Below are 41,776 nucleotides of genomic sequence, written 5' to 3' on the forward strand. Positions count from 1 at the left end.
TTATCATTGGTTTGGTTTAGAGCCTATTGGTGAGGAGCGAACAAGTTTAACTTTTAGCGTATTAATCCCAGCCGATGGGACTGACAAACTTTACTATTATAATCACAGTGCAAAAAAAGAAGGATTAGCGGGTGTAAGTGCCATGCCTTTAAAAGTAGTAGAATCTAGAAAAGAATACGACTGGTCGGTTAACAAACCTGTAGAATTTAGACCTTTCATTAAAGAAGTAGGTGGTAGAAAACGTTTGTTTGTCATTAGCACAGTTGCAGCAAAAAGAGATGACAGCAAGAAGTTTGATGGTGCAGCCACACCAGATTTAGCTTTGATTGACACAGAGTATCGAGATGTTATTTGGGTAGATGCCAAACATCCATCGCAATGGGAACGTCAGATTTTAGACCAAATGGGAGAAACTTGGCAAACCAGTGAAAACTTAACAAAAGAACAACTGTACCCAGACATCAAGAAAATTGATATTCAACCCATTATTTCGCAAGATTCTTTAAAGGTGTTGAGCGTAAGAGATTCATTACGTGCAGCAGCACAAAGGGTATTGGATAGTTTAAATTAAGAAGCAACTATGGTCTGGTTGAGCGTCTTGAATCTTCAGTAGTATAAAACCTTTAACTATTTATCGCTCCACTTCAAAATTTTATGCTATAATTACGCCCTTCGACTCCCGAAGTTTCGGGATAGGGTGGCAGTTAATTTTCATAAAAATAGCTGCTTAAAAATTTTCAATCTTTGCCAGTCGAAGACCTTTGCATCTTTGCCCCTTTGCTCCTTTGAATCTTTACAACAAAAAAACTCCCTACTTAGAAAGCAAGGAGTTTTTTTATGTTTATGCAAAAATTATTTTGGCATTATTACATTTTCTATAACATGAATAACACCATTGCTTGCCATAACATCTGTGCTCATGATAATACTTTTTGCATTGTTACCATCTGTTAAGTAGATACCATCTTTTCCACTTGTTACCGAAAACTTGTTACCATTTAGAGCAGTGAGTTCTATGGTACCTCCATTTGCTTTTAACGCTTTCACAACATCTTTTGCAGTGTACTTTCCGCTTACTACATGGTAGGTAAGAATATTTGCTAATGCTTTTTTGTTTTCTGGCTTTAATAGATCTCCAAGAGTTTTAGAATCAATTTTTGCAAAAGAGTCGTTGGTAGGAGCAAATACTGTAAAAGGTCCATCACCTTGCAATGCTCCGACCAAATCTGCAGCTTTTAATGCGGTTACTAAAGTTGAAAAGTTTTCGTTGCCTACTGCCACATCTACAATGTCTTTTTGTGCTACTGTGTTTTGTGAAAATGAGAATACGATTGCTGTTGTTAGAATAAATACTAATTTTTTCATTGTTACTTTGTTTTAAATGATTAAAAAAAATGTTTAGCGCGCTTTCAATGGTATATACCCTACATTTCTAATTTTGGATGAGGAGGCTGCCTGATTTTTGCTTAACTTTAACAACTACTGTTAAAATGTCACAAAATAACAACTACATAAAAATGCTTCAAGATGGAGACAAAAGAGCGCTCTCTCAGCTCTATGATGATTATAGTGGTGCGCTGTATGGCGTCATTCTTAGAATTTGCAAAGATGAAATTGTAGCACAGGATCTTTTACAAGAAACTTTTTTAAAAATTTGGAAAAATGCGCATCAATATGATGAAACCAAAGGAAGATTTTATACCTGGACCTACAGAATTGCTAGAAACACTACATTAAATTTTATGAGAAGTTCAACAAACCTCATCCAAAATGAAGATTTAAGTGTATATAGTAATAAAGAAGAAGAACAAACCAATACCATCGATACCATAAAGCTTAATGGATCTCTAAAAAAACTGGAAGCGCATCATCAAAAGGCGCTAACACTTATTTATTTTGAAGGGCTTACTCATAGAGAGGCACATAAAGAAATGGAGGTGCCTCTAGGAACTTTTAAAAGTTATGTTCAACAAGCTTTAAAAAAATTAAAAGAAAGTTACACACCCTTATTTATAGGGCTTTTAATACGCGTACTGTATCTATGAAAAATGTAAATGACATCATAGCATCTGGAAAATTTGAATTTTTTCTAATAGGGGATCTTTCAGAAAAAGAAACTCATGAGATAGAGACTCTTTTGGCATCTAACGAGGAAGCTAGGGCCTATGTAAATGAGTTAGAAATCTCCCTTGAAAAAATGGCTCAAGAGAATGCGATACTCCCGCCATCTAACCTAAAAAATAAAATAAGTAATGCCTTAGCATTACAAGACAAACCCACTCAAGTTATTCCAATCTCAAAAAACAATACGGTATTTAGAAATATTGCAGCAACACTTGCAGTTTTATTAGGGGTTACCAGCTTTTGGTTATACAATCAAAAGAATGCGCTAAATGATGAAGTGCAACTCGTTACAGAACGCAATAATGCGTTAGAAGAAAAAGTTAACACGCTAGAAGCAAACTACACTTCAATCGCACAATGGTATCAAATGATTAATGATACCAATACTCAAAAATATATCTTAAAAGGAAATGCAAAAGCTCCAGGCGCCATTGCGCTGAGTTATGTAAATCATGCAGAGAAAAAGGTACTTGTAAATGCAGAAAAATTACCTACACTATCAGATGAACATGATTACCAATTATGGGCTGATGTAGATGGAGAAATGATTGACATGGGAATCATTCCTAAAAACAGTAAAATGATAGCCATGCAGTACATAGAAAACGCTAGCTCTTTAAACATCACCATTGAGCCAGCTGGCGGGAATGATCATGCTAGTGTAGATCAGTTAATTACCAATGTCTATTTAACTCCTTAGACTCCTAGAATTGAGAATGACGGGTGACGGGTGACGGGTGACGGGTGACGGGTGAATATAATTTAAAAGCAACCTTTTATAACTATACATCTTTGAACCTTTGTTACTAAAAAATTCTGCCACTTTATCCCTCTTTAACATTGTAACTCTATTTATAACTATCGCCCTTCGACTCCCGAAGCTTCGGGACAGGGTGACATTGAGATATTATTAAAAAATAAGGAAATTGTCAGTCTTTGCCTGTCGAAGACCTTTGCATCTTTGCCCCTTTGCAACTTTGAAACTTGTTTTACAAAAAGAAATCCCACACCAAACCAAATCGTATCAAGGCATCACGATAAGGAACTCCTGGCGCTGAGAAGTATTCATTTTTACTAGCAAACACCGAGTTAAAGTGCTCCCACTTAAAGAAGATACGGGTCTGACGTATTTTAGCATTGAAAAACAAATCGAATAAAGGAAACCCACCCAACTCTTGTTTATTTTGCACAAAGAACTCTGCCAATACTGGGTCATAGCCATCCATGTTATAACTTGTAAAGTATTTAAAATCTATTCCTGTTTGCAAGAACAAGGCATTCTTAAACCAATGATCTTGATAATATATAGATTGTCGTGTTACTAGCTGCGGTACATTAAATACCTCACTCCCACTCAACACATTTTGATACATGACGGTGTTATTTAAGGCAAATTGTCTCCAGGTAAATTCACGCTCAGCCTTAATTTTTAAGTAGTTAACCCGACCATCAAATTGCTGTGGTGTAGGTCTAAAGATATCATCTTCTGCAGCATTTTCTGTAGTGACGATAGCGAAATACGTATAATCATCTATCCCCGTATAACTTACCGATACATTGGCAATCTTTTTGGATTGTACATCAAAACGAAACTCTTGTGTCTTGATGTTATTAAACTCTGTTTTCCAGTTATAGCTTACGTAATCATTTTGATACAATTGGAAATTGAAGTTAGGTGCTGCACTATGTATTCTAAGCGAAGCATGTGCTTTGTTATCTTCATTTAATGCATATCCAGCCGATGCATTAATGTAATTTCCGTCAAGATCACCATTCACATTAATGGCACCTTCTCCTTTTAGTTGAAAGCCCTTGTATTCTTTTTCATAAGTACCTCCTACTGCTAAAATATTTCCTTTAATTCTATTTGGAATTCGTCCCGTTTCCAAATCTAAGACCGTATTATAGCCATAGTTGTAATCTGTATAGGTGGTAAATGCCTTAAAATTTCCGAAGAGCGCATTATCAAACTTCACATAGGCTTGTACATTAAAGTCTTCTAACTTGGTTTTGGTGTTTAAATTTGTAGCCTCATACGAAGTGCCATAGCCTTCAAAAGCAGCAGCCTGACGGTATTCAAAAAACTTGTCTTCATACCAGATACTGTTTCCTATGGTAAGTGCGGTAGTGCTCGTACTGTCTTGTTTTTGAACCAAAGCATATTCATGATCACCGTAAAAACGAAGTCCCTCAAGCTTGTTCTCTGCATCTTCAAAATTAACATCTAATCTGCCTCGGTCACTAAACTCATCGTCGTCATTGATAAAAAGTTCTAGAGAGTTCTCAGTAAGTCCGCCATTTTCTCTATTTAAAATGTCTTGGGCTGCTAAATGAAACCGTAGATTGTACTTATTGTTCTTTGTATGATAATTAGAGGTTACTAACAAATTACCTGTACTAGTTAAACTTTGCTGGTATTTCCCTAAGGATCTAACCCCTTTGTATGCCAATGAAAAATTAAACTGCTTGCTTGTGTTCACAGTAAAAAAAGCATCCAATTGTTGTCCCTGCTCGAAGGCAGTTTTAAAATACAATTCGGTTAAAGGTGTAGCAACATTATAATACCTTACATCTTCAATCTCCTTATAGTTGAAATGATGTGATTGTGCCGCAAACAAAGGTTTTAACCTATTGGTAGTTGTATTAATCGCTAAAGAATTATAGGTCTGCCCCACGTTGTTAAAAGGCAATAACTCAAAAGTATCACTACGTAAATAGTTGAATTTATAATTCTTCTGAATAGATAAGGTAGTATCTACATAGGTTGTATCACGAGCATGCGATATAAATTTATAATACTCTAACGGCGGCTTCTCATTTTTAACAGTCTTTTTTCGAACAGGAGCGTCTGGAGTTTGTGCCATAGACATGTTGATACAACAACAGAGACACACAAATAAAAAAAGCTGTTTCATAGATACTACTAACGTATTTCACAAAGGTATATTTTTTTTGCTTCGGAAATTTGAACAAAGTAGAAAAGGCGTTAAAAAATTACAGGTCAGCTCTAAGAATAAGATCTAGTCCAAAAAAGGCACCACTCGCAAACTCAGAGTTGAGCCTATTACGGTCATCACCTCCTACCTGGAACGTAAGAACCTGCAAACCAATAGTATCTCCTTCATTATATAGACCATAATCTGTAGTATCCAAACCTACTTTTCCTCGTACAATTAGATTATTATCGAAAAAACCATAAGCTGCAAATAATGCAAAACGAATAGATTCCTCTTGTACATAAAAAAGCGAATTGGCTTCTGCAAGGTTATACGATTTTACAGATGTCAATAAATTGGCACCAAGACTGAAGTTTTGAGTAAGCGAATAATTTGCATCTGCACGAATAGGTAAGGTTGCATTCACATAAAACTTGCGGTTATTAGATTTATACCAAATTCCAACAAGCGGTGTTAATGTGGTTCCAAAATTCTCAGAAGAAAGGTAGGCACCAAATTTAAGTCCATACTTAGCAGAGTATTTTTTTTCTAGCAAGGCAAGTCCACCCATTTGAAAATCATCGCCACCCAAATCGTCAAAATCAGATGCCAACTTAGGCAATGCTACATAGGTACCACTCCAATTATTTCCATGCTTTAATTTAAGACCTAAATTAAGTCTTGTCATTATTAAATTTGATCTATCCTCAGTAAACCCTAATCCTAAACGTGTGTTTTCGTAAGTAAACCCAGCAATTACAACTGCTTTATCTGTAAGTGGAACAGGGAAATAAACTTCGGCATTGGTATTACTTACATCAGTTTCTGCGTCGGTATCTACATTGCCCAGCGTAGTTATATTATGAGATACTTTTACTAAATCTATGTAATCCTGAGCATGCATAATGCTTCCCGAAATAAATAATACTAAACAAATGAGTGCTTTCTTCATTTTAAAAAATTTTAGTGGTTTAAAAAAAAATGATAGCTATTTAATAGCTTCAATCTGCCAATCAATATAAAAACAAAGCTAGACAATAGCAGTATAAAATGTATCTTTTTTATAATCGTATGATTTCTAGTACTTCAGAATTCTTTTTTTTGTTGAAATTACACACAAACGATATATTTCCTAAAATTAAAGTACATTAGTAGACAAACTACATGTAAAAAAACATGACTAAGGAAATCAAAGCATAAAATATGGATATAGGAACCATCATTCTCGCAGTTGCATTAATCATCATTATGTTTGGGATGGGCTTATCGCTTGTCAAAGAAGACTTTACACGTTTATTAAAACAACCCAAAGCCATCTTAGTGGGTTTATTAAATCAAATCATCTTATTGCCCATCATCGCTTATGTCCTTATATCACTATTAGAAGTTAACACAGACATCGCCATTGGTGTGATGATTTTAGCCGCCTGTCCAGGGGGTCCAACCTCAAACCTTGTCACTTATTTAGCAAAAGGAGATGTTGGTTTATCTGTGTCCTTAACTACTGTCAATAGTTTACTCACCATTTTTACCATTCCATTTGTAGTGGACTTTGCCTTGGGGCAATTTCTAAATGCAAACGAAATGATTGAAATAGACAAACTACAAACGGTAATCCAAATTTTTGCCATTGTCATTATTCCAGTTTCAATTGGCATGTTCGTGAAAAAATCACGCCCAGAATTTGCAGACAAGATGAACAAGCCCGTAAAAATTATTTCTGCATTGGTATTGTTTTTAGTCATTATTGCCTTAGTACTAAAGAAAAAAGAAGATATCATTCCCTATTTACAACAAGCTGGGTTGGCAACGCTAGCCTTAAACCTTGCTACTATGGGTATTGGTTTTCTAACAGCAAAACTATTTAGATTAAACTTGGCGCAGTCACTCACAATTTCTATTGAGTCCGGAATTCAAAATGGAACTATGGCCATTGCCATCGCTTCTGGAATTTTAATGAATGAAAACTACGCCATTGCCCCTGCAGTGTATAGTCTTATTATGTTTCTTACAGGTGGTGTCATTATCGCTTTAGGGATGAAACTTGTAGCATCTAAGTAAACCAAAACGATGCGCTGTTCTATCATTTCACAAAATTCAACTACCTTGATGAACTTATACGTTATATCAAACCTTTCATAACCACGCCATTTCTAAGCCATTGCTAGAGAAATAAAACGTTGTAGGGCAAAAACCAAAAACTATGATTACAAAAATTATTGTCCTTGCACTCTATGTCTCTGTTCTTTTTTTAATTGGAATTCTTGCCTCTAAGAGAGTCAAAAGCATGAGTGATTACTATGTAGGAGGAAAAAAAATGGGTTTTTGGGCCGTTGCTTTTTCTGCTAGAGCCACGGGTGAATCTGGATGGTTATTAATTGGACTTACTGGAATGGGTGCCATGGCAGGTTATACCGCATATTGGGTTGTTCTTGGAGAATTACTCGGTGTTTTTATTTCCTGGCAATTCATGGCCAAACGATTTAAACAAAGATCAGACACCTATAAAGCCATCACGATACCAGATTATCTTCAAAGTCATTTTAAATCGGCTACAAACACGCTGCGTATTATTTCAGCATCAGTTTTAGTTGTCTTTGTTGTTATTTATGTGGCCTCACAAATGGATGTTACAGGAATTGCATTCGAATCCATGCTCAACATTGATTATCGCATAGGAGCGCTCATAGGCTTTGTCATTGTATTGGTCTATATTTTTGTCGGCGGCTTTGTTGCGGCAGTTTGGTCAGATATGTTCCAAGGGGTTTTAATGTTTTTTGGCTTGGTCTTACTCCCTATAGTGGTTTGGTTTTCTATGGATCATGGAACAGGAATCACCGAAGGCTTAAACGCTATAGACCCAACATTAACAAATCTCTTTGGAAGAAGTGATGATGGCCTCATGAATGTATTTACCATTCTAGGTTTCTCCATGATTGGATTGGGCTTTTTAGGATCTCCACAAGTATATGTACGTTTCATGTCAATAAAAAGCGACAAGGAGATTGATAAAGGAAAATGGGTAGCATTGTTTTTTACATTATTAACAGACGCTGCAGCAGTAACCATTGGTATTCTTGCTAGAGTCTATTTTACAAGTGAAGGACAAGACCCCGAAGCAATTTTAGGAAATGGTGGAGAAGATGTATTGAGCATGATTACTAACGAATTTTTACCTACCATATTAGTAGCTATCTTTATTGCTATTGTGCTTTCAGCAATTATGTCTACCATTGATTCGCTACTCATTCTTGCCTCTAGTGCAATTACCCGTGACTTTTATCAAGAAATATTTAGACCCGATTTAAAAGATGAAGACTTAACAAGGTTTTCAAGAACAGTAACTGTTGCGATGGCATTGGTAGCATTAGGGATAGCCATACTTTTGTATAATTTATATCCAGATAGGCAGATTTTTTGGATTATGATATTTGGCTGGTCAGGTATTGCAGCCACCTTCTGCCCTGTTATTATTTTATCCTTATTTTGGAAAGGCTATTCCGAAAAAGGAGCCATTGCATCTATGATTACTGGCTTTCTATCTGTGATTCTCTTTAAATTCGTGGTATCCAACATGGAAGGAATAGGAGACTATTTTAAAGAACTAGATGTGCTAGCGCCTTCATTTGCTTTGGCAATGATCATTGGGTATATCGTTTCTAAAATAGCACCACCCAAGGAAATTTCAGAAACACCAAAAAAAGAAATTGAATGGGATTGATGTTATGTGAAATAATCTCTAGATATAGCGTATTAAGTTTCTTTTGAGTTGTTGATACTTAAGTGAAAATTAAAGCTTTTCTTAAAACTTTTCTTCGGAAATGTTAGTTTCATGCCTTAATTTTGTTCATTTCACGTCTATACGTGAATCTTAAATTCCTATTTTTTAAGAAATTTACAGAGTAATAAATATAAAATCTAAATAAATGAAAAAATACGGCATATTGGTATTGAAAATCATCGTTGCGGTTATCGTAATTCAAACACTTCGATTTAAACTAACTGCGCATCCAGATAGTGTATACATCTTTACAAAAGTTGGTCTAGAGCCTCACGGCAGAATAGGAATTGGAATTATTGAGTTAATTGCTGGTATTTTATTAGTTATCAAAAAAACATCTTGGCTAGGCGCTGGACTCATTGCTGGTGTCATTAGCGGTGCTGTTATGATGCATTTAACAACCCTAGGAATTGAAGTGAATGGAGATGGTGGTGTTTTATTTTATACCGCAGTGTTTATCTTACTTGCTTCGCTATTTATATTGTATACAGAAAGGAAATCAATACCCATTATTGGTGCAAAATTAAATAACTAAATCGTATGAAATCTTTAATGTTATGCATATTGTGTCTACTATTTTCAGGAAGTACTCTTGGACAAGACATTGATTATAATCTAGATGATGGCTATGTTGCAGAAGGATTTGATGTGGTAGCTTATTTCAGTAATAAAGCCCTTGAAGGAAAAGAAGCTTATACAGCAAGTTATGACGGAGTGAATTATAAATTTCACAACAAAGAGAATGCAAAAACTTTTAAAGCAAATCCAACAAAATACATTCCCCAGTATGGTGGTTGGTGTGCTTATGCCCTAGGAGCCAAAAACAAAAAGGTAACTATCAATCCTGAAACATTTGAAATTCGGGATGGAAAACTATATTTATTTTATAACTCTTGGGGTAACAATACACTCGAAAGCTGGTTAGAAGAAAACCCAAATGCATTAAAAAAACAAGCCGATGCAAACTGGGAAAAATCTAAATATAAAGGTTAGCAACACAGAATTCATTAATTTATTTTAAAAGACACTCAAATATCTATTGTATTTGGGTGTCTTTGTTTTTGATAATTTGTAATTTTAAAATACTTAAATACATATAGTTCAAACACAACATGCATAGTAAATACAATATGTTTTCAAACTTCTCTTCCATATGCTATCTATTGGCAGTATTACTTGTATATGCATGTAACGGGCAGGTTAAAGAACTTAAAAATATAGAAGCCCAAAACACTACAGAGATAGTATTACCAAAAAACACGAAACAGGATAACCCTTTCCTCCTATCGGGAAACAACACCACCTTTCCACAAATTCATACTAATCTAAATGGAATGGTTCGAGATTTTGTAAGAATCATGTATCAAGATACCAAAGGAAATTACTGGTTTGGAACCAATGGAGATGGTGTGATTCGGTATGATGGAAAAACACTTGAGCAGTTTACAAAAAAAGAAGGGTTTGGAGGTACTGCTGTAAGAAGTATTTTAGAAGATAGAAATGGTATTCTATGGTTTGGCACCTCTGGCGGACTCACAAAATACGATGGCACAACTTTTACGAATTATTCAGAGAAAGACGGCTTGATTCATGAAGAAATATGGAGTATTGCTTTAGACAAAAAAGGCCAACTATGGATAGGAACCGTAGAAGGGGTCAGTATTTTTGATGGTGAGATCTTTACCTCCTTTACAGTGCCAAAACCCAGGATTGAAAATCCACAACCCATGCTATCTCCCAATAGAATTGGCGCTATTTTAATAGATACAACAGAAACCATTTGGTTTGCAACAGATGGGTATGGAATTACTGTGTATGATGGAGAAAATTTCAGCCACTTTACACAAAAAAATGGTTTGAATGACAACAATGTAGCCGATCTTTTTGAAGACCAACAAGGCACTATTTGGATGGGTACCTTTTATGGGGGCGTGAGTAGTTATAATGGAACAAACTTCACCCATCATACAAAACAAGGTGCCATAGAAGGTGTTGAAGCCTACAATTTTATGGAAACCGCTTCTGGAGACCTCTGGTTTTCTGTAGAGCATGTTGGGGTATATCAATACCAAGGAGTTAAATTCACCAAACATACGGCAGCAGATGGACTCACCACCAATGGGGTCCAGAGCATCTTCGAAGACAGCAAAGGAAACATTTGGTTTGGTACCTGGAAAGGATTGTGTATTTATAAAAATGGTTCATTCTCTAATGCTTCAGAAATAGAACCTTGGACGACTACCTATTAAAAATATCACTCAAATAGTATACATAAGAAATTAAGAGTATTGAGTCAACTATTTACCATGACCAAAAATGGATACTTAGTATCCTGTAAGTTCCATTTCATTTTAATATTGTATTTTTAGACATAGAAACTTAACAATCAGACATTTATTTTTATCTCAACCTCCTCTACAGACATTGACCTCAAAGTATTTGCTTAAACACTTTTAAAAATAGGTTTAACACTATACTTCTGAATAATAAAGTTTCTTACAACTGTATTTCCACCTTTCAAAGAAAATCGTAATGACTAAAAAAAGAAAAAAAATCCCACAACCACCATATGGTAATCTTACATTTTCCATTCTTATTAACGGAAGTAAAACTTCTGAAGAACATCAAGTGAAAAGTATCACTGTTGAAAAAGAAGTAAACCAAATCCCATTTGCTCATATAGCGTTTTTCGATGGTGATACAGCTGCTCAAGACTTTAGTTTAAGTAATGATGATGTATTAATCCCTGGAAATGATATTGAAATAAAAGCTGGATATAATAGTGAAGAAGAAACCATTTTTAAAGGAATCATTATTAAGCATAGCATTAAAATTAGAGAAACGGGATCTTTATTAGTAGTTGAATGTCGAGATAAGGCTGTCAAGACTACCATAGGAAGAAAAAGCAAGTATTACTATGAAAGTAACGATAGCAATATTATAAGAGAAATAACTCAAAATTATGGATTGACAGCTCATGTGGAGACTACAAATAATGTCCATAAGGAACTCGTTCAATATCAAGCGTCAGATTGGGATTTTATGATAACGCGTGCCCAAGCAAATGGAAAAGTATGCATTGTAGATGATGGAAAATTAATTTTTGAAACACCCAGCCTTACAAAAGCTACTGTACAAACAATCGCATATGGAAACAACTTACTTTCTTTTGATGCAGAAATGGATGCTCGAAGCCAAATGAAAACTATAAGTAGTTTTGGTTGGAATCCTTCAGATCAAAAAATTATTGAAACTAAAGCCAAAGCTTTATCCCTAAATCTAAACGGAAATATTTCACCTTCACAATTAGCAGATGTACTTGAAATTGAAAACTTTGATCTAAAACATGGTGGAATAGACACCATAGAAATATTACAAGACTGGAGCGATGCAAAAGCACTATTTCAACAACTAGCAAAAACACGTGGAAGTGTTAAGTTTCAAGGTGCTTCAGAGGTGAAACCAGGGACGCTCATAAATTTAGAAGGGGTTGGAGATCGCTTTAATGGAACTGTTTTTATTAGCGCTGTAAAACATGTCATAGCAAAAGGTGATTGGAGTACGGTTGCCCAGTTTGGTTTAAACCCAACCTGGTTTAGTGAAACCTATGACATTAATGACTCCCAAGCTGCGGGTCTAGTGCCAGCAATCAATGGTTTACAAATAGGCATTGTTTCAAAATTAGAAAATGACCCAAATGGAGAAGATAGAATTCTAGTACAAATACCCATTATAACTAATGAAGAGCAAGGAATATGGGCTCGTATTGCCTCACTAGATGCGGGTGAAAATAGAGGTGCATTTTTTAGACCTGAGATAGGAGATGAAGTAATCATTGGTTTTGTAAATGATGACCCCAATCATGCAGTAATATTAGGTATGTTGAATAGTAGTGCAAAACCTGCTCCAATAGCAACTAAAGATGAAAATAACGAAAAAGGGTTTATTACCCGTAGTGATATGAAATTGATGTTTAATGATGAAAAAAAGTCTATTTCAATTGAAACCCCTGGAGGGAAAAAAATAACTATTGATGAAGATGCAGGGTCTATTGTAATTCAAGACGATAATAGCAATACAATTACATTAGACAACAATGGTATTCTGGCCGAAAGCGGAAGTGATTTCCTTATAAAAGCTCAAGGAGATGTTACGATAGAAGGAACTAACATATCACTAAATGCAAATGCAGAATTTAAGGCCGAAGGAGCTAGCGGTGCAGAGGTTTCAACAAGTGCTACAGCAGTTTTAAAAGGATCATTAGTACAAATAAATTAATATGGGAAAACCAGCAGCAAGAATAAACGATATGCATATTTGTCCATTAGTTACACCAGCAGGGCCACATATAGGTGGCCCAATAATACCCCCTGGAGAAAGCACTGTGCTTATAGGGGGCGCTCCAGCAGCACGTATGGGCGATGAGGCGATTTGTACTGGCCCACTAGACTCAATAGTTACAGGTTCATCTACTGTTACAATTGGTGGAATGCCAGCGGCAAGAATGGGTGATACCACGGCTCATGGTGGTACTCTATTAATGGGAGAAGCTACAGTTTTGATAGGATAAATCGTCTATTACCCAAACCAACCATCACGATCCAAGCTTCTGTATTGTATCGCTTCGGAAATATGATCGCCTGTAATGCGTTCTGAAGATGCTAAATCTGCAATGGTGCGCGCTACTTTTAATATACGATCATAGGCGCGAGCCGATAAATTTAGTTGCTCCATAGCTTTTTTGAGTAGGTCCATAGATGCCTCATCTAAAGCGCAATATTTTCTTATCTGCTTTACGCCCATTTGTGCATTGTAATGCGTTTTTTCATTCTTCTCAAACCGCCTGCTTTGTAACTGTCTCGCCTTGGTAACGCGTTCTCTAATAACCTTACTTGCCTCTCCTTTTCTAGTATCACTCAACTTTTCAAAAGGTACAGGAGTTACTTCTATATGTATGTCTATTCTATCTAACAAAGGACCAGAAATTTTACTCAAATACCGCTGCATTTCTTGTGGTGAAGATTGCACTGGCGCATCGGGATCGTTAAAATAACCGCCCGGACTAGGGTTCATACTCGCCACCAACATAAAACTTGCAGGATAGGTCACCGTAAATCTCGCACGCGAAATAGTTACATCTCTATCTTCTAAGGGTTGTCGCATTACTTCTAAAACACCTCGTTTAAATTCTGGCAATTCGTCTAAAAACAAAACGCCATTATGTGCCAAAGAGATTTCTCCGGGTTGTGGATATTGCCCACCACCGACAAGCGCGACATCAGAGATCGTATGGTGGGGACTCCTAAACGGTCTCGATGTCATGATGCCTGCCTTTTCTAGTGTTCTTCCTGCAACACTATGTATTTTGGTGGTCTCCAAACTTTCATGCAACGTCATTGGGGGAAGTATGCTGGGTAATCTTTTTGCCAACATGGTTTTACCAGAGCCCGGCGGACCAATTAAAATAATATTATGCCCTCCTGCTGCGGCAATTTCCATGCAGCGTTTGATAGATTCTTGTCCTTTTACATCAGCAAAATCGAATTCTGGGTTTTCGAGATGCTCATAGAACTCGGCTTCTAAGTCTACGATGGTTTGTTGCAAAGGAACATCCTGGTTAAAAAAATCAATCACTTCGGAAATATTAGTAACTCCATATACTTCTAAGCCTTCCACAATGGCAGCTTCTTTGGCATTTTGTTTCGGAAGAATAAAGCCTTTAAACCCTTCTTCTTTTGCTTTTATGGCAATGGGAAGGGCGCCACGTATGGGTTGCAAATTTCCGTCGAGAGACAACTCCCCCATGATGATATACTCTGATAATGGATGCTGTACTTGTATTTGAGCCGTTGCCGCCAAAATACCCATCGCTAAGGTGAGATCGTAGGCAGAACCCTCTTTACGGAGATCTGCAGGCGACATGTTTAAAATTAATTTCTTCCCCGGAATCTTGTAGCCGTTATTTAAAAGTGCAGCAGCAATTCTATAATTGCTTTCTTTAATGGCATTGTCTGGCAAGCCTACCAAATGGTAACCAATGCCAATATCTACATGTACTTCTACGGTGATGGTAGTAGCTTCAACGCCAAAGACGGCGCTTCCAAAAACTTTTGTGAGCATATTGTGTGTTACAAAATGCTACAACTGGGGTGTTAAGAGCTATCAAGATACTGAAATTTTAAGAGTTCTAAAACTGTTTTAGATTTCTAACATTTCAGAAATCTAAAAATATTTTATTCAGAGATATAATGACAGAAAAAAATTAATGTTTTAAATTGTTTAATAAACAATGTAATTATGATTGAAGAAAAAAGAGATATAGATTATAAATTTTGGATAGTTGTTGGTGTTGCGATTGTATTAATTCTTTGGTTAGCTTCTGCACTATTTCTTTATAATACACTTGATTCAAATGAAAGAGGTACGTTTGGTGATATGTTTGGCGCTATTAATGCATTGTTTTCTGGACTTGCACTTTTTGGTATAGTACTATCAATATTTCTTCAACAAAAAGATTTAGGATTACAAAAAGATGAATTAAAATTAACAAGAGAAGAATTCAAACATTCAAGGTTGACAAATCTTGTTTTCAAAAAAATAGAATCAATACATAAATCAATAGAATATCACATTGAAGAATATAATAAAACGATGTATGAAAATATTCCAAGTAAAATTAATCTAAAATACCTAGCCCAAGAATTGAATATTGAAAAGCATGATTTAATTAGTAACCTAATTCTAGAAACAAGAATGAGAGAAAACGATGGAATGATAATAAGGTATTCAAATTTATATGAATATATTGTAAACTTAATGTATGATGAGACCAATCTTATCTATACTGTATTTAAGCATACTAAAATATCTGGTGAAATAAAGAATGAATTATCTTATATTTTTCAACATTCTTTAGATAAAGACATAGTTAAAATTTTAAGTTTTTTTAATTCTTCCGAAAAAAGAATTTACAAATTTGTTCCGGATATCTTAAACGAAGGAGAAAAGCATAAACCCTATCCAGGAATTAGTATTATGAAAAATAAATCACATTCCATTTTAAAAAACTTCAATGATTTTTTTTCTTTGTAAAATTTTAATTAAGCTTTAAAAAAACCGCCACCCAAATGGGCAGCGGCTCCATTAAAAACAGGGTATATATTTACAAATCTAACGTAAACCCAGCGCGAACGTTACGACCGCGGGTTTGGAATCTGTAAATCTCTTCATAATCTTCGTTCAATAGATTGCTCACGTTTAAGAATACGCGGACACCTTCCATGAAATGTACTTTGGTTGAAGCTGTAAAATTAAGAGTTCCATAGCTTTCTAGTGTAATAGTATCTGTCATAAACGTATCACTATTAAAGAAAGAATCTTCACGTTCTCCTACAAACTGGTAGCTCACTCCTACATAGCCATTCTTAGAGGCATACGATAGGGTTGCATTTGCTTTGTGCTCTGGAATACGCAGTGCAAACTTCTCGTCTGGAGTGGTATTGGTATAGTTGGCATTAAAGCTAAAACGCTTAGCAAATTTCACGGCCGCTTCTACTTCAAAACCATTGGCTTTAAACTCGTCATTTACATTTTGGTACTGAGAGATAAAGTTATCTGGATCTACCGTTACAAAGTCGATAAAGTTGGTTTCTGTTCTATCAAAATATACAGCACTTAATCTAAACGCATTTCCTGCAGTAAACTCAATACCACCTTCTAAAGTGGTATTTTCTTCTGGTTGTAATTCTAAATTCCCAAAATTTGGAGCATGTAATTGGAATAATGAAGGCGTGATAAATGCCGTACTATAAGATCCTAATAATTTTAAATTGCTCTTTCCTAAGTTAAAATTATAAGACGGATTAATGTTATACACTAAATTACTTCCGTACTCACTATGAATATTTAAACGCGCTCCTGCATTTACATTTAATCCAAAAGAAGATATATAATTAAAGTTTACATAAGGGTCAAAGGTTGTAAACTCAGCCACACTATCGTCTAAGTCTTTTACCAATTCGGTCTCCCCAAAAGGAACGCTAAACGATTTAAAGCTGCTGCTGTTATGCCCTAATCCTACCAAAGCAGTAAGTCCGTCAATAACTTCATACGTAGCATAAGTATCTAAACCATAGGCCTTCGTGTCAAACTTAGACGGAAAGCTTGAGTCAAATTCGCGCTCTATCCATGTAAATGAATCATTAAAGACAAACATTCCTTTGTTGTACTTCCAGATAAACTGTCCGCCCGTTCGTAATTGATCCGTAATGTTTCTGTTCTCTGCATCTGTGAATGAAAAGCTATCAAAATCGGCTTTAAATTTTCCGAAGCTAAAAAACTGACTATATGAAATGTCTTTTGTAAAGTTATACCCCAACTTCGCACGACCTTCAAACTGGTTGTATGTGTCTGATTCAAAAGGCTCTGTAGCATCTTCTGGCGCTTCTACAGCCGATAAACCATTGGCATAACGATTGCTGAAATTTGCGTTGAAGAAGAAGTTTCCTAACGAACCACTCACCGCAATGGCATTGCTATTTTCTTGAATTTTATAATCGGTGTCAAAATCATCATCTTCTGCAGAACGGTTGGTACCTACCGAAGAAGTAATTCTTGCAGAAATCTTTTCTTTGCTTGCTGGTAAGGTAGTAATACTAATCACAGCAGTTGCTGCACCAGATCCATATAATACACTGGCAGCACCTTTAATTACTTCGATACGCTCAATCGTTTCGGCTGGAACCAAACGCAAATCGTAATCGTTTGCAATAGAAGAAGGGTCGTTTACAGGCACTCCATCTACTACTACAAGTACTTGTCTGTTTCTACCACCACGAACAAAATATCCTAAATTCTGACCATCATTACTGCGGCTTCCGTTGATTTCGAAACCAGCTACTTGGTTTAATACTTGCGCAACAGATTGTCCTTGTTGATTTTTAAGATCCTCTCTTGTAATAGTCGTAACTACTTTACCACTATTCTTTCTAGGAATGTTGATTTTTGTAGCAATCATGACAGAGTCTAATTGCTCTACTTTTTGTGTTTCTTGTGCCGACACCAAGCTAGTTGCGCAAAGGGCTGCGGCGAATACTAATTTTTTCATAAAAATGTTTTGTTTCGGAATGCACCGAACGTTATCGTTTTAAAATAAATTAGGAAAAATAAGGTATAGCAAAACCATAGTGGTTGCACCATACAATCCTTTATCCCGAAGGTTTGTAATCGTGAATATGGCAGGTCTCCTGGCTTGTCTTTGTGTCACCTTCCCGCCCGCTAAAGCGAACAGTGGTTCAAGAAAACACGATACCGAAATAGTTTCGGTATGACTTACAGTTGCGGGAACAGCTTTTGTTTTTCACAAAATTCCCTTTTAATGCTACGCAAAGCAGCAACCAAAATTCGCTGCGAAAATAAGTACTTTTTTTAGATTGAAACAAGAATGAGACTAAATTAATCTAATTGTTTCTTAACTGCTGTCTGGTTGAGCGCAGTCGAAACCTATATTTATGATAACTAAATAGTAGTTCTCGACTGCGCTCGAACAATCATCTAGAACAATTATAGGATACCAGATTACAGTAACGATGAAAAATTTAAATGTAGTTTGCTATTAGTTTCACTACTTTTACGCTTTCAATATTCATTATGAACCTATCTTCTTTTCTGAAATATTATTGGCTCCTACTCTTTTGCTGCCTCATCGCCATCTCGTGCAAAAATGAAACGACAAAACAAAAACCCGTCTTAGAAGTTAAAACCGTAAGCTATGCCGAAGGTTTTAATATTTCAGAAAAAGAAAACCATACAGAGATTCGTATTAGCAATCCTTGGCCCAATGCAGAAAAGGAATTTACCTATGCCTTTGTTCAAAAAGGACAGATCCTACAAAATCCTGAAGCCTATGATGCCGTTGTTTCAGTTCCAATAGAACATATTGTGGTTACTTCTACCACACATATTCCATCACTAGAAGCCTTAGGAGTTGAAAACACTCTGGTTGGTTTTCCTAACTTAGATTATATCTCATCCAAAAAAACACGCACTAACATTTCCGAAGGAAGCATTACAGAATTAGGTAAAAATGAATCGCTAAACACAGAAGTACTTATTGATTTGGCTCCAGAAGCCGTGGTAAGTTTTGCAGTAGATGGAGCTAATAAAACACTGCAAACCATTCAAAAAACTGGGATTCCGGTGCTTATCAATGCAGATTGGACAGAAACGCATCCGCTAGGAAAAGCTGAGTGGATTAAATTCTTTGGCGTTTTGTACAATAAAAGAGCGCTAGCAGATAGTCTTTTTACTAGCATTGAAACCAATTATAACGAAGCAAAAAAATTAGCGCAACAAGCCACAAACACGCCAACTGTAGTAAGCGGTGCCATGTACAAAGACATCTGGTACATGCCACAAGGAGATAGTTGGGCGGCACGTTTTATTGAAGATGCCAATGGCATCTACCTCTGGAAAGAAAGCCAAGGCACTGGAAGTATTTCTCTCAATGTAGAATCTGTGTTAGAAAAAGGACAACAAGCCGATTTTTGGATAGGTCCAGGACAGTTTACCAGTAAACAACAACTGCTAGATGCCAATACCGTATATGGCCAATTTGATGCTTTTAGAAACAACAAGGTCTTTTCTTTTACAAATATAAAAGGTGCTACAGGTGGTGTTTTGTATTATGAGTTAGCACCCAACAGACCTGATTTAGTCTTAAAAGACATCATTAAAATACTGCACCCTAGTTTACTTCCAGAATACCAACCTTATTTCTTTAAGATCGTAGAATGATTGTAGAAAAAACACATACACGTTTTTTTGTGATCCTTTGCATGTTTTTGGCATTCTTATTTTGTGTGAACATAAGTTTGGGCTCTGTACAGATACCCGTATCAGAAATAGGAAAAAGTCTACTCGGATCTGCAAGTAAATCGTCTTGGCAATATATTATCACCGACTATAGATTACCAAAAGCCATCACAGCTATGATTGCTGGTGGCGGATTGGCAGTATCGGGCTTACTAATGCAAACGCTTTTCAGAAATCCATTGGCGGGACCTTTTGTGTTAGGACTTAGTAGCGGTGCTAGTTTAGGGGTTGCTATTTTAATTTTAGGAGCTGGTGCTATTGGGGGCGTTTTAAGCACCCTATTACTTAGTTCTTGGAGTTTAGTTATTGCAAGTGCACTTGGAAGTTTTTTAGTGCTATTAGCTGTATTAGCAGTGACCCTAAAAATAAAAGATACCATGGCCATTCTTATCATTGGTCTTATGTTTGGAAGTCTTACGGGTGCTGTCGTAGCGGTACTCTCCTACTTTAGCAATGCAGAACAATTACAACAATTTGTATTCTGGTCCTTTGGAAGCTTGGGCAATCAATCTTGGCAAGGTGTTTATATCCTTATTGCTTGCTTTACTATTGGTGTTTTTTTAAGCATAGGAAGCGCCAAAGCCTTAAATGCCTTATTATTAGGTGAGAACTATGCCAAAAGTATGGGACTCAAAATAAAACGCAATATGCTACTTATCATTTTAGCCACGAGTATATTGGCAGGCGGTATTACAGCCTTTGTTGGACCCATCGCGTTTATTGGTCTAGCAGTACCGCATGTAACACGCCAGTTTGTAAAAACTTCCAATCACTTTGTATTAATTCCTGCGGTGTTGCTAAGTGGCGCCATACTCATGCTTATTTGCGACACCATTGCACAATTGCCTGGTACAGAATATACCTTACCTATTAATGCTATTACCTCGTTAATTGGGGCTCCAGTTGTTATTTGGTTATTACTAAGAAAACGTAAACTTATTTTTTAATGGCTGCTGAAATATTACATACCGTTATTACTGCTAAAGATCTCAGCATTGGTTATGCCCATAAAAAAAAGAAGACCGTCGTTGCGAGCGATATTAATTTTTCTATCAAACAAGGTACATTAGTCGCCATGGTTGGAAGCAACGGTATAGGAAAGTCTACCCTATTGAAGACGCTTACCACCATGTTGCCACCATTACAAGGAAGTATTCATATACAAGGAAAAGAAATTACTTCCTATACTTCATTAGCACTTGCCAATCAATTAAGTGTGGTGCTTACAGAAACCCTTGCTTCAAAGAATCTTACCGTACTAGAAATGGTGAGTTTAGGAAGACAGCCACACACCAATTGGATGGGTAAACTAACTGCAGATGATACACAAAGTATTCAAGAAGCCTTAGTAGCTACAGACATACAAGACTTATCGCATAGAAATTGTTTTGAGCTAAGTGATGGTCAGTTGCAACGCGCTTACATTGCTAGAGCTTTAGCACAAGATACACCGCTTATAATTTTGGATGAGCCCACCACGCATCTTGATTTGTATCACAGGGCTGCTATTGTAAAACTGCTCAAAAAACTTGCCGTAGAAAAGAATAAGACCATTTTATTCTCCACACACGAAATAGATCTCGCCATTCAAATCACCGACAAGATGCTAGTCTTGACACCAAACAACATGTCCTTTGACAGCCCATGCAAACTTATAGAACAAGGTGCCTTTGATGCATTGTTCCCAAATGGAATTGTAGTCTTTGACAAAAAGACTGGGCGTTTTTCTGTGACTTAATTTTTTTGTTGAAATAGGAACTATCGAAATTATTTCCTATAAAAAATAATATTATATCTCGCCAAATCTATAATTTAAATACATTTTTGGCGAATTATAAAAGTTATAACTCGCGTAAAATAGCTATATTTGAAAGATTCGGCGAAATATAATTTATGGAAATAATAGGTAGAAAGGCAGAAATTAAAATCATGGAGGGCTATACCCATGATACAAAATCACATTTACTAGCGGTTATTGGCAGACGTAGAGTGGGCAAAACTTTTTTAATTAGAAAAGTGTACAATACACGCAAAGTCTTTGAAATGACTGGGCTGAAAGATGCCGATTTACCTACTCAATTGCGTAACTTTTCATTACAAGTACAACAGTACTTCCCCAAACACAAACAGCTAGAGTCCATAGATAGTTGGTTGCTGGCCTTTAACACCCTTAGCCATTGTATTTCAGGCTATAAAGGCAAAAAGAAGCCTGTTATTTTTTTGGATGAGCTCCCATGGATTGCCAGCAAACGCTCAGGTTTTATGGAAGCCTTGGCGCATTGGTGGAATAATTGGGCTTCACAACAAAATATTATTGTAGTGGTATGCGGTTCTGCTGCATCATGGATGCTACAACATGTGGTCAACGCAAAAGGAGGCTTACACAACCGTATTACAAAACTTATTACATTACAACCTTTTACATTAGAAGAAACAAAAGCCTTTTTTGATGCAAAACACATTAAACTAAGTCCGTATCAAATCATCCAGCTCTACCTTTCTATTGGAGGGATTCCACATTACTTAGATCATGTGGAGAAAGGCAAAAGTGCAGCTCAAAATATTCAGGCATTATGTTTTGATAAAGACGGTGTACTAAAAAACGAATTCGACAACCTCTACCCTGCCTTGTTCGAAAACGCCAGCAAACACATAGCTATTATAAAAGCATTGGCCAGCAAGGCTACAGGGCTTGACCGACAAGAAATACTTGAAAAAACAGGGATGACTACTGGTGGTGGCTACTCTACTATTTTAAACGAATTAGAAGCCTCAGGTTTTATTAGCAGCTTTGAACCTTTAAAAAAGAAAAAGAAAGACATGCTGTATCGACTTACAGACGAATATTCCTTGTTTTATTTAACCTTTATGGAAGGAAGCAAAAACAGAAATCAGGCAAACTGGATGCAAATAAGCCAAGGACAGCCCTATAAAATTTGGTGTGGTTATGCGTTTGAAAATCTCTGTATTAAACATGTAGATTCCATCAAAAAAGCGTTGGGTATTAGTGGTGTACAGACTACTGTCAATAGTTTTTTACATAGAAAAAATGATCATTATGCAAAAGGATTTCAAATAGATATGCTCATCGACAGGCAAGACAATATTATTAACATCTGCGAAATGAAATTTTACGCAGACCAATATACCATTACTAAAAACTACGCTAGTTTTTTAAGAACCAAAAGAGAAGGATTAAAACAAGTGACAAAGACCAAGAAGATGATTCACACTACCTTTGTAACGACCTATGGTATTCTAGAAAACGATCACAAATTAGATACTGTAGACAATGATTTGACTATTGATATCTTTTTCAGGAATTAAACAAACCTGTCTCGCTTTCATTACAATACTTAGTATCTTTACTGTGTAGCATCTTGTAACATTTCAGAACAAAACAAAACATATATACTCTTGAACGAAACACTTTTACTTTTTATCATTGCTAGTATCGCCTTAGTGGGCGGTGGATTTCTAGGTCATTTTATTGCGCGCTTGCAAGCTAAAAATGATACCGGAAAATTAGAAGAACGCTTGCAACAAGCTACTTCACAGACAGAAAAATTAGAAGAACGCTTCGATAGTGTGCTGCAAGAGCGAGAAAACATTCGAAAAGAAAAAGATTTTTTAAATCTAGAACTCACAAAACGCACCAGCATTGTTGAAAATCTTGAGAGCAAGTTGAGAGAAGAACGCAATGAGGTAGAAAAACTACAAGAAAAGTTCACCAAAGAATTTGAAAATCTAGCCAATAAAATATTGGATTCTAAGTCAGAGAAATTTACCAAACAAAACAAAGAGAACATAGATACCATCTTAAAGCCTTTGCAAGAAAAAATTGAGAAGTTTGAAAAAAAGGTAGAATTCACCAACAAAGAAAGCATTGATCGCCATGCCATGCTTCGACAACAAATTATTGGTCTCAAAGAACTCAATGAACAAATGAGTAAAGAGGCTATCAATTTAACCAAAGCCCTAAAAGGAGATAGTAAAATTCAAGGAAATTGGGGAGAATTGGTGTTGGAGCGCGTACTAGAGAAAAGCGGACTAGAAAAAGATAGAGAATACTTTGTACAAACGAGCTTCACTACCGAAGAAGGAAAACGTGTATTGCCCGATGTGGTGATACATCTTCCAGACAGTAATAAAATGATTATTGACTCGAAGGTATCACTAGTAGCCTATGAGCGTTTTGTAAATGAAGAAGATGAGTTATTAAAAAAACAACATCTTAATGAACATGTAAACTCATTAAAGAAACATATTGAACAATTAAGTAGTAAGAATTACCATGACTTGTATACCATTGAGAGTCCAGATTTTGTATTACTCTTTGTACCTATAGAGCCCGCTTTTGCGTTGGCGATTAATACAGATGAAAATTTATATGCCTGGGCCTTTGAAAAAAACATAGTAATTGTAACACCATCTACCCTATTAGCAACGCTACGTACCATTGACACCATGTGGAATAATGAAAAGCAGCAGCAAAATGCATTAGAAATAGCAACCCAAGCGGGAAGACTTTACGATCAGTTTGTGAATCTAACAGACGATCTCATTAAGGTTGGTAACCAGCTAAACACCGTAAAAGGTAGTTATGAGGGCACCATGAAAAAGCTAACAGGACAAGGAAACTTGATCAAAAAAGTAGAAAATATTAAAAAACTAGGAATCAAACAGCGCAAACATCTAAATGAAAAACTAGTCAATAAAGCACTAGAAGAAAGTGATGATTGATACGCTCTATAAAATTTGGACAGCCATTCAAATGCTACTATATTTCGTCGTTGGTATTTCGCCCATAGCATTTGGAATTGGAGCCATATATAAATCACAGTATGATTTTTTTGCAAAAACATCATATCAATCGATGTACATGGGCATGGGAATTGTTTCAATACTTGTAGGTATATTAGTTGCTTATGCCTGTTTTGTTAGATTTATAGAAACCTATCGTAATTTTAATTCAGACACATGAAAAAAATATTATTTGTCATCTTAACTACTATTATAGCTGTATATGCCTTATATATTGCCTTTATTTTTTATGTTCCCTATAGCGAAGGAACTCGAGCAGGTGAACTTATTAAATTTAGTAATAAAGGTGTTATTGTAAAAACCTGGGAAGGTGAAATAAGTCAGGGAATTAGTGGCGCACAGATCTTTAAATTTTCTGTGTTAGATCAGGAAGAAGATGTGATTAAAAAACTACAAGAGTATCAAGGCCAATATGTAAAAGTGACCTATATAGAACGCTTCGGAACCTTTTTCTGGTGGGGAGACACCACCTATTTCATCAATGATATTTCATTAGAATCCTCGCCACATTTTAAAAACAACTAACATTTCAGCATAAAAAAAGCCCCTATTAATAAGGGACTTTTTTAATATATTTTAGCTACAACTACTCCTTAATAAAACGGGTTGTTAGGCTTCCACTGGCAGCATTTACTTTTACAATGTAAGTACCTTGTGTAAGAGCACTTACATCTAATATACTACTCTTGTGATCTAAAGGTTGTTCTAATACTAGAGCACCCAACGTAGAATATACAGAAACAGTAGCTCCATCAATATCAAAATTTTGAAGGTTTACTGTTAGTATATCATTTGCAGGTACTGGGAATAAAGAAATTACTTGTGCTTGTACTCCATCAACACCTAATGCAAATTGAACTGTGGTATTCCCTCTGTTTGCTTGTCCGTGGTTTTGAAAATTTGTTGTTGCTCCAACTGCCCATACAATATCTAAACTAGTAGCATTAGGATCAAACGTAAAATCTGTAGCATCACTTCCAGCAAGTGGTCTTGTAGCAGCGAGTGTTCTTACACCACCCGCAGTAGTATTAGATACTATGGTCCAATCTTGTGTATCTGTCACTGGAGGTACACCAACTCCCATAAAGGCTCTATCATTAAATCCTGTACTATCAAAGGTTACCACATCACCACCAGATGTCATGGTTGTAACTCCAAAACCAAGACCCATCCATCGATCTTCGTCTCCTTCCATACCAATAGTAACATTGGTATCATCAATATCAATTTGCACTGTATAACTTCCAGTAACGGCAATTTCTCCAGTACTCACTTGTGCTTGTGTAAAACAGCCTACGAGTAGTGCTGCTAATAAAGTAATTTTTTTCATTGGTACGTGTTTAAAAGTTTAATTAAAGTTTCATTTTGTTTCATTATTGCATAATCTAAAGCTTTGTTACCTCTAAAGTCCTTGCTATGAACATCGGCACCATGTTTTAAAAGTGCTTCGGCAATATCATTTCTCCCAAATAAGGCGGTAAATTGTAGTGCTGTACTTTTATTTTCATCTGAAATATTAGGGTCTGCACCTTCTTTTAGTAACAAATATACAGCTTCCTTATGCCCTTTTACGGTAGCAGCCATAAGTGCAGTTCCGTAAGCACTTACCGCATTAATATCTGCTTTTTTTGAAAGCAAATAAGATATCATATCAGTTTTGTTATAGTACGCCGCAAGCATCAATGGAGTATATCCGTCACTATTTTGACTATTAAACACAGCTACATCTTCAATTGCTAACCCCTCAATAGCTTGTACATCTCCTTTTTTTGCATAGTCGTAGATAGACTGAGAAAAAACAGTAGATATTGAGAGTATAAGAATGATGGTGTATTTATACATAATTATAACAAATATAATGTAAGTTGCAAAAAATAGTTCACCCTTACAGGTGAAAAAAGAAATTTATGTGAGTTTTGACACCCATATGATACTCAGTATGAGACTTTGTATGAGACTTTGTATGAGAAAATTCATTCTTTAATACCACCGAAAAAAAAACCTACGCAAATCATTAGATCTGCATAGGTTCTTAAGTTATGTGAAAACAATCTATTTACTCAAATACATTTTTCTTCTTGAATATAAATCGTAAAACTGATCGTCTTTTAAGCTGTCAATAAACAAGATACTTTCTCCTGTACTTTTCATTTCTGGTCCGAGTTGCTTGTTTACATTCGGAAATTTGTTGAAACTAAATACGGGTTGTTTGATGGCGTATCCTTCTAACTGCGGATTAAAATCAAAGTCTTTTACCTTTTTATCTCCTAGCATTACCTTGGTTGCGTAATTTACATAAGGCTCTCCATACGCTTTTGCAATAAAAGGAACCGTTCGTGAAGCTCTTGGATTAGCTTCAATGATATATACTTTATCATCTTTTATAGCAAATTGAATATTAATCAACCCAACCGTGTTTAAAGCCAAAGCAATTTTCTTGGTATGATCCTTAATTTGTTGCATTACAAACTCTCCTAAGTTAAAGGGTGGTAATGTAGCATTAGAATCTCCCGAGTGAATTCCGCACGGTTCTATATGTTCCATGATACCAATAATGTAAACATCTTCTCCATCGCAAATAGCATCAGCTTCTGCTTCGATGGCTCCATCTAGGTAGTGATCTAACAACAATTTGTTGTTAGGGATTTTCCGAAGTAAATCTACAACATGCTCTTCAAGTTCTTCTTTGTTTATAACAATCTTCATTCCTTGTCCACCAAGAACATAAGAAGGTCTAATTAATAATGGGAAGTCTAATTTATCTGCTAATTGTAAGGCTTCGTCTGTAGTTTCTGCTACACCAAATTCTGGATAAGGAATTCCTAACTCTTTAAGTATGGTAGAGAAACTTCCTCTATCTTCTGCCAAATCTAATGCCTGGAAGCTAGTCCCCAAGATTTTAACACCGTAGCGTTCTAATTTCTCGGCAAGCTTTAAAGCAGTTTGCCCTCCTAATTGTACGATAACCCCTTCTGGTTTTTCGTGACGTATGATATCATAAATATGTTCCCAAAAAACAGGTTCGAAATATAGTTTATCTGCAACATCAAAATCTGTAGAAACGGTTTCTGGATTACAGTTTATCATGATGGTTTCGTAGCCTACTTCAGAAGCAGCTAATACTCCATGCACACAGCAGTAATCAAATTCAATTCCTTGTCCGATACGGTTAGGTCCAGATCCTAGAACAATAATTTTCTTTTTGTCGGTAACAATACTGTCATTTTCAACATGGCTACTTCCATCCGGTAATTCGATACTATTTTCGAAGGTAGAATAATAGTATGGTGTTTGCGCCTGGAATTCTGCCGCACAGGTATCTACTAATTTGTAGACACGTTGAATATCGAGTTCTTCACGCTTTTTGTATACCTGGCTTTCTAGGCATTTCAGCATGTGTGCTATTTGTCTATCACCGTAACCTTTTTGTTTTGCTTCTAACAGCAATTCGCGTGGTAATGTTTCCAAAGTAAAACTAGAAATCTCTTTTTCTAGTAAATATAATTCTTCGTACTGCTTCAAGAACCACATGTCTATTTTTGTAATCTCATGAATACGGCTCAATGGAATTCCCATTTGTATGGCATCGTAAATTACAAACACACGATCCCAACTTGCATTTTTAAGCTTGTCTAGAATTTGTTCGTAGTTGGTATAACTTTTTCCATCTGCCCCTAAACCGTTACGTTTAATTTCTAGGGATTGTGTTGCTTTGTGCAATGCTTCTTGGAAACTACGTCCAATTCCCATTACTTCACCAACTGCCTTCATTTGTAAGCCTAGAGTTCTGTCACTTCCTTCAAATTTATCGAAGTTCCAACGAGGTATTTTAACAATTACATAGTCTAATGTTGGCTCGAATAGAGCTGAAGTTGATTTTGTAATTTGATTGTCAAGTTCATCTAAATGATAGCCAATCGCCAACTTAGAAGCAATTTTTGCAATAGGATATCCTGTTGCTTTAGATGCTAAGGCTGATGAACGTGATACACGTGGGTTGATTTCAATAGCAATAATATCTTCCTGATCATCTGGGCTTACAGCAAACTGTACATTACATCCTCCAGCGAAATCACCAATACTGCGCATCATGTGGATTGCCAAATCACGCATTTTTTGGTATGTTTTATCACTTAAGGTCATTGCTGGCGCCACTGTAATAGAATCTCCAGTGTGAATCCCCATTGGATCCATATTTTCAATCGCACATATAATGACAACATTATCGTTTCTATCACGAAGCAACTCTAATTCATATTCTTTCCAGCCCATCATGGCTTTATCGATCATCACCTCATGTATGGGTGATATCTCAAGACCGTGACGTAACTGTTCATCAAAATCTTCCTCTTTATATACAATCGAAGCTCCTGCTCCACCAAGTGTGTATGACGCTCTAATTACAAGAGGAAAACCAAATTTTTGAGCAATTTCTTTTCCTTCTAAATAAGACGTTGCTGTTTCTTGTGGTGCCATTTCAACACCAATTTTACCCATAAGCACTCTAAACTGCTCTCTATCTTCGGTAACATTAATTGCATCGATATCGACACCAATCATTTCTACTCCAAAATCTTTCCAAATGCCTTTTTCATCGGCCTCTATTGCTAGATTTAAAGCTGTTTGTCCTCCCATAGTAGGAAGCACTGCATCAATTTGCGGGTGGTCTTTTAAAACCTTAACGATTGATTTTGTTGTTAAGGGCAATAAGTAGACATGATCTGCCATCGAGGGATCAGTCATAATAGTTGCTGGATTCGAATTTATTAAAATGGTTTCAATACCATCTTCTCGAAGCGACCTTAGTGCTTGCGATCCAGAGTAATCAAATTCACAGGCTTGACCAATAATAATAGGTCCAGAACCAATAATTAAAATAGATTTAAGTGCAGTGTTTTTTGGCATGATAACAATCTTTTGTTTGCTGTTGTAAAATTACGATTCAATAGGGTATAAAAAAAAGGTGTTGCTTCTAAAAACAACACCTTTTATTTATGACTTATCAACATTTATTTTTTGTGACGAGTTTCTGAAGAAACAGAAATTTTCTTTCTTCCTTTGGCTCTACGAGCCGCCAATACTTTTCTACCGTTTACAGATGCCATACGCTCTCTAAAACCGTGCTTATTTCTTCTCTTTCTTTTTGATGGCTGAAATGTTCTTTTACTCATGGTATATTATATTAATCGTCTTGAAATCTTTTTTACTAAACTTAAAATCCCATACAAGAACATATACTTGTGTAGGCGGGTGCAAAGATACAATCTTTTTTTAAACGTCAAACACCAAAATGTGAAATATTTTTATTTGTTTTTAGTACCTTTGAAGCCCCTTAAAAAAAAGGCTTTATGTTCCACAAAAATTTAAAACTTATTATCGCAGCACTCCTTGTAGGTACTGCTGTTTGGCAATTTACTGAAACAAACATTGGCAATGGTATCATGTATATACTTCTTGCTGCCATCTTTGTTTTTCTGTACTTTAAAAATGAAATTATCTTATTAGCCTTTCTAAGATTGAGAAAACAAGATTTCCCAGGAGCAAAAAAATGGTTAGACAAAATTAAAAACCCAGAGGCTTCTTTGGTCACAAAACAACAAGGGTATTACAATTACCTAAACGGTTTGATGGTATCTCAAACCAATATGAATGAAGCTGAAAAGTATTTCAAAAAAGCTGTAAGCCTTGGTTTAAGCATGGACACAGATATGGCCATGGCAAAATTAAATTTGGCAGGAATTGCAATGTCTAAAAACAGAAAACGTGAAGCAGAAACCTTATTGGCAGATGCTAAAAAATTAGACAAGCATAATATGATGGGAGACCAAATAAAAATGATGAAACAACAAATGAAACGTGCTGGTCAACCCAAACAACAATACGGTGGTGGACGTCAAGTGCGTGGTGGAAGGCGTTAATTCCTAGTGATCTCATAGGCGCATTGTCTGTATTGTCTTACAAAAAACTGCTTTTCAACGAATATTTAATGCTATTCGTCTAAAAATCAATCACTCACACAATAAAGTTATCTAACTTTGCAGGAACCAACTATAACCTGCGTATGAGTAGAAAACTACTATTCCTATTTTTTATTCTTTCCTCTTCAGTATACGCACAAGACTTTGTGAGTGGAAACCTTTTATCCCAAAACATTGGAAATAATATAAAACAGTATCGAGAAAATTCACAACGCGCTTATGCTGATAAAGATTTTGAGCGCGCAGAACAACTATTTGATTCTTTAATCAATAATGTTGTAAACGGAAGTATCTTAGACAACTTCAAAGTTCGAAAACTTTCTGGCAGAACCATTGAGTTTCATGAATTTGAAAAACCCGTCTTTTTAATGACCTATGCTTCTTGGTGTACCCCTGGTGTTGGTGAAATACCTGCCCTAAATGAAATTGCGAATGAACATTATAAAGATGTAGATTTTGTAGTGTTATACTGGGACAGCAAAAAGAAAGTACGTAAGATTGCTAAGGAGTACAGTAGTAAGATCAAAGTTGTTTATGTAGACGAGTTAGAATACACAAATAACACTATTATAGAAACACTCAAGCATACTTTAGGCTTCCCAACATCATTCTTTGTTGATGCAAACAAAAAAATATTAGATGTTCGAAGAGGTGTCTTACATCCTTATAATGAAAAATATACTGTTTCGTATGAACTCAATTATACTTCTTTTCTAAATGGCATTTCGCTATTAAAAACAATTTCTAAAGAAGGAGAAGGATTTGTTGTTGAAAAACCATAAACTCAAATAAATACTTCATAAAAAAAGGTCTTTCGCTTGAAAGACCTTTTTTTATAGAATATTTTGAAATGTCTTTTATTTCGAGAAGAACATTTTAACTGCTGCTATTATTAAAATAACAGCAAAACTTTTCTTTAGAATATTTTGTGGAATGGACACAGCAAATTTAGAACCTATAAAACCACCCACAACAAAAAAAGCTGCGATAATAATTCCGTATTTCCAATTAAAGGCTTGCTCTCCTCCTACCGGATTAACATAATAGGTGTATGCCGCCAAAAATGTTACAGGTACTGCCAAAACAGCTAAACTTAACCCTTGTGCTTGATGCTGACTGTAGCCTAAAAACAAAATCATTAAAGGTACCATTACGACACCGCCGCCAACACCCATAAAGCCACTTAATATTCCTGCCAAAAGACCAATAAGTACTAACGAAAAAATAAGAGTAATATTCATATGTGTTTTTTATTCAGTAACGTAATATCCTGGCTCAGGTATTTCTATTGTATATTCTTTCCCAGATGCGTTTTTTAAATAGGTGTCTCGTAACCAAGGATTGTGAATTTTTAAAATTTTGTAGTTAATCCCCTGCTCTTTTGCAAACTTAGCTAAATCCTCGATAGGGGTATTCACTACCATTCCTCTAGTAGGAATAGGATGATACTTGTCTTTATGATCTACATAAAATCCGTATTTCTCTGGATTTGTTAAAATCTCTTTAAATGCCAAAATTCTAAATACATAACGACTTGTTTCACTATTGAGCAATAGGCTGTAGTACCCTTTAGCATCTTGTCGTTTAAGTTGTTTGTTAATACCCGCATTTCCAGCATTGTATGCTGCTGCCGCTGTAGTCCAGCTTCCAAATCGTTCTTTCGATTTTTTTAAATAAGATGCAGCTACTTTGGTTGCTAGTTCTAAATTATAACGCTCATCTACGTAGTCATTAATCTCTAAGCCGTATTCTTTTCCTGTGCCTTTCATAAACTGCCAAAACCCAGAAGCTCCAGCATGAGATCTTACATTATCCAAACCGCTTTCTGCAACGGCTAAATACTTAAAATCTTCTGGCAGACCATGCTTTTCTAATAAAGGTTCTATTTGAGGAAAAAAGCGATTTGCCTTCTTTATCATGAGCAGCATGTTAGACTGCCAATAGGTATTTACGTGAATCTCTCTGTCTAAACGCTCTCGTACGTCTGTATCTTGCAGTGGTACTTCTTCTCCAGCAAAAGTCATATAGCCAGGGATGGTCAATGCTTTAACTTTCATATCGTTTACAGCTGCAGGTGCAGCCGGCGTTGAAACTTGAACGCTCTCTTTTGCGGCATTGGGCGACTGTGTGGCTTGAATAAATAACCAGCAAATAGTAACCGCAATGCTAGCCAAGCCAATTTTTGAAAGTAGTCTCATATCTAAAAATTTCAATAAAGATAACCAATATCTACGGCAGAAATACAGGAAAATGAATTATTTATCTGCTATGATATCAACAAGCTTTTGAGTTATAAGAGACCCTTTATTTAACAACATAATGTGTGTGCCTCCCGCTATAACAATGGCATCTTTGATGTTTTCTATCGGAAATATTAAATCATCATCCCCATGAATATGAAACACATCTTGCGACGGGACATCGCGTTTCCAGCAGACCATATTTTTGATAGCCCAATCTAAATAGCGCTTGTCTCTTACATGCAAAAAGTCTTGATACAGCTTTAGTCTCTTTTTTGATTTCGGACCAATCGCAAATTTGGTGAGGTCTTTAGACTGGAGTAGCAAGCCCGTAGGAACCATTATATACGCTCTTGTTTTCCGAGCTACTTTTAAACGATTTGGCAACTCATGTTTCGATTTTACACTCGAAATAATAATCAATTTCTTCAAATCAAGAAATGCAGCCATCTCCTGTACCATAACACCTCCAAAAGAAACTCCCACCAATACTGCATCCTTTTCTGTAACAAAAGATGCCATTCGCGCTGCATATTGTGCTATAGACTCCCCTTTTTCAGGAATCAACCAGGATATCACATGCATGGTATACTCTGATTCTGGTAAACGAATGTTTTTGAAAATCTCTTTATCTGCTGCCAATCCGGGCACAAAATATATGTGAGTAGTCGTTTTATTCATGGGTTTAAGGCTACAATTAGTGGTAAACACGTAGCTTTTTTGTAAATTTACATAATATGCTACTGGATACTATTATTTGGTTTGATTTATTAGTGAAAAAGCAGTTAAGTAAAAACTATTAGTAGATTGTATATTTTAATGACTATTTCGACTCGGTCATGTACCACTTAAAACAAAAGTACAAACTCCTCCAATACATATAAACAACCAAAACATCAATATAGTTATGATAGAAGATGTAGAAATCACCGACAACGAATTTTTACGCCAATTTGAACTCGAAATTGGTGATACCATGGCTCGCATTGAATATGCGCTTCAAGACCGTAAAATTTTTCTAACCAAATACGAAATGCCCGAAGACTTAGAAGATCAGGGTTTTAGAGACATTTTTATTAGAGCCGTTTTTGACGAAGTACGAGAACGTGGCATTAGCGTGATGCCTACCAGTCCGGAAATAGTAGGATTTTTACGTAAAAACAGACGTAAGTATAGAGATTTATTACCTGTTGGAATTAATATTTAGTAGCGAGTTTATTAATTTGAAGATTTTTCAATGTGCCAATTTAAAAAATGTAATAATTAAAAAATATTACTTACTACAAGCGTAACGTTCTAACAACTACCACTTATTCCAAACGCGCTTTTCCCCTCCCGAAGCTTCGGGGCTAAAGGGTGAGCGCTTTTATGAAAGTCAAAATGTAAAAGTTTAAAATACGACCAAAGACAAACGAGAAATAACTACCACCTAAAAGCGAAGCGTCCTAAAACCTACCACCTTTTTTTACCAAAGACAAACGACTAAAGACCAAAGACTACCACCCACAAGCGAAGCGTCCTACCAACTACCACCTATTCCCCAACAAATTCAAACCGCACCAAGCCATCTTCATCAATCTTTGTTAGTGTCACCTCATGTAAGGTATTTACCAATGCTGGGTTCCAGGGATGTTTTACTTTCACGTAGTTTTGTGTAAAACCATGAATATAACCTTCTTTGTTTTCACCTTCAAATAAAACGGTACCGGTATTCCCTAACTGACTTTCATAAAAGGCGCGACGCTTTTTTGCAGATAAGCCGCGTAACATTTTACTTCGTTTTGCACGCACTTTTTTAGGCACAACGCCCTCCATAGTTGCCGCTGGCGTATTCTCTCTTTCTGAATATGTGAATACATGCAGGTAAGAAATATCGAGTTCATTTAGAAAATTATAGGTCTCCAAGAATAATGCATCCGTTTCTCCAGGAAAACCAACAATAACATCAACACCAATACAGGCGTCTGGCATGGTTTCTTTTATTCTGCTAACACGATCTATGTACAAATCGGTCATGTAGCGTCTACGCATTAACTTTAAGAGTACATCACTCCCACTTTGCAATGGTATATGAAAATGCGGCACAAAGGTCTTAGACTGCGCTACAAAATCGATGGTTTCATTTTTTAGTAAATTGGGTTCTATCGATGAAATCCTCAAACGATGTATCCCCTCAACATCATCTAAGGCCTGACATAATTCAAAAAAGGTATGTTCATGCTTTTTATTGCCAAACTCTCCTTTTCCATAATCGCCAATGTTAACCCCTGTGAGTACAATTTCCTTTATACCTTTGGCGGAAATTTCCGCAGCATTCTGCAACACATTTTCTAAGGTATCGCTTCTAGAAATGCCTCTTGCCAACGGAATGGTACAATAGGTACATTTATAATCACAGCCATCTTGCACCTTTAAAAATGCACGGGTACGATCGCCAATTGCATAAGAACCCACATAGAAATCTGCATCGTCAATTTCGCACGAATGAATCTCTGCGCCATCTGCAGCCCTACGTTCTGGGTTCGCCAACAAATCATTGATGTACGAAGTAATGTTAAACTTTTCTGTAGCGCCTAACACCAAATCTACCCCAGCTACGTCTGCTAGTTCTTCTGGCTTTAATTGTGCATAACAACCAATTGCAGCCACAAAAGCCTTCGGATTTACTTTCTGGGCTTGCTTTACGATGCTCTTAAAACGCTTGTCAGCATTTTCGGTAACACTACAGGTATTGATCACATAAATATCGGCCACCTCACTAAAGTCGACACGCTCAAAACCTTCTTTGGTAAAATCGCGCGCAATGGTAGAAGTTTCACTAAAATTTAACTTACAACCCAGGGTATAAAATGCGACTTTGTTTTGTGTATTCATGTGTAATAAATCTGGCTGCAAAGATACTAGATTTTTGCTCCTATAAAACCTAGTACTATTTTTAAAAAATCGATATTTTTCACTTCGGAAATTTTAAATTTATAAAAATATTTTTGGGCACCCATCGACAGCAAATGACCGACATCGCAACAATAATGGTCAATAGCAAGAAAATTGAATTGTAACATTTCCGAAGATACTTACGTATCATTACAAAATAACAGTGAGTAGTGAGCGGTGAATAGTGACTCGCTTTTACACTATTTTTAAGACCTAAAACTAATATATCCTGCCTATGAAATACACTGGAATTACAACCAAGAACGGAAAAACGTTTGTTCGCAATCGCGAGTCCATCATTGAAAACTATGATCCTAGAGAAAGTAAGTTCAAAGAATTTACCGATCACAAAGAAATGAAAACTTGGGAGTATGCAGAATTTCAAAAAGAGCAGTTCCAAGAAATAAAAAAACGCAAAAGAAGGTTTTGGAAATTGTTAATCATCTCTGTAGTACTTGCTATTATTATCATCTCACTCGTACCCACCATCACAGATTGGTTGTATAGATTTCAACAGTCTAGTTATGATTTGTATCGCTAAGGGTATTTAAAAAGGAGTTAAGAGATTGAATTATTGAGTTACTAAGGGACAAGAGGCAAAGGAGCAAAGTTGCAAAGGGTCAAAGTCTAATTAAAAATGACCGCTTTGCTGATAGAAGTGAGACCATTCGTTTCTCTCATTGAAAGAAGAAAGACTAAAATTTACAACAAAACGTCCTACCAACTACTAACGGCCAAAGACAAACGACTAAAGACTAATTAAAACCTACGCCACTCTTTGCTAATCTCAAAGACTTCGTTTAAAATGGCTTCTTCTTGCGCGTCAAATTCAATGCCGCGCCTTGCCATCACTACTTTGGCTACTTCAAATGCTTTCTTGGTATTGTACGTTTCCATGCCTGCAGCGCCACCCCAGGAGAAACTAGGAATGAAATTACGTGGATAGCCACCTCCAAAGATGTTTGCACTTACACCTATAACAGTTCCAGTATTAAACATGGTGTTAATACCGCATTTGCTATGATCTCCCATCATCAAGCCACAAAACTGAGTGCCCGTTTTTGAAAAGCGACCACTATCATAATCCCATAAGCGGACCTCAGCGTAGTTGTTTTTTAAATTTGATGTGTTGGTGTCTGCACCTAAATTACACCACTCTCCAAGCACCGAATTGCCCATATAGCCATCATGACCCTTATTTGAGTAACCCATCATTACAGAATTACCTACCTCACCTCCTACTTTGCAATGAGGACCAATAGTAGTACCACCATAGATTTTTGCTGCCATTTTCACGGTAGCATGCTCACATAAGGCAAAAGGTCCGCGAATCATAGAACCTTCCATGATTTCGGCATCTTTACCAATGTAAATAGGTCCGTCTTTGGCATTTAAAGAACATAAGGGAAGTTCAGCGCCCTCTTCTATAAAAATACGTTCTGGATAAAAGGCTACGGTTGTTTCTGGAATGGGTTGCGAATCTCTATCCTTTGTCAGGAGATCAAAATCTCTTTGAATTGCCTCGTGATTCTTTTGAAAAATATCCCAAGTATGTTCCACTCGCAATACATCATCGTAACTGTACTCGATTACATCAAAGCTATCGAAGTCGATTTCTTGCTCTTCTGTACTATAGAATGCTAAAGGTTCATCGCCATAAAAGATGGCTTGATTTTCAGTTAATCCCTTTATCAATTGCACTAAATTTTCCGACGGACAAAAAGAAGCATTGATCAACACATTGTGCTCCAGCTCTACCATTGGGTATTTGTCTGCTAGGTAATCTTCGGTCACTGTTGTGGTGGTAAACCCTAACAACTTTTCCCATTTTTCACGAATGGTTAAAATACCGATACGAATATCTGCTACCGGACGTGTAAACGTAAAAGGCAATAACTGGTTGCGCACGGCGCCGTCAAAAAGGATGTAGTTCATATCTCAGTGTTCAGTGTTCAGTGTTCAGTGTTCAGTGTTCAGTGTTCAAAAATAATAAGAAAATAAGGTATGGACGTAGTTTAGATGAATTAATCTAGAGTATGGAGCATGGAGTATGGAGTATGGAGTATGGAGTATGGAGTATGGAGTATGGAGTATGGAGTATGGAGTATGGAGTAAATTTAAAAAACTTAAATGAATATCAATTACTCATTAATTATTTTGACGAATCACGAATCACAATTCACAATTCACCATTCACCATTCACCATTCACTAAAAGAAATAAAAAAAGCCCTCGATTTCTCGAAGGCTTCTGTATGGTATATCAAAAAGATTACTCGCTATCCTTTGCAGGTGCAGCAGCTGGTTTTTTGAATTTTGCGTATTTGTTTTTGAACTTGTCAATACGTCCTGCAGTATCGATAAGTTTAGACTTACCAGTGTAGAACGGGTGCGATGTTCTTGAGATTTCCATTTTTACCACTGGATACTCAACACCATCAACTTCGATAGTTTCTTTTGTATTTGCAGTAGACTTTGTTAAAAATACATCGTCGTTTGACATGTCTTTAAATGCTACTAATCTATAATTCTCAGGGTGGATACCTTTTTTCATCTTAATTCACTTTATTTAATAGGCTTCCTGACCTTTCAGGAAATGCGTTTGCAAAAATAAATATATTTAAAGAATCTACAACACCTTTTTTAATTTTTTTTGAGTGTTTTTTAGCGCATTCATTCCCTCTATATTATAGACTTGAAAAAACGCTCTTATTCCTAATGATTTTCAGCAAAAAACTTAAACTGATCCATCCATTTCTGGCTCTGTGTTTTGAACTGTATATTCAAATTCGATTTCGATTTCAAAACCCTCACCCCCAGCCCCTCTCCCACTGAGAGGGGAGCTATTTGTTTTTGTTACATAAATAACTACTATTTTTTTACCCTTGATTTTCAGCAAAAAGCTTAAACTGATCCATCCATTTCTGGCTCTGCGCTTTAAACTTCTCTGGAAACAATTTGGCAAGTGCCTTCATCATGAGTCCATTAAATTGGGTGTACTCGACTTCAGAACTAAACTGGGTGGTATTTTCATCGATCGCAACAAAACGGGTGGTTTGCGTGTTGGTCATGTGTATGTGCTCATAGCGCGCTACTTTTTCATGAGGTAAATTGGCCACTAAAACGGTTTCTAACAATTCTAGTTTCTGTTTGCCGGTAAAGTAAATCTTTGCGGTGGCCCCCTGAGTATTGGGCGCACCCGATAGGTGCTCTACCTTATCGAAGCCGTCCTGCCACTCATGGAGAGTTGCTTCGTTTTCCCAAAGGGCTGCTGCTTTTTCAATAGGTAAGGCTATGTTGCAGGTGCAGGTATATTTCATGAAAATTCAATTTTAAAACTTAGTAGTAAAAGCTATATTTTAATAATTTTCTTTGTGTGTACCCTATTACCTATCGTAACTACAACAAAATAGATTCCGCTAGGAAGATCTCTGACCGCCATGCTTGATGACTTTGATTCTTTTAGTAGTTTTCCTTCTGAAGAATAAAGTAGCAAGCTAATCACTGGGGAACTTGAGCGTATGTGTATTACATCACTTGTTGGGTTTGGATAGATCTCAATAGTATTCAATGCATTTGATGCTATCCCTAAACTCGCACAGTCTTCACTGTATACAGCTGGTGTGTTTTCTAAGACCCAATCTGCCGCATTTGCCACGGCTACATCATCAACATCAATACACAACAATGATGGATTGTCCTGTATGTACATCACAAGGTTTTTATTATTTCCATTTTTTATCGACAAACTTGTTAATTGATTATCGGTACACACAAAATCATTGAGATTCACATTTTGAGATAGATCTAATTCGGTAAGTAGGTTCCCTCCCACAACAAGAATTTCCAAGGCTGGGTTTTGCGTAAGATCTAGGCTCGTAAAAGGGTTATTGTAGGTATAGAGAAATTTTAGGTTTGGGTTTTGAGTAACATCAAGATCCGTGATTTGATTTATAGTAGACGTTCCATTGTTGGCTCCTCCACAGGCTAGATCTTCAAGCAAAGGATTGTTAGTAACATCTAAGGTGGTAAACACATTTCCATAGCAATGAAACCCTTTTAAATTAGGATTTTGCGTAACATCTACAGAAGGTAGGTCGTTATTAAAACAGAAAAGTTCTTCTAAACTTTCCGAAGCAGGCACAACTAAATTTGTTAGAAATGCATTGTTGTATACATACAAACGAACAAGGTTGGTATTTTGAGAAACATCTAAGGTAGCAATCCCATTATTCACCACAAACAAAGTCTCTATGTTTGTAAAACTAGTGATACCCTCCATCGATGCAATATTGGCGGAGGAGTACAAAAATAAGTTAGACACCGCTTCGGCTTCACTAACTTGAATTTCTCCATCATTATTTAAATCAGCATCGATATCTCCAATATCATCACCATTGGTATCTATACAATTGGTGCTGGTGAGCGCAAACTTAAAATTTGCATCAGGTATGTCTACAATCTGCGAAAGCCCAAAATAAGAACTTCCAAGTAGTAGATAGAAGAGGTAGCATTTTTTCATAGTATTGTTTATGAGACTCCTACAAAAATAAACAAATACAATAGGATACTACTTACATTGCCTCACCAAAGGTAAGTAAGTTACTATCTGGATCTAGTAAAGCAAATTCTTTTTGCCCCCAAGGCTTGGTTTGTAAGGGTCCGTTGGGATGGATTTTAGTGTTGTTGTCTAGTAAAGATTGGTACAAAGCCTCTATAGCATTGGTTCTAATATACACCTGACCGTAATTTTCTTTAACATCTAATGCCTTGAACTCAAAAAAATGCAGTTGTATGTCATCGCGTTCCAGCATTAAATAGCCATGATAGTCTGTGGTACCTAGCATTTTAAAACCAAGTTGATCGATATAATAAGCCTTTGTGACCTCCTTGTCACGCATGGGCAGTTTTGGATGGATGGCTGTGAGCATTTGGCTTGAATGAGTCTTTGGTTGTTTTAAAGACTAATATAGTTGAAATTTTGTGACTTATTGGGTTGTTGAGTTTTTTTCAGAACAATAAATAAACTAAGTATTGGAAGGTTTACTTTGTTAGGCACAGTTATTATTTATTTTTTAAAATATGTACTATGGTTACTGGTTATGATTTCTTTTACGTTGTTGAAATCTGTGTATTCAGAAATGATTTTAATATTTTCGTTTATTCCATCTAATTCTCTTACAAGAAAAGGTAAAATATTCCTGTTCTTGCATATAATTATTATATTATCTCTATCCCTAATAGCATAACCTAATTCGACTAGTGCACTAGAGGCAACTCTTTCAGGATAATAAAATAAAAAGTTTTTACAATTTTCTATTGCTTTAAAGTCTTCTCTAGCGGCTACTTGTGGCGGCTGATAATCCTGTTCTGTTTCGAAATAATCGCTTGCATTAAAAATTGGATTATAACCTAGGTTTGATAATATTTCTTGAAGTTCCTTTACTTCATTTTGAGAGGTTATTCTTGAAGTTTTTGACTTACTTCCTGCTATGGCATATGATAGAAATATATTCCAACTGGTATTATTAGATTTAGCTCCATTTAACCAAAGGCTTTTGTTTTTAGTACCATCATATATATAATAGATAAATAACAATATTAATGACAAAATAAATGGTAATATTCTAAAATATTTAAGTTCATCAGAAAGAGCATATGTTGTTAGTACACCTTTATTTAAGCCAATTAACTTTCCGTAATAAATTCCTACAATAATTATTCCCACCGAAGCTGTTACATTAAAAAAATTAACCTTTAAATTTTTAATAGATTTAACTAGTAAAGTCGTAAGAATAGAAAATGTTATGAGCAAAAAACTTCCATTATTTATAAATTGTTTGAATGATAAATTTTCAAGAAAAAGCATATCACCATAAAAAATATTTACAAAAAATAAAGAGAACCAAATTCCAAAAGTAGTCCCTAGGATTACAACTAATGTTTTTCCAAATGATTTGAGAATTACTTTTCTATTTTTTTTCTTTAAAATAGTGTTTTCCATAATATTTTTTTGATTGTCCGTAATTTATCATAATCCTGTAATGCCTGCTATTACTATTCTATCGAACAAACGCTCTCCAAAATA

General features: G+C 36.0%; 42 protein-coding genes and 1 riboswitch (1 of these 43 running past the window's edge). Of the genes, 23 read left to right on the forward strand and 19 right to left on the reverse strand.

All coding sequences use genetic code 11. The features are described from left to right. Positions 1–571: the final stretch of a hypothetical protein gene (locus tag ACY2RS_RS04695; RefSeq protein ID WP_490097457.1), read on the forward strand. It extends 1,103 nt beyond the left edge of the window; 571 of the gene's 1,674 nt are visible here — the last part of the coding sequence; its start codon lies beyond the left edge, outside the window; its stop codon occupies positions 569–571. Positions 572–852: 281 nt separating this feature from the next. Here the strand turns inward: ACY2RS_RS04695 and ACY2RS_RS04700 are convergent, their stop codons facing one another. Continuing rightward, entirely contained in the window at positions 853–1,365 is a 513-nt protein-coding gene (locus ACY2RS_RS04700) for a fasciclin domain-containing protein (protein ID WP_490097458.1), read from the reverse strand. Between the two features lie 125 nt (positions 1,366–1,490). Between ACY2RS_RS04700 and ACY2RS_RS04705 the strand changes: the two genes are divergently transcribed. Next, positions 1,491–2,045: an RNA polymerase sigma factor gene (locus tag ACY2RS_RS04705; RefSeq protein WP_490097459.1), complete on the forward strand. Its 555-nt coding sequence runs from the start codon at positions 1,491–1,493 to the stop codon at positions 2,043–2,045. Beyond that, positions 2,042–2,824 carry an anti-sigma factor gene (locus ACY2RS_RS04710; RefSeq protein ID WP_490097460.1) on the forward strand — a complete coding sequence of 261 codons (783 nt, stop codon included), beginning with the start codon at positions 2,042–2,044 and terminating at the stop codon, positions 2,822–2,824. The genes ACY2RS_RS04705 and ACY2RS_RS04710 overlap by 4 nt, the downstream gene beginning before the upstream one ends. Positions 2,825–3,113: 289 nt before the next feature. Here ACY2RS_RS04710 and ACY2RS_RS04715 read toward each other — a convergent pair whose 3' ends face one another. Further along, complete coding sequence (locus ACY2RS_RS04715; RefSeq protein WP_490097461.1) at positions 3,114–4,988, reverse strand: putative porin; 1,875 nt, start codon at positions 4,986–4,988, stop codon at positions 3,114–3,116. Between the two features lie 130 nt (positions 4,989–5,118). Further along, positions 5,119–6,012, reverse strand: a complete 894-nt coding sequence (locus ACY2RS_RS04720; protein ID WP_490097462.1) for a DUF6268 family outer membrane beta-barrel protein — start codon at positions 6,010–6,012, stop codon at positions 5,119–5,121. 251 nt (positions 6,013–6,263) lie between these two features. Between ACY2RS_RS04720 and ACY2RS_RS04725 the strand changes: the two genes are divergently transcribed. The 7 genes from ACY2RS_RS04725 (at position 6,264) to ACY2RS_RS04755 (ending at position 13,411) form a co-directional block, all read left to right on the forward strand. After that, on the forward strand, positions 6,264–7,121 hold the full coding sequence (locus ACY2RS_RS04725) for a bile acid:sodium symporter family protein (RefSeq protein WP_490097463.1): 858 nt from the start codon (positions 6,264–6,266) through the stop codon (positions 7,119–7,121). A gap of 142 nt (positions 7,122–7,263) precedes the next feature. After that, the gene (locus ACY2RS_RS04730; RefSeq protein WP_490097464.1) at positions 7,264–8,781 is read left to right on the forward strand and encodes a sodium/proline symporter; all 1,518 of its coding nucleotides are present in this window, start codon (positions 7,264–7,266) and stop codon (positions 8,779–8,781) included. A 205-nt stretch (positions 8,782–8,986) separates the two neighbouring features. Continuing rightward, positions 8,987–9,376 (forward strand): DoxX family protein, encoded by a 390-nt coding sequence (locus ACY2RS_RS04735; RefSeq protein ID WP_490097465.1) that lies wholly within the window; start codon positions 8,987–8,989, stop codon positions 9,374–9,376. 5 nt (positions 9,377–9,381) lie between these two features. Further along, positions 9,382–9,834, forward strand: a complete 453-nt coding sequence (locus tag ACY2RS_RS04740; protein WP_490097466.1) for a YHS domain-containing (seleno)protein — start codon at positions 9,382–9,384, stop codon at positions 9,832–9,834. 119 nt (positions 9,835–9,953) lie between these two features. Beyond that, positions 9,954–11,090, forward strand: a complete 1,137-nt coding sequence (locus ACY2RS_RS04745) for a ligand-binding sensor domain-containing protein (protein WP_490097467.1) — start codon at positions 9,954–9,956, stop codon at positions 11,088–11,090. Positions 11,091–11,373: 283 nt separating this feature from the next. Next, complete coding sequence (gene vgrG, locus ACY2RS_RS04750; RefSeq protein ID WP_490097468.1) at positions 11,374–13,119, forward strand: type VI secretion system tip protein VgrG; 1,746 nt, start codon at positions 11,374–11,376, stop codon at positions 13,117–13,119. 1 nt (position 13,120) lies between these two features. After that, positions 13,121–13,411: a PAAR domain-containing protein gene (locus ACY2RS_RS04755; protein ID WP_490097469.1), complete on the forward strand. Its 291-nt coding sequence runs from the start codon at positions 13,121–13,123 to the stop codon at positions 13,409–13,411. An 8-nt stretch (positions 13,412–13,419) separates the two neighbouring features. On the opposite strand, the gene ACY2RS_RS04760 is transcribed toward ACY2RS_RS04755, so the two are convergent. Next, the gene (locus ACY2RS_RS04760) at positions 13,420–14,961 is read right to left on the reverse strand and encodes a YifB family Mg chelatase-like AAA ATPase (RefSeq protein ID WP_490097470.1); all 1,542 of its coding nucleotides are present in this window, start codon (positions 14,959–14,961) and stop codon (positions 13,420–13,422) included. 177 nt (positions 14,962–15,138) lie between these two features. Here ACY2RS_RS04760 and ACY2RS_RS04765 point away from each other — a divergent pair, with 177 nt between their 5' ends. Then, positions 15,139–15,933 (forward strand): hypothetical protein, encoded by a 795-nt coding sequence (locus ACY2RS_RS04765; RefSeq protein WP_490097471.1) that lies wholly within the window; start codon positions 15,139–15,141, stop codon positions 15,931–15,933. Between the two features lie 70 nt (positions 15,934–16,003). On the opposite strand, the gene ACY2RS_RS04770 is transcribed toward ACY2RS_RS04765, so the two are convergent. Then, complete coding sequence (locus ACY2RS_RS04770) at positions 16,004–17,947, reverse strand: TonB-dependent receptor plug domain-containing protein (RefSeq protein WP_490097472.1); 1,944 nt, start codon at positions 17,945–17,947, stop codon at positions 16,004–16,006. Positions 17,948–18,059: 112 nt separating this feature from the next. Beyond that, positions 18,060–18,256: riboswitch (cobalamin riboswitch) on the reverse strand. A gap of 233 nt (positions 18,257–18,489) precedes the next feature. On the opposite strand from ACY2RS_RS04770, the gene ACY2RS_RS04775 reads away from it, so the two are divergent. The 7 genes from ACY2RS_RS04775 (at position 18,490) to ACY2RS_RS04805 (ending at position 25,062) form a co-directional block, all read left to right on the forward strand. Then, positions 18,490–19,635, forward strand: a complete 1,146-nt coding sequence (locus tag ACY2RS_RS04775) for an ABC transporter substrate-binding protein (RefSeq protein WP_490097473.1) — start codon at positions 18,490–18,492, stop codon at positions 19,633–19,635. Further along, complete coding sequence (locus tag ACY2RS_RS04780) at positions 19,632–20,660, forward strand: FecCD family ABC transporter permease (RefSeq protein WP_490097474.1); 1,029 nt, start codon at positions 19,632–19,634, stop codon at positions 20,658–20,660. The genes ACY2RS_RS04775 and ACY2RS_RS04780 overlap by 4 nt, the downstream gene beginning before the upstream one ends. After that, positions 20,660–21,451 (forward strand): ABC transporter ATP-binding protein, encoded by a 792-nt coding sequence (locus tag ACY2RS_RS04785; RefSeq protein WP_490097475.1) that lies wholly within the window; start codon positions 20,660–20,662, stop codon positions 21,449–21,451. The genes ACY2RS_RS04780 and ACY2RS_RS04785 overlap by 1 nt, the downstream gene beginning before the upstream one ends. 155 nt (positions 21,452–21,606) lie before the next feature. Further along, entirely contained in the window at positions 21,607–23,040 is a 1,434-nt protein-coding gene (locus tag ACY2RS_RS04790; protein WP_490097476.1) for an AAA family ATPase, read from the forward strand. A 90-nt stretch (positions 23,041–23,130) separates the two neighbouring features. Then, a complete protein-coding gene (locus tag ACY2RS_RS04795; RefSeq protein WP_490097477.1) occupies positions 23,131–24,456 on the forward strand; it encodes a DNA recombination protein RmuC in 1,326 nt (441 codons plus the stop codon). Continuing rightward, a complete protein-coding gene (locus tag ACY2RS_RS04800; RefSeq protein ID WP_490097478.1) occupies positions 24,449–24,697 on the forward strand; it encodes a hypothetical protein in 249 nt (82 codons plus the stop codon). The genes ACY2RS_RS04795 and ACY2RS_RS04800 overlap by 8 nt, the downstream gene beginning before the upstream one ends. Further along, the gene (locus ACY2RS_RS04805) at positions 24,694–25,062 is read left to right on the forward strand and encodes a DUF8785 domain-containing protein (RefSeq protein WP_490097479.1); all 369 of its coding nucleotides are present in this window, start codon (positions 24,694–24,696) and stop codon (positions 25,060–25,062) included. The genes ACY2RS_RS04800 and ACY2RS_RS04805 overlap by 4 nt, the downstream gene beginning before the upstream one ends. Positions 25,063–25,123: 61 nt before the next feature. Here the strand turns inward: ACY2RS_RS04805 and ACY2RS_RS04810 are convergent, their stop codons facing one another. The 4 genes from ACY2RS_RS04810 to rpmH all read right to left on the reverse strand — a co-directional run bounded on the left by ACY2RS_RS04810 (position 25,124) and on the right by rpmH (position 29,708). After that, positions 25,124–25,867, reverse strand: a complete 744-nt coding sequence (locus ACY2RS_RS04810) for a T9SS type A sorting domain-containing protein (RefSeq protein ID WP_490097480.1) — start codon at positions 25,865–25,867, stop codon at positions 25,124–25,126. Then, positions 25,864–26,379 carry an ankyrin repeat domain-containing protein gene (locus ACY2RS_RS04815; RefSeq protein WP_490097481.1) on the reverse strand — a complete coding sequence of 172 codons (516 nt, stop codon included), beginning with the start codon at positions 26,377–26,379 and terminating at the stop codon, positions 25,864–25,866. Before ACY2RS_RS04815 ends, ACY2RS_RS04810 begins: the two co-directional genes overlap by 4 nt. 210 nt (positions 26,380–26,589) lie before the next feature. Further along, positions 26,590–29,442 (reverse strand): carbamoyl-phosphate synthase large subunit, encoded by a 2,853-nt coding sequence (gene carB, locus ACY2RS_RS04820; protein WP_490097482.1) that lies wholly within the window; start codon positions 29,440–29,442, stop codon positions 26,590–26,592. A 104-nt stretch (positions 29,443–29,546) separates the two neighbouring features. Further along, positions 29,547–29,708, reverse strand: coding sequence for a 50S ribosomal protein L34 (rpmH, locus tag ACY2RS_RS04825; RefSeq protein WP_082830860.1), 162 nt, complete (start codon positions 29,706–29,708; stop codon positions 29,547–29,549). A gap of 177 nt (positions 29,709–29,885) precedes the next feature. Here rpmH and ACY2RS_RS04830 point away from each other — a divergent pair, with 177 nt between their 5' ends. Beyond that, complete coding sequence (locus tag ACY2RS_RS04830; RefSeq protein ID WP_490097483.1) at positions 29,886–30,455, forward strand: DUF2892 domain-containing protein; 570 nt, start codon at positions 29,886–29,888, stop codon at positions 30,453–30,455. Positions 30,456–30,598: 143 nt separating this feature from the next. After that, positions 30,599–31,297, forward strand: coding sequence for a TlpA family protein disulfide reductase (locus tag ACY2RS_RS04835; RefSeq protein ID WP_490097484.1), 699 nt, complete (start codon positions 30,599–30,601; stop codon positions 31,295–31,297). A gap of 75 nt (positions 31,298–31,372) precedes the next feature. Here ACY2RS_RS04835 and ACY2RS_RS04840 read toward each other — a convergent pair whose 3' ends face one another. Genes ACY2RS_RS04840 through ACY2RS_RS04850 form a run of 3 tightly spaced genes read right to left on the reverse strand, consistent with a single transcriptional unit; the run spans position 31,373 to position 33,436 of the window. Next, positions 31,373–31,756, reverse strand: a complete 384-nt coding sequence (locus ACY2RS_RS04840; RefSeq protein WP_490097485.1) for a TSUP family transporter — start codon at positions 31,754–31,756, stop codon at positions 31,373–31,375. Between the two features lie 9 nt (positions 31,757–31,765). After that, positions 31,766–32,713 carry a lytic transglycosylase domain-containing protein gene (locus ACY2RS_RS04845; RefSeq protein WP_490097486.1) on the reverse strand — a complete coding sequence of 316 codons (948 nt, stop codon included), beginning with the start codon at positions 32,711–32,713 and terminating at the stop codon, positions 31,766–31,768. A 57-nt stretch (positions 32,714–32,770) separates the two neighbouring features. Beyond that, positions 32,771–33,436 carry an alpha/beta fold hydrolase gene (locus tag ACY2RS_RS04850; protein ID WP_490097487.1) on the reverse strand — a complete coding sequence of 222 codons (666 nt, stop codon included), beginning with the start codon at positions 33,434–33,436 and terminating at the stop codon, positions 32,771–32,773. Between the two features lie 226 nt (positions 33,437–33,662). On the opposite strand from ACY2RS_RS04850, the gene ACY2RS_RS04855 reads away from it, so the two are divergent. Further along, positions 33,663–33,962 (forward strand): GNAT family N-acetyltransferase, encoded by a 300-nt coding sequence (locus ACY2RS_RS04855; protein ID WP_490097488.1) that lies wholly within the window; start codon positions 33,663–33,665, stop codon positions 33,960–33,962. Between the two features lie 326 nt (positions 33,963–34,288). Here the strand turns inward: ACY2RS_RS04855 and mtaB are convergent, their stop codons facing one another. Next, positions 34,289–35,629 (reverse strand): tRNA (N(6)-L-threonylcarbamoyladenosine(37)-C(2))-methylthiotransferase MtaB, encoded by a 1,341-nt coding sequence (mtaB, locus tag ACY2RS_RS04860; protein WP_490097489.1) that lies wholly within the window; start codon positions 35,627–35,629, stop codon positions 34,289–34,291. A gap of 295 nt (positions 35,630–35,924) precedes the next feature. Between mtaB and ACY2RS_RS04865 the strand changes: the two genes are divergently transcribed. Further along, positions 35,925–36,230 (forward strand): hypothetical protein, encoded by a 306-nt coding sequence (locus ACY2RS_RS04865; protein WP_490097490.1) that lies wholly within the window; start codon positions 35,925–35,927, stop codon positions 36,228–36,230. 218 nt (positions 36,231–36,448) lie between these two features. Here ACY2RS_RS04865 and ACY2RS_RS04870 read toward each other — a convergent pair whose 3' ends face one another. Then, on the reverse strand, positions 36,449–37,624 hold the full coding sequence (locus ACY2RS_RS04870) for a GlmU family protein (protein WP_490097491.1): 1,176 nt from the start codon (positions 37,622–37,624) through the stop codon (positions 36,449–36,451). A 101-nt stretch (positions 37,625–37,725) separates the two neighbouring features. On the opposite strand from ACY2RS_RS04870, the gene ACY2RS_RS04875 reads away from it, so the two are divergent. Then, positions 37,726–38,001 carry a hypothetical protein gene (locus tag ACY2RS_RS04875; protein WP_490097492.1) on the forward strand — a complete coding sequence of 92 codons (276 nt, stop codon included), beginning with the start codon at positions 37,726–37,728 and terminating at the stop codon, positions 37,999–38,001. Here the strand turns inward: ACY2RS_RS04875 and ACY2RS_RS04880 are convergent. The 5 genes from ACY2RS_RS04880 to ACY2RS_RS04900 form a co-directional block, all read right to left on the reverse strand. Continuing rightward, positions 37,961–38,242: a type B 50S ribosomal protein L31 gene (locus ACY2RS_RS04880; protein WP_490097493.1), complete on the reverse strand. Its 282-nt coding sequence runs from the start codon at positions 38,240–38,242 to the stop codon at positions 37,961–37,963. The two genes, ACY2RS_RS04875 and ACY2RS_RS04880, sit on opposite strands and share 41 nt — an antisense overlap. Before the next feature lie 325 nt (positions 38,243–38,567). Next, the gene (locus ACY2RS_RS04885; RefSeq protein WP_490097494.1) at positions 38,568–39,008 is read right to left on the reverse strand and encodes an SRPBCC family protein; all 441 of its coding nucleotides are present in this window, start codon (positions 39,006–39,008) and stop codon (positions 38,568–38,570) included. A 32-nt stretch (positions 39,009–39,040) separates the two neighbouring features. Further along, positions 39,041–40,210 carry a T9SS type A sorting domain-containing protein gene (locus tag ACY2RS_RS04890; protein WP_490097495.1) on the reverse strand — a complete coding sequence of 390 codons (1,170 nt, stop codon included), beginning with the start codon at positions 40,208–40,210 and terminating at the stop codon, positions 39,041–39,043. Positions 40,211–40,262: 52 nt separating this feature from the next. Continuing rightward, positions 40,263–40,619 (reverse strand): bleomycin resistance protein, encoded by a 357-nt coding sequence (locus ACY2RS_RS04895; protein ID WP_490097496.1) that lies wholly within the window; start codon positions 40,617–40,619, stop codon positions 40,263–40,265. A 137-nt stretch (positions 40,620–40,756) separates the two neighbouring features. Beyond that, positions 40,757–41,692, reverse strand: coding sequence for a hypothetical protein (locus ACY2RS_RS04900; protein ID WP_490097497.1), 936 nt, complete (start codon positions 41,690–41,692; stop codon positions 40,757–40,759). Between the last annotated feature and the right edge of the window lie 84 nt (positions 41,693–41,776).

It is taken from the genome of Patiriisocius sp. 208BN25-11, from assembly GCF_058147145.1.

What these genes read in the sequence shown, in the direction of transcription:
- ACY2RS_RS04700 (WP_490097458.1), bottom strand. Translation starts at nt 1,365, where the DNA reads ATGAAAAAATTAGTATTTATTCTAACAACAGCAATCGTATTCTCATTT.
- ACY2RS_RS04705 (WP_490097459.1), top strand. Translation starts at nt 1,491, where the DNA reads ATGTCACAAAATAACAACTACATAAAAATGCTTCAAGATGGAGACAAA.
- ACY2RS_RS04710 (WP_490097460.1), top strand. Translation starts at nt 2,042, where the DNA reads ATGAAAAATGTAAATGACATCATAGCATCTGGAAAATTTGAATTTTTT.
- ACY2RS_RS04715 (WP_490097461.1), bottom strand. Translation starts at nt 4,988, where the DNA reads ATGGCACAAACTCCAGACGCTCCTGTTCGAAAAAAGACTGTTAAAAAT.
- ACY2RS_RS04720 (WP_490097462.1), bottom strand. Translation starts at nt 6,012, where the DNA reads ATGAAGAAAGCACTCATTTGTTTAGTATTATTTATTTCGGGAAGCATT.
- ACY2RS_RS04725 (WP_490097463.1), top strand. Translation starts at nt 6,264, where the DNA reads ATGGATATAGGAACCATCATTCTCGCAGTTGCATTAATCATCATTATG.
- ACY2RS_RS04730 (WP_490097464.1), top strand. Translation starts at nt 7,264, where the DNA reads ATGATTACAAAAATTATTGTCCTTGCACTCTATGTCTCTGTTCTTTTT.
- ACY2RS_RS04735 (WP_490097465.1), top strand. Translation starts at nt 8,987, where the DNA reads ATGAAAAAATACGGCATATTGGTATTGAAAATCATCGTTGCGGTTATC.
- ACY2RS_RS04740 (WP_490097466.1), top strand. Translation starts at nt 9,382, where the DNA reads ATGAAATCTTTAATGTTATGCATATTGTGTCTACTATTTTCAGGAAGT.
- ACY2RS_RS04745 (WP_490097467.1), top strand. Translation starts at nt 9,954, where the DNA reads ATGCATAGTAAATACAATATGTTTTCAAACTTCTCTTCCATATGCTAT.
- vgrG (WP_490097468.1), top strand. Translation starts at nt 11,374, where the DNA reads ATGACTAAAAAAAGAAAAAAAATCCCACAACCACCATATGGTAATCTT.
- ACY2RS_RS04755 (WP_490097469.1), top strand. Translation starts at nt 13,121, where the DNA reads ATGGGAAAACCAGCAGCAAGAATAAACGATATGCATATTTGTCCATTA.
- ACY2RS_RS04760 (WP_490097470.1), bottom strand. Translation starts at nt 14,961, where the DNA reads ATGCTCACAAAAGTTTTTGGAAGCGCCGTCTTTGGCGTTGAAGCTACT.
- ACY2RS_RS04765 (WP_490097471.1), top strand. Translation starts at nt 15,139, where the DNA reads ATGATTGAAGAAAAAAGAGATATAGATTATAAATTTTGGATAGTTGTT.
- ACY2RS_RS04770 (WP_490097472.1), bottom strand. Translation starts at nt 17,947, where the DNA reads ATGAAAAAATTAGTATTCGCCGCAGCCCTTTGCGCAACTAGCTTGGTG.
- ACY2RS_RS04775 (WP_490097473.1), top strand. Translation starts at nt 18,490, where the DNA reads ATGAACCTATCTTCTTTTCTGAAATATTATTGGCTCCTACTCTTTTGC.
- ACY2RS_RS04780 (WP_490097474.1), top strand. Translation starts at nt 19,632, where the DNA reads ATGATTGTAGAAAAAACACATACACGTTTTTTTGTGATCCTTTGCATG.
- ACY2RS_RS04785 (WP_490097475.1), top strand. Translation starts at nt 20,660, where the DNA reads ATGGCTGCTGAAATATTACATACCGTTATTACTGCTAAAGATCTCAGC.
- ACY2RS_RS04790 (WP_490097476.1), top strand. Translation starts at nt 21,607, where the DNA reads ATGGAAATAATAGGTAGAAAGGCAGAAATTAAAATCATGGAGGGCTAT.
- ACY2RS_RS04800 (WP_490097478.1), top strand. Translation starts at nt 24,449, where the DNA reads ATGATTGATACGCTCTATAAAATTTGGACAGCCATTCAAATGCTACTA.
- ACY2RS_RS04805 (WP_490097479.1), top strand. Translation starts at nt 24,694, where the DNA reads ATGAAAAAAATATTATTTGTCATCTTAACTACTATTATAGCTGTATAT.
- ACY2RS_RS04810 (WP_490097480.1), bottom strand. Translation starts at nt 25,867, where the DNA reads ATGAAAAAAATTACTTTATTAGCAGCACTACTCGTAGGCTGTTTTACA.
- ACY2RS_RS04815 (WP_490097481.1), bottom strand. Translation starts at nt 26,379, where the DNA reads ATGTATAAATACACCATCATTCTTATACTCTCAATATCTACTGTTTTT.
- carB (WP_490097482.1), bottom strand. Translation starts at nt 29,442, where the DNA reads ATGCCAAAAAACACTGCACTTAAATCTATTTTAATTATTGGTTCTGGA.
- rpmH (WP_082830860.1), bottom strand. Translation starts at nt 29,708, where the DNA reads ATGAGTAAAAGAACATTTCAGCCATCAAAAAGAAAGAGAAGAAATAAG.
- ACY2RS_RS04830 (WP_490097483.1), top strand. Translation starts at nt 29,886, where the DNA reads ATGTTCCACAAAAATTTAAAACTTATTATCGCAGCACTCCTTGTAGGT.
- ACY2RS_RS04835 (WP_490097484.1), top strand. Translation starts at nt 30,599, where the DNA reads ATGAGTAGAAAACTACTATTCCTATTTTTTATTCTTTCCTCTTCAGTA.
- ACY2RS_RS04840 (WP_490097485.1), bottom strand. Translation starts at nt 31,756, where the DNA reads ATGAATATTACTCTTATTTTTTCGTTAGTACTTATTGGTCTTTTGGCA.
- ACY2RS_RS04845 (WP_490097486.1), bottom strand. Translation starts at nt 32,713, where the DNA reads ATGAGACTACTTTCAAAAATTGGCTTGGCTAGCATTGCGGTTACTATT.
- ACY2RS_RS04850 (WP_490097487.1), bottom strand. Translation starts at nt 33,436, where the DNA reads ATGAATAAAACGACTACTCACATATATTTTGTGCCCGGATTGGCAGCA.
- ACY2RS_RS04855 (WP_490097488.1), top strand. Translation starts at nt 33,663, where the DNA reads ATGATAGAAGATGTAGAAATCACCGACAACGAATTTTTACGCCAATTT.
- mtaB (WP_490097489.1), bottom strand. Translation starts at nt 35,629, where the DNA reads ATGAATACACAAAACAAAGTCGCATTTTATACCCTGGGTTGTAAGTTA.
- ACY2RS_RS04865 (WP_490097490.1), top strand. Translation starts at nt 35,925, where the DNA reads ATGAAATACACTGGAATTACAACCAAGAACGGAAAAACGTTTGTTCGC.
- ACY2RS_RS04870 (WP_490097491.1), bottom strand. Translation starts at nt 37,624, where the DNA reads ATGAACTACATCCTTTTTGACGGCGCCGTGCGCAACCAGTTATTGCCT.
- ACY2RS_RS04875 (WP_490097492.1), top strand. Translation starts at nt 37,726, where the DNA reads ATGGAGCATGGAGTATGGAGTATGGAGTATGGAGTATGGAGTATGGAG.
- ACY2RS_RS04880 (WP_490097493.1), bottom strand. Translation starts at nt 38,242, where the DNA reads ATGAAAAAAGGTATCCACCCTGAGAATTATAGATTAGTAGCATTTAAA.
- ACY2RS_RS04885 (WP_490097494.1), bottom strand. Translation starts at nt 39,008, where the DNA reads ATGAAATATACCTGCACCTGCAACATAGCCTTACCTATTGAAAAAGCA.
- ACY2RS_RS04890 (WP_490097495.1), bottom strand. Translation starts at nt 40,210, where the DNA reads ATGAAAAAATGCTACCTCTTCTATCTACTACTTGGAAGTTCTTATTTT.
- ACY2RS_RS04895 (WP_490097496.1), bottom strand. Translation starts at nt 40,619, where the DNA reads ATGCTCACAGCCATCCATCCAAAACTGCCCATGCGTGACAAGGAGGTC.
- ACY2RS_RS04900 (WP_490097497.1), bottom strand. Translation starts at nt 41,692, where the DNA reads ATGGAAAACACTATTTTAAAGAAAAAAAATAGAAAAGTAATTCTCAAA.